Origin of the sequence: Roseburia sp. TF10-5, from assembly GCF_003462365.1 — a bacterium.
In the GTDB taxonomy this organism is placed as follows: Bacteria; Bacillota; Clostridia; order Lachnospirales; family Lachnospiraceae; genus Roseburia; species Roseburia faecis.
Window position 1 is genome coordinate 57,672 of the sequence record NZ_QTYW01000007.1, and the last position, 57,671, is coordinate 115,342.

The 57,671-nt window shown below is 45.2% G+C and carries 46 protein-coding genes, 1 other RNA gene, 1 CRISPR repeat array and 1 other annotated feature (2 of these 49 cut by a window edge); of the genes, 3 read left to right on the forward strand and 44 right to left on the reverse strand.

The genetic code is table 11. The annotated features are described in order from the left end of the window. The 5 genes from DXD06_RS08745 to secG all read right to left on the reverse strand — a co-directional run. Positions 1-86, reverse strand: the 5' end (the start) of a protein-coding gene (locus tag DXD06_RS08745) for a hypothetical protein (protein ID WP_117831375.1). It extends 463 nt beyond the left edge of the window; 86 of the gene's 549 nt are visible here — the first part of the coding sequence; the start codon lies at positions 84-86; the stop codon falls past the left edge of the window. A gap of 244 nt (positions 87-330) precedes the next feature. Next, positions 331-670: a transfer-messenger RNA gene (gene ssrA, locus DXD06_RS08755) on the reverse strand. Positions 671-732: 62 nt separating this feature from the next. Beyond that, entirely contained in the window at positions 733-1,200 is a 468-nt protein-coding gene (gene smpB, locus DXD06_RS08760) for an SsrA-binding protein SmpB (protein ID WP_022045970.1), read from the reverse strand. A 99-nt stretch (positions 1,201-1,299) separates the two neighbouring features. Further along, positions 1,300-3,432: a ribonuclease R gene (rnr, locus tag DXD06_RS08765; RefSeq protein ID WP_117831376.1), complete on the reverse strand. Its 2,133-nt coding sequence runs from the start codon at positions 3,430-3,432 to the stop codon at positions 1,300-1,302. Positions 3,433-3,493: 61 nt separating this feature from the next. Continuing rightward, positions 3,494-3,733 carry a preprotein translocase subunit SecG gene (gene secG / locus DXD06_RS08770; protein ID WP_022045968.1) on the reverse strand — a complete coding sequence of 80 codons (240 nt, stop codon included), beginning with the start codon at positions 3,731-3,733 and terminating at the stop codon, positions 3,494-3,496. 226 nt (positions 3,734-3,959) lie between these two features. On the opposite strand from secG, the gene DXD06_RS08775 reads away from it, so the two are divergent. Continuing rightward, entirely contained in the window at positions 3,960-4,712 is a 753-nt protein-coding gene (locus DXD06_RS08775) for a type II secretion system F family protein (protein ID WP_117831377.1), read from the forward strand. On the opposite strand, the gene eno is transcribed toward DXD06_RS08775, so the two are convergent. From eno to gap, 9 genes are all read right to left on the reverse strand, one after another. After that, the gene (gene eno, locus DXD06_RS08780) at positions 4,707-6,077 is read right to left on the reverse strand and encodes a phosphopyruvate hydratase (RefSeq protein ID WP_117831378.1); all 1,371 of its coding nucleotides are present in this window, start codon (positions 6,075-6,077) and stop codon (positions 4,707-4,709) included. The genes DXD06_RS08775 and eno overlap by 6 nt on opposite strands. Positions 6,078-6,209: 132 nt before the next feature. Beyond that, entirely contained in the window at positions 6,210-7,661 is a 1,452-nt protein-coding gene (gene purB / locus DXD06_RS08785; protein WP_022045964.1) for an adenylosuccinate lyase, read from the reverse strand. Between the two features lie 36 nt (positions 7,662-7,697). Next, a complete protein-coding gene (gene purF, locus DXD06_RS08790) occupies positions 7,698-9,170 on the reverse strand; it encodes an amidophosphoribosyltransferase (protein WP_117831379.1) in 1,473 nt (490 codons plus the stop codon). Positions 9,171-9,185: 15 nt separating this feature from the next. Continuing rightward, positions 9,186-10,076: a phosphoribosylaminoimidazolesuccinocarboxamide synthase gene (locus tag DXD06_RS08795; protein WP_261291840.1), complete on the reverse strand. Its 891-nt coding sequence runs from the start codon at positions 10,074-10,076 to the stop codon at positions 9,186-9,188. 4 nt (positions 10,077-10,080) lie between these two features. Beyond that, positions 10,081-11,622 (reverse strand): 2,3-bisphosphoglycerate-independent phosphoglycerate mutase, encoded by a 1,542-nt coding sequence (gpmI, locus tag DXD06_RS08800; protein WP_117831380.1) that lies wholly within the window; start codon positions 11,620-11,622, stop codon positions 10,081-10,083. A 103-nt stretch (positions 11,623-11,725) separates the two neighbouring features. After that, complete coding sequence (locus DXD06_RS08805) at positions 11,726-13,237, reverse strand: CapA family protein (RefSeq protein WP_117831381.1); 1,512 nt, start codon at positions 13,235-13,237, stop codon at positions 11,726-11,728. A 69-nt stretch (positions 13,238-13,306) separates the two neighbouring features. After that, complete coding sequence (gene tpiA, locus DXD06_RS08810; RefSeq protein WP_022045959.1) at positions 13,307-14,053, reverse strand: triose-phosphate isomerase; 747 nt, start codon at positions 14,051-14,053, stop codon at positions 13,307-13,309. Positions 14,054-14,094: 41 nt separating this feature from the next. Continuing rightward, positions 14,095-15,318, reverse strand: a complete 1,224-nt coding sequence (locus DXD06_RS08815) for a phosphoglycerate kinase (RefSeq protein ID WP_022045958.1) — start codon at positions 15,316-15,318, stop codon at positions 14,095-14,097. A gap of 187 nt (positions 15,319-15,505) precedes the next feature. Beyond that, the gene (gene gap, locus DXD06_RS08820; RefSeq protein WP_055068609.1) at positions 15,506-16,522 is read right to left on the reverse strand and encodes a type I glyceraldehyde-3-phosphate dehydrogenase; all 1,017 of its coding nucleotides are present in this window, start codon (positions 16,520-16,522) and stop codon (positions 15,506-15,508) included. Between the two features lie 210 nt (positions 16,523-16,732). Between gap and DXD06_RS08825 the strand changes: the two genes are divergently transcribed. After that, a complete protein-coding gene (locus DXD06_RS08825) occupies positions 16,733-17,539 on the forward strand; it encodes a histidinol-phosphatase HisJ family protein (RefSeq protein ID WP_117831382.1) in 807 nt (268 codons plus the stop codon). A 248-nt stretch (positions 17,540-17,787) separates the two neighbouring features. On the opposite strand, the gene DXD06_RS08830 is transcribed toward DXD06_RS08825, so the two are convergent. The 18 genes from DXD06_RS08830 to DXD06_RS08915 all read right to left on the reverse strand — a co-directional run bounded on the left by DXD06_RS08830 (position 17,788) and on the right by DXD06_RS08915 (position 37,043). Further along, positions 17,788-19,317, reverse strand: coding sequence for a Na+/H+ antiporter NhaC family protein (locus DXD06_RS08830; protein ID WP_117831383.1), 1,530 nt, complete (start codon positions 19,315-19,317; stop codon positions 17,788-17,790). A gap of 40 nt (positions 19,318-19,357) precedes the next feature. Next, complete coding sequence (locus DXD06_RS08835) at positions 19,358-21,076, reverse strand: HAMP domain-containing methyl-accepting chemotaxis protein (RefSeq protein ID WP_117831384.1); 1,719 nt, start codon at positions 21,074-21,076, stop codon at positions 19,358-19,360. 25 nt (positions 21,077-21,101) lie between these two features. Further along, positions 21,102-22,193: an iron-containing alcohol dehydrogenase family protein gene (locus DXD06_RS08840; protein ID WP_055263650.1), complete on the reverse strand. Its 1,092-nt coding sequence runs from the start codon at positions 22,191-22,193 to the stop codon at positions 21,102-21,104. Positions 22,194-22,205: 12 nt separating this feature from the next. After that, the gene (locus tag DXD06_RS08845) at positions 22,206-22,646 is read right to left on the reverse strand and encodes a GatB/YqeY domain-containing protein (RefSeq protein ID WP_022044983.1); all 441 of its coding nucleotides are present in this window, start codon (positions 22,644-22,646) and stop codon (positions 22,206-22,208) included. 86 nt (positions 22,647-22,732) lie between these two features. Continuing rightward, on the reverse strand, positions 22,733-24,127 hold the full coding sequence (locus DXD06_RS08850) for an alanine/glycine:cation symporter family protein (RefSeq protein WP_117831385.1): 1,395 nt from the start codon (positions 24,125-24,127) through the stop codon (positions 22,733-22,735). 122 nt (positions 24,128-24,249) lie between these two features. Beyond that, positions 24,250-24,402: a response regulator gene (locus DXD06_RS17500; RefSeq protein ID WP_227248790.1), complete on the reverse strand. Its 153-nt coding sequence runs from the start codon at positions 24,400-24,402 to the stop codon at positions 24,250-24,252. A gap of 96 nt (positions 24,403-24,498) precedes the next feature. Continuing rightward, positions 24,499-25,608: a nitrogenase component 1 gene (locus DXD06_RS08860; protein WP_117831386.1), complete on the reverse strand. Its 1,110-nt coding sequence runs from the start codon at positions 25,606-25,608 to the stop codon at positions 24,499-24,501. Continuing rightward, the gene (locus DXD06_RS08865; RefSeq protein WP_117831387.1) at positions 25,605-26,942 is read right to left on the reverse strand and encodes a nitrogenase component 1; all 1,338 of its coding nucleotides are present in this window, start codon (positions 26,940-26,942) and stop codon (positions 25,605-25,607) included. The genes DXD06_RS08860 and DXD06_RS08865 overlap by 4 nt, the downstream gene beginning before the upstream one ends. Continuing rightward, the gene (locus DXD06_RS08870) at positions 26,942-27,751 is read right to left on the reverse strand and encodes a nitrogenase iron protein NifH (RefSeq protein WP_117831388.1); all 810 of its coding nucleotides are present in this window, start codon (positions 27,749-27,751) and stop codon (positions 26,942-26,944) included. The genes DXD06_RS08865 and DXD06_RS08870 overlap by 1 nt, the downstream gene beginning before the upstream one ends. Further along, complete coding sequence (locus DXD06_RS08875) at positions 27,748-28,023, reverse strand: TM1266 family iron-only hydrogenase system putative regulator (RefSeq protein WP_022044989.1); 276 nt, start codon at positions 28,021-28,023, stop codon at positions 27,748-27,750. The genes DXD06_RS08870 and DXD06_RS08875 overlap by 4 nt, the downstream gene beginning before the upstream one ends. Before the next feature lie 16 nt (positions 28,024-28,039). Next, positions 28,040-29,047, reverse strand: coding sequence for a hydrogenase expression/formation protein HypE (gene hypE, locus DXD06_RS08880; protein WP_117831389.1), 1,008 nt, complete (start codon positions 29,045-29,047; stop codon positions 28,040-28,042). Positions 29,048-29,066: 19 nt separating this feature from the next. Beyond that, positions 29,067-30,095 (reverse strand): hydrogenase formation protein HypD, encoded by a 1,029-nt coding sequence (hypD, locus tag DXD06_RS08885; protein WP_022044991.1) that lies wholly within the window; start codon positions 30,093-30,095, stop codon positions 29,067-29,069. Continuing rightward, entirely contained in the window at positions 30,095-30,304 is a 210-nt protein-coding gene (locus DXD06_RS08890) for a HypC/HybG/HupF family hydrogenase formation chaperone (protein WP_055068619.1), read from the reverse strand. The genes hypD and DXD06_RS08890 overlap by 1 nt, the downstream gene beginning before the upstream one ends. A 12-nt stretch (positions 30,305-30,316) precedes the next feature. After that, positions 30,317-32,632: a carbamoyltransferase HypF gene (gene hypF / locus DXD06_RS08895; protein WP_117831438.1), complete on the reverse strand. Its 2,316-nt coding sequence runs from the start codon at positions 32,630-32,632 to the stop codon at positions 30,317-30,319. Between the two features lie 77 nt (positions 32,633-32,709). Beyond that, positions 32,710-33,756, reverse strand: coding sequence for a nitrogenase component 1 (locus DXD06_RS08900; protein WP_117831390.1), 1,047 nt, complete (start codon positions 33,754-33,756; stop codon positions 32,710-32,712). 4 nt (positions 33,757-33,760) lie between these two features. After that, positions 33,761-35,041, reverse strand: a complete 1,281-nt coding sequence (locus DXD06_RS08905) for a nitrogenase component 1 (RefSeq protein WP_117831391.1) — start codon at positions 35,039-35,041, stop codon at positions 33,761-33,763. Continuing rightward, positions 35,038-35,799 (reverse strand): nucleotide-binding protein, encoded by a 762-nt coding sequence (locus DXD06_RS08910; RefSeq protein WP_055068622.1) that lies wholly within the window; start codon positions 35,797-35,799, stop codon positions 35,038-35,040. The genes DXD06_RS08905 and DXD06_RS08910 overlap by 4 nt, the downstream gene beginning before the upstream one ends. 464 nt (positions 35,800-36,263) lie before the next feature. Next, the gene (locus DXD06_RS08915; protein WP_117831392.1) at positions 36,264-37,043 is read right to left on the reverse strand and encodes an RsiV family protein; all 780 of its coding nucleotides are present in this window, start codon (positions 37,041-37,043) and stop codon (positions 36,264-36,266) included. Between the two features lie 203 nt (positions 37,044-37,246). On the opposite strand from DXD06_RS08915, the gene DXD06_RS08920 reads away from it, so the two are divergent. Next, positions 37,247-38,638: an MATE family efflux transporter gene (locus tag DXD06_RS08920; RefSeq protein ID WP_117831393.1), complete on the forward strand. Its 1,392-nt coding sequence runs from the start codon at positions 37,247-37,249 to the stop codon at positions 38,636-38,638. A gap of 101 nt (positions 38,639-38,739) precedes the next feature. On the opposite strand, the gene thrS is transcribed toward DXD06_RS08920, so the two are convergent. From thrS to DXD06_RS08980, 12 genes are all read right to left on the reverse strand, one after another. After that, positions 38,740-40,518, reverse strand: coding sequence for a threonine--tRNA ligase (gene thrS, locus DXD06_RS08925; RefSeq protein ID WP_055068627.1), 1,779 nt, complete (start codon positions 40,516-40,518; stop codon positions 38,740-38,742). A 63-nt stretch (positions 40,519-40,581) separates the two neighbouring features. Beyond that, positions 40,582-40,773 (reverse strand) — a binding site (T-box leader). 54 nt (positions 40,774-40,827) lie between these two features. Then, complete coding sequence (locus DXD06_RS08930; RefSeq protein ID WP_117831394.1) at positions 40,828-41,712, reverse strand: hypothetical protein; 885 nt, start codon at positions 41,710-41,712, stop codon at positions 40,828-40,830. A gap of 75 nt (positions 41,713-41,787) precedes the next feature. Continuing rightward, entirely contained in the window at positions 41,788-44,130 is a 2,343-nt protein-coding gene (gene feoB, locus DXD06_RS08935) for a ferrous iron transport protein B (RefSeq protein WP_117831395.1), read from the reverse strand. A 119-nt stretch (positions 44,131-44,249) separates the two neighbouring features. Then, complete coding sequence (locus DXD06_RS08940; protein WP_243000977.1) at positions 44,250-47,321, reverse strand: 3'-5' exonuclease; 3,072 nt, start codon at positions 47,319-47,321, stop codon at positions 44,250-44,252. A gap of 227 nt (positions 47,322-47,548) precedes the next feature. Beyond that, a CRISPR array of direct repeats spans positions 47,549-51,684; the repeat unit is 32 nt; unit sequence ATTTCAATCCACGCTCCCGCGAAGGGAGCGAC. A 179-nt stretch (positions 51,685-51,863) separates the two neighbouring features. Beyond that, positions 51,864-52,154 carry a CRISPR-associated endonuclease Cas2 gene (gene cas2, locus DXD06_RS08945; RefSeq protein ID WP_117831397.1) on the reverse strand — a complete coding sequence of 97 codons (291 nt, stop codon included), beginning with the start codon at positions 52,152-52,154 and terminating at the stop codon, positions 51,864-51,866. A 9-nt stretch (positions 52,155-52,163) separates the two neighbouring features. Further along, entirely contained in the window at positions 52,164-53,195 is a 1,032-nt protein-coding gene (gene cas1c / locus DXD06_RS08950; RefSeq protein WP_117831398.1) for a type I-C CRISPR-associated endonuclease Cas1c, read from the reverse strand. After that, positions 53,192-53,854 carry a CRISPR-associated protein Cas4 gene (gene cas4 / locus DXD06_RS08955; protein WP_117831399.1) on the reverse strand — a complete coding sequence of 221 codons (663 nt, stop codon included), beginning with the start codon at positions 53,852-53,854 and terminating at the stop codon, positions 53,192-53,194. Before cas4 ends, cas1c begins: the two co-directional genes overlap by 4 nt. Continuing rightward, positions 53,854-54,765: a type I-C CRISPR-associated protein Cas7/Csd2 gene (gene cas7c, locus DXD06_RS08960; protein ID WP_117831400.1), complete on the reverse strand. Its 912-nt coding sequence runs from the start codon at positions 54,763-54,765 to the stop codon at positions 53,854-53,856. The genes cas4 and cas7c overlap by 1 nt, the downstream gene beginning before the upstream one ends. Next, positions 54,766-56,502, reverse strand: a complete 1,737-nt coding sequence (cas8c, locus tag DXD06_RS08965) for a type I-C CRISPR-associated protein Cas8c/Csd1 (protein WP_117831401.1) — start codon at positions 56,500-56,502, stop codon at positions 54,766-54,768. Beyond that, positions 56,499-57,161 carry a type I-C CRISPR-associated protein Cas5c gene (cas5c, locus tag DXD06_RS08970; RefSeq protein WP_117831402.1) on the reverse strand — a complete coding sequence of 221 codons (663 nt, stop codon included), beginning with the start codon at positions 57,159-57,161 and terminating at the stop codon, positions 56,499-56,501. The genes cas8c and cas5c overlap by 4 nt, the downstream gene beginning before the upstream one ends. After that, positions 57,162-57,602, reverse strand: a complete 441-nt coding sequence (locus DXD06_RS08975) for a hypothetical protein (protein ID WP_117831403.1) — start codon at positions 57,600-57,602, stop codon at positions 57,162-57,164. Then, positions 57,586-57,671, reverse strand: the 3' portion of a protein-coding gene (locus tag DXD06_RS08980) for a DUF3990 domain-containing protein (RefSeq protein WP_117831404.1). 382 nt of this gene lie beyond the right edge of the window; the window shows 86 of its 468 coding nt (coding positions 383-468); its start codon lies off the right edge, out of view; its stop codon occupies positions 57,586-57,588. The genes DXD06_RS08975 and DXD06_RS08980 overlap by 17 nt, the downstream gene beginning before the upstream one ends.

The following is a 57,671-nucleotide window of genomic DNA, read 5'->3' on the forward strand; positions in this document are numbered from 1 at the left end:
TTCATAAGCATACCCAGTCCCGGAATCTTCGGAAGCTTTACCTGATCAATATTTAATTCTGTAATATCTGCTACCAGTCGAAACATTTCTTCTCCTTCATCTTTGGTTATTTTCTATGCTATCATGCTATCACTTTTTTCGTAATTTTTCCACTAAAATAACACTCACAATATTATGCTATAATTTCATTTGGCACCGCCAAACCGGATTCACCAGAAAAGTCAGATCAATACCGTTTTGATGATGATATACAAGTATGTATTTATGATAATCTTGTAATCAATATCACGGAATTATTAAAATAAAAAGGTGCTTATTTAAGCACCTTTTTAGTGGACTAGACGGGAGTCGAACCCGTGTCCAAAAACCAATTCCCTGTCCTTCTACGAGTGTAGTTTATTCTTTGACATTCCCTCCACCACACGAAAACAAACATCCTTGTGGTTTTAGTAGCTTCATGATACGCCCACAGGTGCAAAGCTTAGCCTGCGTCGTTTCTCACAGAGTCGAAGCCTGGATCCTAAAGTGTGAGTGCCCTAGGTCAGACTGCTGCCATTAGGCAGCGTATGCTAAATTATCTTCAGCGTTTAATTTTAATTGTGGAATTTAACGTATCCCGTACGACTCGCTTCTCCAGCTGCATGATCCCTGTCGAAACCATTACTAGCCCCTGTTATGTTTTTGCGGAGCAAAAATATAACTCTTGCCTCCCGCCTGTTTTTTGCGAAACACCTATCCAAGATTCCGCACTTTGAAATCCCGTTCGGCTTCCCGCCGCTGGTCTTTTTTGGCAATGTCCTGACGCTTATCGTAAAGCTTCTTTCCTTTTGCCAGAGCAACCTGCACTTTTACAAGACTTCCTTTGAAGTATACTTCCACTGGAACAATCGTGTATCCTTTCTGCGCGATCTTACCGACCATCTTCTGAATCTCTTTCTTGTGCATCAGAAGCTTGCGCGGCCGGAGCGGATCTTTGTTGAAAATATTTCCCTTCTCATATGGGCTGATATGCATACCATAGAGGATCACCTCCCCATTTTCAATATGGATAAAGGATTCCTTGATGCTGCACTTGCCCATGCGCATGGACTTTACTTCGGTTCCAGCAAGAGCGATACCGGCTTCAAAAGTCTCTTCAAGAAAATAATCGTGATAGACTTTTTTATTGTTGGCTATTAACTTCTTCGGTTGTTTCGCCATCCCGGCTCCCTCCTTTTTGTTCTGTAAACTCAGTGTATATGATTTTCCTGCAAAATGCAATAAACTGCTGCTTTTATTTTGAAAATTTTAAGAATTCCATCAATTTTCGTCAGAATCTGCAAGTGTAAAATCAATCGTCCGCATGATCCGGTCACAGTTATCCACCGTCACACGCACCTGCTGCCCCAGTTTAAACCTACGGTTCGTTGCTTCTCCCACCAGTTCATAAGTTTCTTCATAATACTGATAAAAATCATCGGTGAGGGAAGTCACACGTACCAGACCCTCCACAGTATTTTCCAGCTCCACGAAAAATCCGTACTCTGCGACTCCGGAAATAACACCGGCAAAGGTTTCTCCGATATGGTTTTCCATATACTGCACTTTTTTCAGCTTAATTGTCTCCCGCTCGGCCTCATCTGCACGCCGTTCCATCTCACTGGCATGCTTTGCAACCTCCGGCAGTATCTGCGTATAGTGGCCAATGCGCTTTTCGCCCAGACGCCCCCGCAGACTGTCCTTGATAATCCGGTGGATCTGCAGATCCGGATACCGGCGGATCGGTGAAGTAAAATGGCAGTAACAATCCGCTGCCAGACCAAAATGCCCGGTATTTTCCACCGTATAGCGTGCCTGCTTCATCGAGCGAAGGGTCAGACGGCTGATCAGCGGTTCCTCCGAAGTTCCGTCGATTTTTTCCAGCAGCTTCTGCAGTTCTTTCGGATGCACCTCATCACTTCCTATGTGGAGAGAGTACCCGAAATTATTAATAAACGTGGATAGTTTCTGTATTTTTTCCGAATCTGGCTGCTCATGCGTACGATAGACAAACGGAAGTTCTCTCCAGTAATATTCGGCTGCCACCGTCTCGTTTGCAGCAAGCATAAAATCCTCGATCAGTTTCGTTGCCACATTGCGGTCATACGGACGGATATCTACCGGATTTCCATTCTTATCCAGTATTACCTTTGTTTCCGGAAAATCAAAGTCGATGGAACCACGCTTCATACGCTTTTTGCGAAGAATTGCTGCCAGTTCTGCCATCTTTTCAAACATCGGAACCAGTGGCTCATATTCCGCCATCACCTCCGGATCATGGTCTGCCAGAATTTTTTTCACATTGGTATACGTCATACGCCGGTCCACGCAGATAACGGACTCTGTGATTGTGTGATCGATAATTTCGCCCTTAGGATTGACCGTCATGATGCAGCTGAGTGCCAGCCTCTCTTCCCCCTGGTTGAGGGAACAGATTCCGTTTGACAGGGCATGCGGCAGCATCGGAATCACCCGGTCCACCAGATATACAGAAGTTCCTCTCTTCAACGCTTCCGTGTCAAGAGCACTGTGCTCCTGCACATAATTGGACACATCCGCAATATGCACACCCAGAATATAATTTTCATGATCCATGGTAAGTGACACCGCATCATCCAGATCCTTGGCATCTTCGCCATCGATGGTCACCATCTGCCAGTCGCGCAGATCCATGCGTCCTGCCATATCCGCTTCCGATACCGGCTTTGCCACATGCTCTACCTGCGTCATGACCTTCGGATCAAATTCCACCGGAAGCCCGTAAGCGCGCACAATAGAAAGGATATCCACCCCCGGATCATTGATATGCCCGAGAATCTCCACCACTTTTCCTTCCGGATTCTTTCCCTTTTTCCCGTACTGTGTGATTTCAACAACGACTTTATGACCGTTTACAGCTCCTTTCGAACGCTCCAGCGGAATAAAAATATCCGAACCAAACTTTGGATTATCCGGCACTGCAAAGCCAAAATTTTTATTCAGCTGATACGTGCACACCACCTGCTTCATGCCCCTCTCAAGCACATGCAGCACCTTTCCCTCCCTGCGGCGTCCGGTCACTGCCGGTGATACGGAGATCTCTACCGTATCCATATGCATTGCACCGTTAGTTTCGGATTCCGGAATAAAGATATCTTCCTTTTCCCCCTCCACACTGACAAATCCAAATCCTTTCGGATGTGCCTGAAACGTGCCTGTGATCTTTTTCTCTTCCGATTTGCTGAACTTTCCTCTCTTGGAGCAGACGATGCGCCCCTCCATCATCAAATCATTCAGAATCTGTTCCAACTGTGGGCGCTGATCTTTTTTCACACCGAGGACGATCGCCAGTTCCTTGATTTTCATCGGAACATACATATCATCGCACATAAAGTCATATATCATTTTTTTCCGCTGTTCATACTTTGCGTCCATACCCAGATCTTCTCCTTATATAATGAAAAAAGCTGCCGATGTAATCGACAGCTTCCGGTTTCTACCAGATTCCCAAATTCAGAACCATTGCAATGACAAGGAACAGAATCACAAAAATTCTTGTAAGCTTTACAAGCATTCCTTCCATGGAACGTCCCTTATTTTTGCCCCAGTAAGTATCTGCTGCTCCGGCGATCGCGCCAAGACCTGCAGATTTACCCTCCTGCATTAAGATAATCACTGTAATTACAATACTCAGTATAATAAATACAATAGTTAAAATCGTATTTAAAACGGTCACGATTTCCACCTCCTAATTCTAAACTCACGACTAACTAATTATATCATAAAAGAAAAGTCTTTTCAACATTTTTTTATATTTCACAATTTTCCTTTTCATTTCCACTTTATAATATAACACAGATAATATAGAACTTACTGTATCATTAGGAGTATACCATGAAATCCTGTCAAATGTACAGATTTATTCCGATTATATTACTGTGTGTCTGTCTGTTCACTGGTGGATGTTCCCAAAGTACGTGAACTTCACCGCCGATTCCCTCCCTGTGGCCAAGGCCGAAGAACTTGCAGACGGTGCTTCCAGCGATCTGGACATCATCAGCAGTGTATATAATTATATCATTACACATACCACACGGACGCTTCTGCACATCAGTACCATTCTCAATCATTATATGCTTGGATTTATCATTGCCTTTCTGGTATTGCTTATCATCTGTATGATTTTATATCACACCGATCTCGGGCGCGTATTGTTCCTCGGACAGAAACTTGCCATGACGGTTGCCTCCGGACGCGTTCCAAACTGCCTGTATCTGGTTCTCTCCAGCGGACTCGACAGTAATATCGGTCTTACCCCGGCACGCGAACTTGTCAATAATCCGCATATGCAGGCACTTATCGACAAATGTCACGAGAATATCCGCCACGGGGAATCATTCGACAAAGCACTGCTGCTGTCCGGCATCTTTTCCCAGATGTACGCCAGCTGGATTGTAATCGGTTCCCGGACCGGCGAAATGGAAAGCATTGTTTCCCAGCGGGAGATCAATACCGATACCGCAAGCTATCTGACGGCACTTCGTGCTGCATTGCGCCAGATCAACGGTATTATCTACACTTCTGCCGCAGAAAATATGATCGCCATGGACAGCAGCATCTTACAGCTTTATAAAGACGGACGGATCGACAAACACACCGCCATCTCGGAAGCGGTCAATCCGGAGATCATGTCCAAACGTCTGAATCTCTTATAATGTTTCACTGATCCGCAGAAGCTGGTTATACTTGGCAGTGCGCTCTCCTCTGCACGGAGCGCCTGTCTTGATCCAGCCGGCATTTACCGCCACCGCGAGATCTGCAATAAAAGAATCTTCCGTTTCTCCGGAACGATGTGAAATAATTGCCTTATAGCCGTTCTTCTGTGCCAGTTCAATCGCATCCATGGCTTCCGTAAGCGTTCCGATCTGATTGACCTTAATCAGCACAGCATTTGCCACCTTAAGATCCATTCCGCACCGGATTCGTTTCACATTCGTGACAAACAGATCATCTCCCACCAGCATCACCTGTTCCTTCATGCGCTTTGTCAATTCCTGCCAGCCTTCCCAATCGTCTTCATCCAGACCGTCCTCAATAGAAATCAGCGGATATTCCGTGGTAAGTTCTTCATACAGCGAAATCATTTCCTGTGCACTGCGCAGGACTTCTTTTTTTTCGGTGGTTTCCTGCGTTTTCACATGTGCGTCAGATGTATAGGCACCGCCCTGCGTGTCCGGACGCCGCAGATTGACATCCACCTCTGCAGGTGTCTGCGCTTCTCCCGGAAAATGATACATTCCGTCTTCCTCACTGTACAGCTCGGATGCTGCCGCATCCATGGCAAATGCAACATCGCTGCCCACCTTATATCCGGCTTCCTCCACGGCACGCTGCAGACATGCAAACACTTCTCCCGCACTGGAAAAATCCGGTGCAAATCCGCCTTCATCCCCCACTGCCGTCAGTTTGCCTTCTTTCTGCAAAATTTTTTTCAGAAAATGATAAATTTCCGCACCCATCCGGAGTGCATCCGGAAACGACTCGGCTCCGACCGGTACAATCATAAATTCCTGAAAATCCAGGTAATTCTTTGCGTGAGCTCCGCCATTTATGACATTCATCATCGGCATCGGCCATTTTTTTGCATTCGGTCCTCCCAGATAACGGTACAACGGCATATCCAGTGCTGCCGCTGCGCAGCGCGCACAGGCTAAAGAAACACCAAGTAAAGCATTGGCCCCCAGATTTCCTTTGTTGTCTGTCCCATCCAGTTCCACAAGTTTACGGTCAATCTGTACCTGTTCCAGCACATTCATTCCCAACAGCTCCCTGCGGATCTTTGTGTTGATGTGATCCACAACGCGCTGTACTCCAAGCCCAAAATAACGTTCCTGTCCATCCCGCAGCTCAATCGCCTCAAATCTTCCGGTACTGGCTCCGGATGGCACAGATTCCCTGCCCATAGTCTTCTTTCCCGTTGTCTCTGTCTGCGCGGTCACTTCCACCTCAACCGTAGGATTTCCTCTTGAATCCAGAATTTCCCTTCCATGAATTTCAATAATTTTGATCATCAGACCCATTCCTGTTGTCCTCCTTTTTTCATTATTGTGTGAAAAAGAAAGAAATTTATTCAAATCCAAAGAAAAAGAAAGACCTCCCATGTTATAGGAGGTCTTTCTTAGCATAACCGACCGGTCTGTTTATAGGTTCATTTATACGTTAATTTCTGCAGTAACGCCGAGTTCCTCTTTGTGTGCATCCAGCACTGGACGAACCACATCACGCAGGAATACTTCCACCTGACGCGGTGCACGACCCACATACAGCTCCGGTTTTAAGTTTGCCTCGATCTGTTCTTTTGTCAGACCAAAAGCCGGATCTGCTGCAATCAGATCTACCAGATTGTTATCCTTACCCTCTTCCTTGACGGTCTTTCCTGCCTGCATGGACAGCTGACGGATTTTCTCGTGCAGTTCCTGACGGTTTCCACCCTCTTTTACGGCATCCATCATAATATTTTCGGTTGCCATGAATGGAATCTCTGCCATAAAGTGCTTGTAAATTACCTTCGGATATACCACCAGGCCATCTACAACATTTAAGCACAGATCCAGGATACCATCGATTGCAAGGAATCCTTCCGGAACCGACAGACGCTTGTTGGCAGAATCATCAAGTGTACGTTCAAACCACTGTGTTGCAGAAGTAATGGCCGGATTTAATGCATCTACCATCACATAGCGGGAAAGAGATGCAATACGCTCACTCCGCATCGGATTACGCTTGTATGCCATCGCAGAAGATCCGATCTGGTTCTTTTCAAATGGCTCCTCTACTTCTTTTAAATGCTGCAGAAGACGGATATCGTTAGACATCTTATGCGCACTGGCAGCAATCCCTGCTAAAACATTTAAAACACGGGTATCCACTTTACGGGAATAGGTCTGTCCAGAAACCGGATAGCAGGACTTAAATCCCATTTTCTCTGCGATCATCGGATCAATCTTATCGATCGTCTCCTGATCCCCGTCAAAAAGCTCTAAGAAACTTGCCTGTGTACCGGTCGTTCCTTTCGATCCGAGCAGTTTTAACGTACTCTGTACATACTCCAGATCCTCCAGATCCATCAGAAACTCCTGTGTCCAGAGTGTTGCACGCTTTCCGACTGTTGTCGGCTGTGCCGGCTGAAAATGCGTAAATGCAAGGGTCGGCTGATCCTTATATTTTTCTGCAAAATTGGACAGCTCCGCAATCACGCTGACCAGTTTTTTATGTACGAGCTTTAATGCCTCATTCATAATGATGATGTCTGTATTATCTCCGACATAGCAGGAAGTAGCCCCCAGATGAATGATACCGGCTGCCTTCGGGCACTGCTGTCCATAAGCATACACATGACTCATGACATCATGACGCACCAGTTTTTCACGTGCGACTGCTACATCATAATTAATATCATTGACATGTTCTTTCATCTCATCAATCATATCCTGTGTGATGACCGGCTTTCCATTCTCGGAAAGTCCGAGTTCCATCTCTGTCTCAGCCAGTGCGATCCAGAGTTTTCTCCATGTGGAAAACTTCATATCCTGGGAAAAAATGTACTGCATTTCCTTGCTGGCATAACGCTCGGAAAGAGGGCTTGTATATCTGTCTGTGCTCATGTTCTTCTCCTTTTATTTGATTACATTGGTAACAACTTATCGGCTCATCTTGCGCTCAAGATCAATCTCTTTGTCATAATACTCTCCGCGAATGTCCTGTTTCGGCGGTTCCATCGGGTATTTGCCCGTAAAACAGCCGGTACAGATCGGAAGTCCTTCCGCCATTTCTTTCAGACGGTCGATTCCGAGATAACCAAGGGAATCTGCTCCGATAATCTGGCGGATCTCTTCAATCGTACGGTTGTAGGCAATCAACTGCTCACGCGCCGGAATATCGGTTCCGAAATAACAAGGCCATAAAAATGGTGGAGAACTGATGCGTACATGCACCTCGGTTGCTCCTGCATCCCTTAACATGCGCACAATACGATCCGATGTCGTACCTCTTACAATCGAATCATCGATCATAATGACACGTTTCCCTGCCACTGCCTCACGCAGCACATTCAGCTTCACCTGTACGCTGGATTCCCTGCTGCTCTGCTTTGGCTTGATAAACGTACGTCCCACATAGCCGTTCTTGACAAAGGCTGTACCATACGGAATCCCGGATGCCAGAGAATAGCCAAGTGCTGCAGCATTTCCGGACTCCGGCACACCTGTCACCAGATCTGCCTCTACCGGCGAATCCTGTGCCAGAAACTTTCCGGCCTTGATCCGGCTTGCATATACACTCACCCCGTCAATATGACTGTCCGGTCTTGCAAAATAGATGTACTCAAAAATACAGCGTGCTTCCTTTTCTTTCGGAAGTGCCATGGTCATATCGGACTCAATACCTTTTTCCGGAGAAATGGTCACAACTTCTCCCGGCAGCACATCACGCACAAATGTTGCACCAATGGTGTCAAGTGCACAGGTTTCCGATGTGATAATATAAGAATTGTCACGCTTTCCGATACAAAGCGGCTTAAAGCCGTATGGGTCACGTGCCCCGATCAATTTACGCGGACTTGCCACAACCAGTGCGTAAGCTCCCTTAAGACGCTGGCACGCACGGCGCACAGCTTCTTCTGCTGACTGGGAATTCAACCGCTCCCTTGCGATATAGTAGGCAATCACCTCAGAATCAATGGTGGTCTGGAAAATTGCTCCCGTATATTCCAGCTCCTTGCGAAGCTGTGGTGCATTGATCAGATTGCCGTTGTGGGCAAGTGCCAATGTACCTTTGACATAATTTAACACGAGTGGCTGGGCATTTTCGCGGGTAGAAGAACCGGCCGTTGAGTAACGTACATGTCCGACTCCGATGTCCCCCTTCATCTGCTCAAGATTTTCCGGTGCGAACACTTCATTTACAAGTCCCATTCCCTTGTAGGAAAGAACCTTGCCCTTAGGACCGCTGGTATCGCTGACTGCAATACCGCAGCTCTCCTGGCCACGGTGCTGCAGGGCAAACAGTCCATAATATATTGTCGATGCTACATCTGCACCGTCAAAATCATACATTCCGAAGACGCCACACTCCTCATGAAGTGTATCCGCATCATAACTGTTATTCTGAATCATTGTGATCTCCTATATCTATCTTGTAAAAGGCTTACCAGTCAGAAGCTCATATGCTTCTTTGTACTTATCAACGGTCTTTGTAACAACTTCTTCCGGAAGAAGGAAATCATTGTCCGGATTTGCCTTGAGCCAGTCTCTGACATACTGCTTGTCGAAAGAAGGCTGTCCCTGTCCCGGCTTGTACCCTTCCAGTGGCCAGAATCTGGAGCTGTCCGGTGTAAGCATCTCATCACCGAGAACGACTTTACCGTTCTCGTCCAGACCGAACTCAAATTTGGTATCTGCAATGATAATTCCTTTGGAAAGTGCATACTCTGCACATTTCTTGTAGAGAGCGATGGTGCAATCCTTGATCTGTGTTGCGTAATCAAGTCCTTTTCCAGGATAAATTTTCTCCAACACATCTACAGACTGCTCGAAGGAAATATTCTCATCATGATCGCCCAGATCTGCCTTGGTACTCGGTGTATAAATCGGCTCCGGAAGCTTATCAGACTCTACCAGTCCTTCTGGAAGCTTAATGCCGCACACCGTGCCGTTTTCTTTGTAGCTTGCCCAGCCGCTTCCTGTGATATAGCCACGAACGATACACTCGATTGGAAGCATCTCAAGCTTCTTGCACATCATGCTGTTTCCGTCAAAACGCTCCTGTTGGAAAAATTCCGGCATATCCCTGACATCAACAGAAATCATATGATTCGGAACAACATCCTTTGTAAAATCAAACCAGAACTTTGACATCTGGGTCAGAATTGCGCCCTTGTCCGTAATCCTGTTCTTTAAAATGTTGTCAAATGCGGAAATACGGTCAGTAGCTACAATGATCAGGCTGTCTCCGTTATCATAGACTTCTCTTACTTTTCCTTCTTTGAATGGTTTAAATTCCTTCATTTTCGCTCTCCTTATTCTTTTATTTTTCGATTAACAAACTCTTTCCGGTCATCTCTTTCGGCTGCTCTAATCCCATAATCTGAAGCAGGGTCGGGGCAATATCTGCCAGGCATCCGCCCTCACGCAGTGTATACTTCGGATCCGCATTTACGAGAATAAACGGTACCGGATTGGTTGTATGGGCAGTATGTGGCTCACCTGTTTCGTAGTCAATCATTTTCTCTGCATTTCCATGATCTGCACAGATAAACAGAACACCATCCATATCCTTCACCGCCTGGACTGCATCTCCTACCAGTCCGTCCACACGCTCGACTGCCTTGATGGCTGCCGGAATCACACCGGTGTGTCCGACCATATCCGGGTTCGCAAAGTTGATAACGATCACATCATACTTGTCTGACTTAATAGCCTCAACAAGATCCATACCAACCTCCGGAGCACTCATTTCCGGCTTCAGATCATATGTTGCAACATCCTTCGGGGAATTTACCAGCAGACGTGCCTCATCAACGTTTGGCTCTTCCACGCCGCCATTAAAGAAGAATGTAACATGTGCATACTTCTCTGTCTCGGCCAGACGAAGCTGTGTCTTTCCGCACTTTGCCAGGTACTCACCGAATGTATTTACAATATGCTCTTTTTCAAATGCGATCAGCTTGTTCGGGATCGTCTCATCATAGTCCTTAAAGCAGACAAATGTTGTCTTAATGAACGGACGGTCAAATCCGGTAAACTTGTCATCACAGAATGCACGTGTCATTTCACGGGCACGGTCCGGACGGAAGTTAAAGAAGATCACGGAATCATTCTCTTTTACAACAGAGACCGGTTTTCCATTCTCTGTAATTACGGTAGGAAGTACGAACTCGTCTGTTACATCCTTTGCATAGGAATCTTCCATTGCCTTAACCGCATCTTCTGCCTGTACGCCCTCACCCTTTGTCAGGGAATCATAGGCTTTCTGTACACGATCCCAGTTATTATCACGATCCATTGCATAATAACGTCCGGATAAAGAAGCGATCTTTCCAACACCGATCTCTTTCATCTTCTTTTCCAGTTCTTCGATAAATTCTTTTCCGGATGCAGGAGGTGTATCACGTCCGTCTAAGAATGCATGAACATATACCTTGCTCAGTCCCTTCTTCTTTGCCATCTCAAGCAGTCCGTAAAGATGTGTAATATGACTGTGCACACCACCATCGGAAAGAAGTCCCCACAGATGCAGGTCCGAATCATTTTTCTTACAATTATCCATGGCTGCAAGCAGTGCCTTATTCTCGAAAAAGTCACCGTCTTCGATTGCCTTGGTAATTCTGGTCAGATCCTGGTAAATAATGCGGCCGGCACCGATATTCATATGTCCAACCTCAGAGTTACCCATCTGTCCGTCCGGAAGTCCTACTGCCAGACCGGAAGCCTGTCCTTTTACAAAAGGACATTCCTTCATTAATTTATCCATTACCGGGGTATTTGCCAGCGCAATGGCATTTCCCTCTGTACGGTCATTCAGACCATAACCGTCAAGAACCATTAAAACAACAGGTTTTTTGCTCATAATTCATCCTCTCTTTCCATTGTAACAATCCTATACTATTGTACTTCATTATTGTTACACAAACACTTATTATATTACATAATTTGAACGGGATTGCAAGTGTTCACTGCAAATTTCCCACGATATCTATCGATTTTAAATCCAGATCCACATCATCAAAATACTGTCCATAACGCCTTCCGGACGTATAGGCATAAGGAGAAACTCCCGGTTTTTCGACATTTTTATACGGATAAAAGAATCCGTCCTCATCAATTCCCACATGATTGGAGATATCTGCCAGATAATGATAAAATGCTTTGATCTGTTTTTTTTCTGTCAGAATCGAAGTCGTAAGCGAATCCTGTATGCACGGAATCATCCGCAATTTCAGACTGCCGGAATCATCAATCTGAATCTGTGCAATCGTTGTGTAAAGTTTTCCGGTAGAAAACCAGAAATTTCCCACGCTGTATGCCACCGGCACATTTTTTATAAACTCAACGCCCTGCAGACGGTGCGGATGTCCACCAATCACGGCGTCTGCACCAGCTTTTACACAAAGGTCTGCAATCTCTGTCTGATCCTGCCCATAATGGATCTTTCCTTCTGTTCCCCAGTGAACATACGCGATCACATAATCACTGTTCTTCTTCGCACGCTTCAGTTCTTTCTTCCATACCTCTTCCTGCTGGGTCTTTAATACTCCCGGTTTCTCCTTCTGGGCTTTCTGTGTAAAATGATAAAACCTTTCGATTTCCGTTGCAGATACAATCGCAATCTTTCGTCCACCTGTGACCACATAACGCACAGCGCTTGCCTCTGTCAGATTTCTGCCACCACCACTGTACGGAATTCCCGCAGCATGCAATGCATCCAGCGTATCTAAAAATCCCTGCTCACCATAATCAAACACATGATTATTTGCCACAGAGACCATATCTATTCCCAGTGTGCGCAGGAATCCGGCATCTTTGGGATCTGCCCGAAAACAGTATGCTTTGCCAACCTGCCGCTGTCCCCGTGTTGTATAAGCAAACTCATTGTTTGCCATCGTAAAATCTGCCGAAATCAGTTCCTTTTTTACTTCATCGGAAAAATAATCCGCCATGTGATTCTTTGCCGTCTTCCCCGTACACCAATTCTCATCCAGACAGATATCCCCGACAAAATCCAGACGGATGCATGCCGGATCGGATGCTTCTTTCCAGATCACATCCTCATACGAATACGACATATACTGTTGCTGCCTGCAATACATAAGCCACAGAACATGCATACTGTTTCCGGTAAACCGATACCACAGATCCGGGTCCTGATTTCCGTTTTCCAGCTGTGTATACAGACTCTGCAGCACACCGCTCCCATACTTCGTTTCAATCCATCCCATAAAGGCTTCATCCACCGGATATTTCTGAAAAAACTTTCCGGAGGCAGTCCTTAAAATCTGGTTTTCCAGATCCTGTACTTCCGGCTCGGTTTCCTGTGATTTCTCCGTGACCTGGGAGGTTTTTTCCTCATATTCAGTTTGTACTTCCTTAGTCTCTTTCAGCGGCTGTGTATTTTGGATGATGCCATGTGTCAAAGCAAAAATAAACAACAAGAGAACGACACATTCCAGACATTTTTTCTTCATGTGTAAAATTTCAAAGGCTATTCACCTGAAATTCAGATGAATAGCCCTATAACCATACAATATCAGATTCTAGTAGTTTACAATCTTACCGAAATCAGCTTTCAGGGATGCTCCGCCAACCAGACCACCATCGATGTCCGGCTTTGCGAACAGCTCTGCTGCATTTCCTGCATTTACAGATCCGCCGTACTGGATACGAACAGAATCAGCAGTAGCCTGATCATAGATTTCAGCTACACATGCACGGATTGCGCCACAGACTTCCTGTGCCTGATCGGATGTAGCAGTCTTGCCTGTTCCGATTGCCCAGATTGGCTCATAAGCGATTACCATGTTTGCAACGTCTGCTGCTGCAACGCCTGCAAGATCAGATTTGATCTGAAGTCTGATCCAATCAAGTGTTACACCCATCTCTCTCTGCTCTAAAGTCTCTCCACAGCAAAGGATTGGAGTAAGTCCTGCCTCGATTGCCTTCTTAACCTTCTTATTTAAGAGAACATCATCCTCTTTGAAGTAGTCACGTCTCTCGGAATGTCCGATTACCACGTACTTAACACCAGCGTCTACCAGCATCTCTGCGGAGATCTCACCTGTGTATGCACCCTTCTCTTCGAAGTACATGTTCTCGGCTCCAACCTGTACGTTGGTTCCTTTCACAGCCTCTACAACCGGTACGATATCGATTGCAGGTACACAGTAAACAACATCTACGCTGTCAGATACTACTAATGGCTTTAACTCTTCTACTAACTTTACAGCCTGGCTTGGAGTCATGTTCATTTTCCAGTTGCCGGCTACGATTTTCTTTCTTGCCATGATTTTTATTTCTCCTAATCTGTAAATAATTCAACTGTCTTTTATTTATCGTCTGCTGCTACTACGCCTGGCAGTTCCTTACCCTCTAAGAATTCAAGGGAAGCTCCACCACCGGTAGAAATATGGCTCATCTTATCAGCATAACCCATCTGGTTAACAGCTGCAGCGGAATCTCCACCACCGATGATTGTTGTTGCATCGGTCTCTGCAAGAGCCTTAGCTACTGCAAGTGTACCAGCTGCAAGTGTCGGGTTCTCGAATACCCCCATCGGTCCGTTCCATACAACAGTCTTAGCTGTCTTAACAGCATCTGCAAACATCTCTGCGGACTTAGGTCCGATATCGCATCCCTCACGGTCTGCCGGCATAGCTGTGATATCACATACTTCTGTCTCTACAGGTCCGTCGATTGGATCTGGGAAATCCTTGATGGTAACAGCATCTACAGGAAGAAGGATCTTCTTGCCCATCTTCTCAGCCTTAGCCATCATTTCCTTACAGTAATCAAGCTTCTCATCATCGCAGAGAGAAAGTCCGATCTCATATCCCTGAGCCTTGATGAATGTGTAAGCCATACCACCACCGATGATAAGGGTATCACACTTCTCAAGCAGGTTGTTGATAACGTTGAGTTTGTCTGCTACCTTAGCACCACCGAGGATTGCTACGAATGGACGTACCGGATTCTCAACAGCATTTCCTAAGAAGGCGATCTCCTTCTCCATCAGGTAACCAACAACATTCTGTCCACCCTTTGCAGTGATGAACTTTGTAACACCGGCTACAGAAGCGTGTGCTCTGTGGGAGGAACCGAATGCATCACATACATAGATGTCTGCAAGATCGGCAAGTTCCTTAGAGAACTGCTCACCGTTCTTTGTCTCCTCAGCGCCACGAAAACGGGTATTCTGAAGTAATACAACTTCTCCCTCTTTCATTTCCTCAACAGCCTTTGTAGCTGCCTCGCCTGTTACGTTGTAATCAGATACGAAGTTTACTTTCTGTCCGAGAAGCTCCTCAAGTCTCTTGGCAACCGGTGCAAGGGACTCTCCTTCGTTTGGTCCGTTCTTTACTTTTCCAAGATGGGAGCAAAGGATTACCTTTCCACCATCGTTTAATAACTTCTTAATTGTAGGAAGAGCAGCTTTGATACGGGTATCATCTGTGATCTCGCCAGCTTTCAGTGGTACATTGAAGTCACATCTTACAAGGACTCTCTTGCCCTTTGCGTTGATATCATCAACTGTTTTCTTATTTAATGCCATGTTTTTATTCTCCGTTCTGCCTTTTTGGCAATTTTAAACCCGAAGAAAAGGAAATGACTTTCCAGCCGGTTGTTTCATACTCCGCAGCTGCATAAAACAGCGGAACCCTTTCCTTTTCTTCTTATTTGTCATAATGAAAAAAGGTCCGGCCCTACAGGCCGGACCCTTTCACATAAACTAAGATAGATTATGCTAACTCAGAGAAGTACTTGATTGTACGAACCATCTGAGATGTGTAGCTGTTCTCGTTATCATACCAAGAAACAACCTGAACCTCATACAGATCATCACCGATTGGGTTAACCATTGTCTGAGTAGCATCGAATAAAGAACCGAATCTCATACCAACGATATCAGAAGATACGATCTCGTCCTCATTGTATCCGAAGGACTCATTAGCTGCTGCCTTCATAGCTGCGTTGATGTCTTCCTTAGTAACGCCAGCCTTCTTAACAACTGCTGTAAGAATTGTAGTAGATCCTGTAGGGGTTGGTACACGCTGTGCAGATCCGATTAACTTTCCGTTCAGCTCTGGGATTACAAGACCGATAGCCTTTGCAGCACCTGTGCTGTTTGGAACGATATTAACTGCAGCTGCACGGGATCTTCTTAAATCACCCTTACGCTGTGGTCCATCAAGAGTCATCTGATCACCAGTGTAAGCATGGATTGTTACCATGATACCAGACTGGATTGGAGCAAACTTGTTAAGAGCATCTGCCATTGGAGCTAAGCAGTTTGTTGTACAAGAAGCTGCAGAAATGATTGTGTCAGTTGCCTTTAATGTCTCGTGGTTTGTATTGTAAACGATTGTAGGAAGGTCGTTTCCTGCTGGTGCAGAGATAACTACCTTACGAGCTCCGGCATTGATATGAGCCTGAGCCTTCTCCTTGCTTGTATAGAATCCAGAGCACTCTAATACAACGTCAACCTTTAACTCACCCCATGGGCAATTGTTTGCATCTGGGAAAGCGTAGATCTTGATTTCCTTACCACATACTGTGATAGAATCATCGCTTGCAGAAACTTCATCTGCATGCTCGTACTTACCCTGTGAGCTATCATACTTTAATAAGTGTGCTAACATCTTTGGGCTTGTTAAGTCGTTGATTGCTACTACTTCGTATCCTTCTGCTCCGAACATCTGTCTGAAAGCAAGACGACCGATACGGCCGAATCCGTTGATTGCTACTCTTACTGCCATTCTTAATTCCTCCTAGAATTGTAAATAAATAGTCTCATGGGACTTGCGTCCCAAGCTTCCTTTATTTTACCCAATTATTTCCGAAAGTTCAAGTCTTTTCTCCGTCTTTGTTAATTTTTTCACTAAAGGTATCTATTTCCCCTGAAATATAGTATAATCTTACGAAAAGACTTTTTCCAAAATCAACCACACAGAAAAAAGGAGGCTCTTATGCTTTGGGATACACATATGCACACGCATCACAGCGGAGACAGTGACGCATTGATGCCTGACATGATCCAGGCCGCTGTACGGCAGAACCTGGATGGCATCTGTTTTACCGATCATTTTGATTATGATTACCCGGATGATCCCAATCTGTTTCTTCTGGATTTTGATTCCTATATAAAAGAAGTCCGCAGTTTTCAGGACACCTGCCGTGACCGTCTTTCCATTCGTCTTGGAATCGAAGTCGGTCTGCAGCCCCACATCACGAAAATCAACCGCAAAGCAGTGACCGGACATCCGTTTGATTTTGTCATCGGTTCCTCCCACGTTGTTCACGGAATCGATCCCTATTACCCGAAATACTATGAAGGACGCTCCGAAAAAACTGCTTACCGCGAGTACTTCGAATCCATTCTGGAAAACCTGAACACCTATTCCGACTTCGATGTATACGGTCATCTCGATTATGTTGTCCGCTACGGTCCGGACCGCAACCGTTTCTATACATATGAGGCCTATGCCGATATCATTGATGAGATTCTGCGTAAACTCATTTCCATGGGAAAAGGGATCGAAGTCAACACGGCAGGATTCAAATACGGGCTGGGACATCCAAACCCGACCGAAGCTGTTCTTTTACGCTATCACGAACTCGGGGGAGAGATTCTGACACTCGGAGCCGATGCCCATGCGCCGGAGCACGTTGCATATGCGTTTGACCGTCTTCCTCAGATTCTGCGGCATGCAGGCTTCCGGTACTTTACGGTCTTTACCGGCAGGAAGCCGGACTTCCTTCCGCTTCCGGAATAGCGAAAATAAAGGATTAATTCCAAAAATTTCAAAATAGGTATTGCAAAATCCGAATAACACGGTATAATGTAAGTATTGAATGGTGTTATTTAAATATAGCATGCACGTACGCAAATGAGTATGTAGTTCAATTTTATTAAACAATTATCTAATTAACTACTCAGTTACTCAATTTCCTTTAAGTAACTAAGAAGGAGCAGGTTTCCTCGCCTGCTCCTTTCTTTGTTTTTGGGCTTCTGTCCTAATTCTTATATACCTGCTGTCTTTTCGCGGTTGCTCCCCGACCTCTTTTTTATAAAGGTAAGAACAGCAAGCAGAAGCACAAGGCTGATGCCCAATGCTACCCACCAGATCTGTACCAGTCCTGCAATGATATAGCCAATGATACATACCACAGCAACAACCGCTGCATACTGCATCTGCGTTGTCACATGGTTGATATGGTTACTCTGCGCGCCGGCCGAAGACATAACCGTTGTATCCGAAATCGGTGAAATATGATCCCCGCAGACGGCACCTGCCAGCACTGCGGAAACCGCAATGATCATCATTTCCAGATGATCTGCCCCCGGAAACATGGCGATTGCAATCGGAACAAGAATCGCAAATGTTCCCCAGCTTGTTCCGGTAGAAAACGCAAGGAACACTGCAACAACAAACAAAACAGCCGGAAGGAACAGACTTGCAGAAGCACTCGTTCCAACGATGGATTCCACAAATGTACCAATCTGCAGAGCATCTCCCATTCCCTTTAAGGTCCAGGCAAATATCAGTATTCCGATCGCTGGGATCATCAGCTTAAAGCCTTCCACAAAACTCTCCATGAATCCTTTAAACGTAACCACCTTTCGCGGAAGATACAAAAACAGCATGACAAAGACCGTGACCATGGTTGCAAAAATCAGGCTGGTCTCCGCATCACATCCTGCAAATGCACTGACCACATCGGTCGCACCGCCCAGAAATCCGGTATAGATCATGGCACCAATTGCAGAACCAATCAGAACAATCACCGGAAGAAGCAGATCAATCACTTTTCCGTTGGAAGAAATATCTTCTTTCTTAACCTTTTCAAACTCTTCCCCGCCGCTGGTAAACAGATCTCCTTTTGCAGCATTCTCCTCATGTTTTTTCATGAGTCCGAAATCAAAACCTGCAATAATCACAAAAAATACCATGACAAGCGTCAGAATCGCATAGAGATTGTACGGAATTGTTCGCAGAAACAGCTGAAATCCCGTAATCCCGGCATCTTTCGGAACATACGAATTGACGGCTGCCGCCCAGCTGGAAATCGGCGCAATGATGCAGACCGGCGCAGCGGTCGCATCAATGATATATGCCAGTTTTGCGCGGGATACTTTGTAGCGGTCAGTTACCGGACGCATCACAGATCCGACGGTCAGGCAATTGAAATAATCATCCACAAAAATCAGTATTCCAAGTCCTGTGGTTGCCAGCATTGCGCTCTTCTTGGACTTGATCTTGCTGCCGGCCCATCTTCCATAAGCAGCTGAACCTCCTGATTTAGACATCAGTACAATAATCATTCCAAGCAGCACATCAAAAATCAGAATATTCAGATTCATGCTGTCTTTCATAATCGAAAACAGGGCATTGAATGCATTCCACGGATGAAATCCGGTATATAACAGTGCTCCGACCGCCACTCCGATAAACAGGGAACTGTATACTTCCTTGGTAACAAGTGCCAGTATGATTGCCAGAAGAGGCGGCACCAGTGACCACCATGTTCCGATAAAAATCGATGTATCCATTTTCCAGATTATTCCTCTCTTATGCCTTTATTTTATATAACTATTTTAACTTGAACTGCTGCACCAGATCATTCAGAGAATCAGACTCTGCAGAAAGCTCCTGACTGGTTGCGGAAGATTCCTCTGCGATTGCCGCGTTGCTCTGTACAACCTCGGAAATCTGGTTTACACCGGACTCTGCCTGCTTGATCTGCTCTGCCTGTGTCTCGGAAAGCTGTGCCAGTTCCTGGGATTTCTTTGCCACTTCATTGATTCCCTCTACAAGAGAAATAATCGTCTGGGAAGTCACATCAACTGCCTGATTGCCGTTTTCGATTTCCTGAATAGAGTTCATAATCAGCTCACGGGTATTGACTGCAGACTGTGCACTCTCATCCGCAAGTTTTCCGATCTGGGATGCAACTACGGCAAAGCCCTTGCCGGCTTCTCCTGCACGTGCAGCCTCAATGGATGCGTTCAGTGCAAGCAGGTTCGTCTGCTCCGCGATCTCCTCGATCTGTCCGATGATTGTCTCAATCTGCTTGGACATATCGCTGATTCTCTTCATTGCTTCGGTAACTGCATTCATTTCCTTCTGTGTCTTATCTGCTTCCTGTGCATATTTTACAGATAATTCGTAAGAAGCCTGTGCACTCTCATGTGTGTGCTCAACCCCTTCTGTGATATTGGCAAAGGATGCCAGAAGTTCTTCCACTGCACCTGCCTGATCTGTAGATCCCTCTGCCAGTGTCTGTGATCCCTCTGCCAGATTGGTAGAACCTGCAGATACCTGGGAAGCAGCCTCCTCAATCCGGTGCATCGTCTCATTCATATCGGTGTTCATGACATGGATTGCATCATTCATTGCCGCAAACTCACCCATATATTTCTCCGGGATTTTGGATACACCGGTATAATCGTTGTGAGCCATCAGATCCATACGGTGGTTGACATCCTGAATAACGGCGGCCAGATTCTTTGCCATCTCGCGCGCAACAATTACCATCTCAGAAATTTCATCCTCTGATGTCATCTCCGGGAATTCACTGGAGAGATCCCCCTTTGCAAATGTATCAAAACGAGCACCCAACTGATCCAAAGGATCAACAATATTCTGTGCAAGCACTCTGCCGATCCGGCGGGCTGCAAAAATTGCAAGTGCAATAACCGCAATAATTGCAATAAGTGTGATCAATTCTACCATTGTAAGAATTTTCTCTAACTTATCTCCATGCTCGGTATTTGCATCCATCAGCTTCACCATATTCTGATAAATCTCCTCATAGATCGGTGCCACCTGGTCATATGCCATCTGCTGAGCCTCATGACGCGCATCAATGTCCTGTGTGTTCTTTCCTTTTTCCAGTACTGCATCACAGGTGTCAAAATAATCGTTCAGTTTTTCTGTGATACTATTATAAATTTTCTCCTCATCCGCAGATGAAACCGTATTTTTTACCTCTTTGGTATACTGCTGACAGGATTCCTTCTTCTTCTCATAATTTTCTGCGCAGCTGTTCACAAGGTTTTCATCCTGATATCCGATCGTAGCACGCAGATAACTTCTCGTATCGGAAAACGTAATCATCATCTTGCCGATATCCCCCTGTGAAAAACCGTAATTTTTCAATGCATAATTATAGCGGTTGCTGACAATAATTCCGGAAACGGCTCCCACAACACCGGAAATGCTAACAATCAAGGCCACCATCACAATTGCAGAAGAAATTCGTTCTTTTAATCTCTTCTTATTTAACTTTTCAATCAACTTTTGTATCATATAAGTTTTCTCCTCAAACTGGTTCTCATTTGTTTAGATATTTTTTCAGAATTTCTTCCGTCATCTCAAACGGATAGTTCTTTAACTTGGCAGGATTCTGCAACAGTTTCTGCACATCCTCCTCCCACAGTTCCTCCGGGATCTGTGGTTTGCCCAGCAGCTTGTCCAGATAGGCGATAAATTCAGCCCGGTTCTCAAACCCAAGCAGCTCAAGCACCTCTGCCACCCGCTTCTGATTATTGTAAAAACGTAAAAATCCCGGCAGGAAAAATCCGACTGCCTTTCCATGCGGAATGCCAAGCTCATATGTGACCGGATAACTTAATCCGTGCGGAATACTGGTACCGGTATGTGCAATCGCCATACCTGCCACAACCGATGCATGCATGAATGTTTCGTATCCTTCATCCGGAATCTTAATCTCGGAAGAAAGCAGGTATTCCTTTGCACTGCCCCAGATCCGAAGACCTTCCGCTGAATATATCCGGTTATATGCATTTGCATTTGTATTCAGATATGACTCAATCAGATGTGCCAGCGCATCCACACAGGTGCTGACCATATTCTCATAAGAAGAAGTCTTTAAATATCCGGCATCCACAAATGCCAGATCTGCAAACCATTTGTGTGCGATTGACTGCTTGGTATGTAAGTCGTGCCGTGTCAGAATCGCATAAGGCGTCACTTCCGATCCCGTACCGGATGTGGTCGGGACTGCTGCAACCGGATAGCCCTGCATCGGCTCCGGATGATAAAGACGTTCCTCTGCATGATCGATTGCCGATGGATTCGCTGCCAGAAGCGAAATCGCCTTGGACGCATCCATCGGAGAACCGCCTCCCACAGCCACAAAGAAATCCACCTGTTCTTTTACTGCAATGCCCGCTGCCACAGCCACGGTCTCCACAGAAGGATTCTCTTCGATCTCATCAAAAATCACATAGGTCTGCCCGTTTGCCTGCAATGCCTGTTCAACTGCTGCAAGCGAACCATTGATGCGGCTGGAATGTTTTCCCGTCACAATCATGGCTCTGCTTCCTAATGCTTTTAACTCTGCACCGTTTTCCGAAACACAACCGCTGCCAAAAAATACCTTCGTTGGCATATACAATCTCATGTTTCTTCTCCTTTATGCATTGCACATCTCTGTAACAACTTCATTGATCACCTTTCCGTCTGCCTTTCCTTTCAGCTCCGGCATAATCGTCTTCATGATCTGTCCCTTGTTCTTCGTTGCAATCACATCTGCAAACTTTTCCTTAACAATCGCAGTCACTTCCTCTTTCGAAAGCATCTTCGGTGCATATTCTTTCATAATGTCATAACGTTTTCTGTACTCCTCCAGCAAATCGGTACGGTCTGCCGGGCAGGAATCGATCTGTTCCTGAACGGTCTTTAATTCCTTCATGATTGTGGCATTGACCATATCCTCCGGAATGTCATCTCTGCATCCGGCATCAATGGCATTTTTCTTCACTGCCGAGACCAGAGACGAAATTGCATCCTTCCGTTCCTTGTCGCGCGCTTTCATCGCTGCCATCATATCTTTGCGTAGCTGTTCCATCTGCATAATTTCCTAACCTCCATGTCTATAAAATTCAGATAACTACATTATACTACGCTTCGGGCTGATAGCAAAGAATAACCTTACATTTTTTAATTATATTTATGAATTTCTTTCTGAAACTCCCGAATATCCTTTGCAATTTCACCACTGAGCAGGAGCATACAGATCAGATTCGGGATTGCCATCAGCGCATTGGCAATATCCGAAAAACTCCATACCAGATTCAGTGTCTGTGTACATCCGAAATACACAACAAAGGAAAAAACAAGGCGGTATACCATATTAAACCGGTGCGTTCCCAGCAGATATTCAAATGCTTTTTCCCCGTGATACTCCCAGCCGAGTATTGTAGAAAACGCAAACAATGTAATCCCGATTGTCACAAGCCAGCCCCCGGCTGATCCCAGAACCGTCTCAAATGCCGCAATTGTAACATCCGAACCGGTCAGCATATTCCCGGCAGCATCGGTCATGCCAAGGACACCGGAAGAGGCAATCGCAAGTCCCGTAATCGTACAGACAACAATCGTATCCCAGAAGGTTCCCGTCATATTGATATATCCCTGACGCACCGGGTTATCCGTCGTTGCAGCCGCTGCCGTAATTGCCGCAGATCCCATACCGGCTTCGTTGGAAAATACACCTCTGGCCACACCATAACGCATTGCATTCATCATGGAAGCGACAATCGTTCCGCACAGACCGCCGCCTACCGCTTTTACCGAAAATGCCATCTGAAAAATCATCAAAATGCCTGCCGGCAGATTCGAAATATTTCCGATAATGACAATAACTCCACAGATCACATAAAAAATCGCCATCAACGGAACGACCACCGAAGAAACCTTTGAAATGGATTTGATACCGCCGACAATGATCAGCAGGGCAAGCACCGTAATCACAATTCCGGTCAGATGGGTCGGCACATGAAATGTCGTATGTAATGCACCGGAAATCGAATTTCCCTGTGTCATATTGCCGATTCCAAACGAAGCAATCACAGCAAAGAGTGCAAATAACCACGCAAGAACCGCTCCAAATCTTTTATTCTTCAGTGCCTTTTTCATCGTGTACATCGGGCCGCCGCTCATCTCCCCTTTGGCATTGATCTCACGGTATTTGATCGCCAGCATACATTCACTGAACTTCGACGTCAGACCAAATGCAGCAGAGATCCACATCCAGACCAAAGCTCCCGGGCCACCGGAAACCATCGCCGTCGCAACCCCCACAATGTTGCCCGTTCCGATTGTGGCGGCAAGTGCTGTGGTCAGTGCCGAAAACGGAGACACATCGCCCTCGCCATGGCTTTTCGTCCGCGCCTCTTTGCTTAACGTACTTTTGAGTGCATAACCGAGATTTCTCCATGTCAGAAACCGCGTGCGGATCGTAAGGAAAATTCCGGTCCCCACAAGCAGAATCAGCATGACCGGTCCCCAGACAAAATCGTCAATTGCTGTAATCACATCATTTAACTTTTCCATAACCTCATCCCTCCTGTTTTCAAATAAAAAAGGGCAGTGTCTGAACAACATCGCCCTTTGTTTTTTATATCCTATGAAATTTGTCTTTATATTATACTTCCGAAAGGAATCTGTCAACTGGTTTATGCAGCAACATCCACTTCGTCATCCTTCTGACGCAGAATCCTTGCCGTTTCCATCCCATTCTTTCCCGGCATCTGGATATCCAAAAAGAGCATATCCGGCTTACAACCACTTGCAATCAGTTCATCACCCGATAAATATGTTTCTATCACTGCATCCGGTAATAATTTCTTTATTTTTCTTCTAATATCAAGCCTATAGATTTTTCATCATCGCAGATTGCAATTTGCATCCTGACAATAGTATTCTCAAAAATATATTCTCCCCGAAAATGCCACATGCGGTAATTCATAAAAAATACTGTCCCCCGGACAGATCGGACGATACAGAGGATCTGCCACAATGATCCCTGCACTTTTAAGTGCCTCTTCCATTGCTTCCTCTCCAAGCACCATTTTATCTTTTTCACCGAGCAAATCCGCACATTCCTTTAACGGACACAGTACGCGGGCGGCACGACCATATCTTTTTTCAATCCCTGCTGCTAATGATCCCATAGTGACAGGTTCTCCGACCAGCGTGATATCTGCCTCCTGCTGCATGCGGTTCTGCAAATATACAACCGCCGGCTCTGCCTGCCGTGTGGCTGCACGCTCCAGTGCATTTGAAATATCTTCTGCCAGCCACTCGTTTGGTGTTCCGATCACATATGGTATTTTGTACTTCTCCCAGAGTATCTTTGCCACACGGAGTCCTACTGCCGAGACAACCAGATTAACGTCTGCCTCCGCTGATCTTTGCAACGTTTTCAAATCATCGCCCATCGCCCACACAGACATAACCTGCCATCCGTATTTCTGCAGATTCTCTTTTAAGGTTTCTACATTTTTCTGTGGTCCGAAATCAAGTGGTGTCACACCTAACAGATTTACCGTGCGCGAAGAGGGATCTCTATTCTCCTGCCTGTCCGGTTCTCTGACAAACCGCTTTGCGATTTCTTCGAGTGCAATGCCCGCTCCATACACATAATCATTCATCCCGTTCGTCGGCACGGAAAATGCCGGAATTCCGGTTTCTGTCTCAATCACACGCGCAATTGCAGGAAAATCCGTACCATTCATAAATGGAATAGGCGAACCTGCCAGCGCGATAAATTTGGGATGCAGTTCACGGGCTGCATACTCGATATCATCAATAAATTTTCTGTCATTTCCCATGATCGCGTCAATTTCTGTAAGTCCCGAGATAAAAATAAGACTGTCCTGATCGTACCAGCGGATTTCATCATGCGTATTGTAAGTAGAGTTGCATCCGGAAGGATCATGCATAACTGTCATTCCGCCAAGTTCATACAGTGCAGAACAGACTCCTGACACATCGGCCGTATAAACCGGTATCATTCGATAAGATTGTCTCATAGACAGCACTCACACCCCCATCCTTTTTGTACAACAAGTTTTTCTGTATCCTTTTCATTGAGATATGCATCCATCATCAGCTCTGCGGTTCTTCGAATACCGTCAAATCCATACAGACCTTCTCCCTGTACCAGATTGACAAAGTGACGACTTCGGCCAAAATAGGCCGCTTTCTGTCCGATTGCCAGCACTTCCCCGCTTGCACCTCTTGGCAGTACACGCATCTTCACCTGAATCGTTGCGATCAGCTCAAGTTCCGGTGCATGCTCCTGCAGCCAGAAAAAATCTGCTTTTTCTTCCGGACTGATACTGTCCAGATAAACAGCTTTCACATAAAAGCCATGTGTCAGAAGCAGTTTTGCCAGTCCAAGTGGTCTTGGATGATACAGATAATCCAGAGTGACCGGCATATCCCCGATCAGATTTTTTGCTTTTGCCAGAGCCTCCTCACAGGACTCCTGCTCGCGGGCCAGCTCATCTTCTGTCAGTTCCGGCAGTCCGAGTGCATCGGTCAGCTGCTTTAACTGCTTTCTGATCTCATCATAGTCAAAACTGCCGGGCAGATACAGAGATTTTCGTCCCAGGCGGCCTGCCTGTGCCTCCATCCCGTATTTTCCAGCCGGATAGCAGTCGATAAACAGGCATCCCCTGCTCATATCCAACAGTTCCTGCCAGGTTTTACATCCGGGCAGTTCCAGCACCTTATAATCATATCGTTTTAACAGACGCTTAATATCACTGTTCTCATCCAGAACAAAATCACTGCCAAAGACAGATACTGTTTTAGCGTCCGGCTCACAGCCCAAAAGAGGATCATACATTGCTTTCCGCAGCTTCTGGTCCGGTGTCAGTCCATGTTTTTGCATAATCGGGTCCATATAACAGCGGATAAAGCAGATGTCAGGAAAACGATGCTCCAGTTCCCTGTAAATATAGTTCAGATTACTTCCCACAAAATGATGCAGACAAACGGTAAAAAGCAGAACCGCCTCAGGATGGTCCTTCCGTTTATTCAACACATCCGTCACACCCTCGATGGTAATATCCTCCAGATTGCCGTTCAGCAGATTCTGCTCCTCCACAAGAACAAAAGAAAAACGGTCTGCTGCATTCATTTCTGCCGCAGTCAGTACAACACCACGCATACAGTTATCCGCACAGACATAGATCTGGATAGATTCCGGAACCTGCATTCCCGTATGCACAATATTCCAGTTGCCATGCACCGGCGAATTATACTCCAGTGCCGAAACAAATGGTGTTGGAAATGAGGCATCTTTTATTTTTACCACAGCATCTTTCGAATCAACAGTTTCCCCCACACGACGTAACATTACGCTTCCTCCTGTATATATCCAGACCTTACCTTATCGCTTTTCGCTTCCAGAATGCCACCGCATATGCGATACATCTGCATGGCAAGCGCACGGTATTCGTCTGCCATTTCACCTGTTGGATAACACTCCATCAATGTTTTTTTCTGCTCCTCTGCCAGTGCCACCTGCCCGCTGTGTGATAGTGTACCAATAACAGCTGTGTGAAAATCGTCTGCCAGTTCTGCCACTTTTTCCTCTTCCCGCGGGACATCCCTGCGATTTAAAATGAGTCCGCCAAGCCCGGCATATCCACGGTTTTTAAAATTTTCCACTGCCATGGCAATATTTGCAGCTGCATGAATTGCCATGTTTTCCCCGGAGGTAATAATAAATATTTTGTCCGCATAACCGCCCCGCATCGGCATGGAAAATCCACCGCATACCACATCTCCGAGTACATCATATAAAACCACATCCGGTTTGTATACATCATATGCGCCAAGCTCTTTTAACTTTTCCAGTGCCGTGATGATACCACGGCCGGCACAGCCAAGTCCCGGTGTCGGTCCACCGGCCTCCACACAGATAACACCGTTATACCCAATGCGTATCATATCCTCCAGCTGCAACGCCTGCTTTTTCTCATTATATAAGTCGAGCACGGCCGGCACAGTCTCTCCATGACGGAGCAATATGGTAGAATCTGCTTTCGGATCGCATCCGATCTGCATCACCTTAAGCCCCATTTCTGCCAATGCAGCCGCTACATTTGAAACGGTAGTGGATTTTCCGATTCCGCCTTTTCCATATACTGCTATCCTGATCAATCCTGTGTTCCCCCTTCTGCCGGAGTAATGACATTCGAATATGCAGTCTTTGCGAATACGCCTTTTAAATGTCCGATTTTTCCGGAAAGTGCACTGATCGTGTCCTGTGGTGCATCAATGACAATGCTTATGATGCTGATTCCTTTTGCGCGGTATGGTATGCCCATTCTGCCTACAATGTACTGACGTGCTTCATGAAGAAGGATATTTAATTCTTCAATGGCATCCTCCTGTTCTACAATAATTGAAATAACTGCCACTCTGGTTTCCATGCCCTGACTCCTCCTGTTAACAGATTCTTGGTAAAAGCTCTCCCCCCGGCTGTGGAAGCAGTGCCTGTGTGCCGATTTCCGTCTCCATTATAACTCTTCCCGGTTCCTCTGCGATCACTTCACCAATAATAGCTGCATCTGCGGAATATGGACATTTTTTCAATGTTTCTACAATGCCCTCTGCCTCTTCCTTTGGTGCCATGATGACAAGTCTTCCTTCGCATGCCAGATATAAAGGCTCAAGTCCAAGCATCCCGCAGACTCCTTTTACTTCCGGCCGTACCGGAACAGCCTCTGCATTTAAACGGATGCCTACGCTGCTCTGACCTGCGATCTCATACAGGACTGTTCCGACGCCTCCTCTGGTCGCATCACGTATCACATGCAGGTTGTGTGTGGTATCCATGACTGCCTTTACGGTCTTCCACAAAGGTGCACAGTCACTGGTCACATCCGCATCGATGCCAAAATCTTCCCGCTCTAACAGGATCGTACATCCGTGCCGTCCGATATCACCGGTTACGATGATTGCATCTCCGGGCTTTGCCAGTTCTCCGCCGACGGTCACTCCTTCTTCAATCTCCCCCATTCCGGTCGTGGTGATAAAAATTCCATCCACCTGTCCTTTTCCGGCAACCTTTGTATCTCCCGATACAATATGTACTCCGGCCTCTTTTGCTGTTTTTTCCATGGCAGCTGCGATTTCTTCGAGTTTTTCCATTGGAAATCCCTCTTCAATTACAAAAGCGCAGGTAAGATAAAGCGGTTTTGCACCCATACAGGCAAGATCATTTACCGTTCCGCAGATAGACAGTTTGCCGATATTTCCCCCCGGAAAAAATGCCGGAGATACAATAAACCCATCTGTCGATACTGCCATTCTTCCTGCCGGCGGAACTAATACCGCTGCATCATCTGCCGTCAGATCATTGTTTACAAAATGTGCCTTAAACACCTGATCAATCAATTCGGATGTCTGCTTTCCACCGGCACCATGTGCCATCGTTACTGTTTTATTTTCCATGATGTTTTTTCCTTCTTTCTTATGAATACTGATAATATGCAGAGCAGGCTCCCTCACCGGACACCATGCAGGCGCCGATCGGATGCTGCGGTGTACAGCCTTTTCCGAATACTTTACAATCGGATGGTTTGCATTTCCCCTGAAGTACATCGCCACAGCGGCAGGCCGGATTTGGTTTTCCTTCAATTTTCGGCATCTGATATTTGAGACGTGCATCGAACTCCTGCCACTCCTGTCTTAATTTCATGCCGGATTTCGGAATAACACCCAGCCCTCTCCATTCGCAGTCACAGGCTTCCATCATCTCATCTACAAGCAGCTGTGCCTCCCTGCTTCCATCCTGTGTCACCACTCGCGGATAGCAGTTTACAAAAAATGGCTTTCCTTCCTGGAATTTTACCAGCGCAACCGCCAGTGCTGTCATCAGTTCTTTTGCCGTAAATCCTGCCACAACACCGCTGACCCCTTCTTCGGTCAGAGCTTCGCAAAGACGTGTTCCCGTAATGGCATTGACATGTCCCGGATATAAAAATACATCTGCACTGTCCTTTAATGCCTCATACGCCTGAGGCATGGTTTTGTTTGCCACCAATATAGAGTAATTATCCAGTCCATCTTCTCTTGCCGCCTTTACGGAAAGACATCCTGCCGGTGTCGTTGTCTCAAATCCGACCGACAGAAATGTCACCTGCTCATCCGGATGTTCTCCGGCATATTTTTCGGCATCTGCCGGAGAATACACAACATGGATTTTCGCTCCCTGTTCTCTGGCTCCCGCAAGGCTCATATTGGTTCCCGGCACTCGCACCAGATCACCAAATGTACAGATTGTAACTCCTTTTTCCAATGCCAGATAAATAGCTTCATCTATAAAACTAACCGGTGTTACACATACCGGACATCCCGGGCCGGAAATCAATTCTACCTGTTTTGGCAGCAGTTTACGGATTCCCAGCCGGAAAATCTCATGTGTGTGCGTACCGCACACTTCCATGATCCGCACATCCGGGCCATCATAATTTTCAATGATCTCTCTGGCTGTTTTCATTATAAAAATTCCTCCATGAGCTGCTCAGTTTCACTGTCGTCCTCATCGGTGATTTTTGCAATTGCTACACCTGCATGCACCATAACATAATCTCCCGGCTCCAGATCTTCCAGAAGCTGGGAAGAAACCTCCCTTTTGGCACCGCCTGCATCAATGACCGCCGTGCCATTACTGATTTTTACTACCTTAGCTGATAAACCTACACACATCTTTTTATCCTCCTATTTCTGTAATTGATACATCCCATATGCTGCCTGTCCGATTGCAATTCCTCCGTCATTCGGCGGAATCATACGGTGCCGCAGCACTTCGAATCCTTCCTGTAACAGTCGTTCTTCTGTCAGACGCAACAGTAACCGGTTTTGGAATACGCCACCGCTTAAGGCAACTTTATCCCTGCCACTGCTTTCTTTTGCTTTGATACAGGCAGCTGTAATCATTTCTGCCAGTACCTGATGAAACCGATATGCCAGCATCCCGGTGTCTTCGCCCCGCATTTTTGCTTCTGTAATCTGCTGCACCAACATCTGTGTATTTAAAACGAAACGCTCTTTTGTTTCATGCAGCAGTATATCCTTATTTTCCTTTTGCTCCTGTGAGATATTTGAGAGGTTCTGCTGCTCGTATGCCTCTGCTGCAAACTGCAATGCCGTCGATGCTTCCCCTTCAAATCCTGACCTGCGCCTGATCCCGAGTATCGCACTGACGGCATCAAAAAGCCGTCCTGCACTGGTTGAAGCCACCGCATTGATCTTCCGGTCTGCCATGGTGAACTGTACCCTGCTTTCCTGTTCGCTGCAAAGACCCAGTGTTTCCATGATCTCCCATGCCCTTTTGCGATCTTTCGTATATCCGTAAATCATAGAGACCGCAATACGCCAGCCCTCTTTTGCAGAAGCATCGCCCCCCATCTGTAAAAACGGGGTAATACTTCCGAATCTTGTAAAATTTCCATAATCCGCCAGCAGGATCTCTCCGCCCCAGATCGTGCCATCCGTTCCATATCCGGTTCCGTCAAAAGCGACTCCGATGACCGGATCATGACAGTCATTTTCTGTCATACACGATAATATGTGTGCATAATGATGCTGCACTCTTATCACCGGATATCCAAGTTCTTCCGCTACAACCGTAGAATTGTATTTTGGGTGCAGATCACAGACCACAGCCTGTGGCTTTACTTCCAGCAATGTCTGAAACCGGTGTATTGTCTCCTGCAATGCCTTTACCGTTCTTAAGTCCTCCAGATCTCCCACATATGGTGACGGATAAAACCTGTTGTCCACACCTATGCAAAAGGTATTTTTCAATTCCCCGCCAACCGCGAGCACCTGTCCTTTCCAGTCTGCTTTTGTCATAAACGGCAGCGGTGCATAGCCTCTGGAACGCCGGATCATGTACGGTTCATTTCTGTAAAAATCCATCACCGTATCATCTGCCCGTATCCTGATTTTGCGGTTATGTGACAGCATCGCATCACACAAGTGGGATAATTCGGCAACAGCTTCCTCATCCTCACGACAGATCGGTGCACCGGAAGTATTTCCACTGGTCATCACCAGAAGATCCGGCATCTCGATACCATCATCATACTGAAAAATCAATAACTGCACCGGTGCATATGGAAGCATCACACCAACTTTTGGATTGTTCGGTGCCACCGAAGATGCCAGCCCGCCATCGCTTCGTCTGTCCAGTAACAGAATCGGTTTCTGATGTCCGGTAAGAATCGCCTCCTGCTCCGGCGTCACCACACATTCCCGTTTTACAACCGATTCATCTTTTGCCATAACTGCAAAGGGCTTGGCCGGGCGGTTTTTTAATGTTCTAAGACGGCAGACCACTTCTTCATTTGTAGCATCACAGCACAGATGAAACCCTCCGATTCCCTTGATTGCTACAATTTTGCCTTCACGAATAAGCCGGCGTGTATATGTAATTGCGGCACGTCCCCGCTCGGGTCTGCCGATCAGATACACCTGTGGTCCACATTGGTTGCAGCACACCGGCTGCGCGTCATACCGCCTGGTTTTCTCATCCGTGTATTCTTTTGCACAGTCCGGGCACATCGGAAACTCTTTCATACTTGTGCGTTCCCTGTCATACGGCAGAGCATCCAGAATCGTAAGCCTTGGTCCACAGCAGGTGCAGTTGATAAACGGATGCAGATACCGTCTGTCTTTCGGGTCAAACATTTCTGCCTTGCACTCATCGCAGATTGCAATATCCGGGGAAATAAAGATTTCCCCTTTTGTTTTTTCACTTTCGATAATGTCAAAATGTTCAAAGTGTTCTGTTGTATCTGCAGTGATATTCTCTGTATTTATCTTCAAAACAGCCGCACGCTTCGGTGGATGTTCTTTCAGACTGTTTAAAAATCCATCGATCTGTTCTTTTGTCCCCTGTGCATAAATTTCCACATAGGGTCCTTTATTGCAAACAGTTCCGTAAATTCCATGGTTTGTCGCATGGCGGCTTACCGTTGGCCGGAAACCAACACCCTGAACGATACCGTATACCCGGATGCGCCAGGTCATCTCATTCTTATACACACTTTTCTCCAATCGTACACTCCCTTATTGCGGGTCACATCTTACAAGACAACCGGCAACTATTATCTCATCTCTGCAAGATGCCCCGACACCGCAAAATGTATCGTATCCACAAAAATTCCGGCAAATTCCGGTGTCATACGCTTCATACATGGATCCGCGTAAATCACATCATATTCCATGTTTTCCACCAGCCTTATATAATCTTCTTCATCCCGCAGATGCAGATCTGTGTCACTGCAAAGCTCTGGCTTTATCATAAACCAGCTTGCAACTGTCACCTGTGCATCCTTTGCTTTTTTTTGTATCTCTTCCCGGATTGCAGATCCGATCACCTGCTGCTGTACAATAAGTACCTTTTTCCCATGATAATCCATATCGTAAACCAGTTCATCCACCAGCGGATAGCCTGTCTCGTACGGTGTTCCATATGTTCGTTCCAGATATTTCGCTGCCTCTAAAGCGGCCGGCGATACCACGATATTTTTTTCCACATTGGAAACCGATTTTACATCATCAAGTCCATTTCCCATTCCAAAGCAGACAGCAGTTTTTCCTTCTGCCGCAAAACGCTCCCGGATACGGTCTGCTGCACGCAGATCACTGATATCCTGTGGTGTCATGCCAAGTATCCCGATTCTGCCCAAAATCACGTCTTCTTTTTCACCTGCAAATACCAAAAACAGTTCCTTCCAGGCTTTTTCTTCCCCCTTGTCATACAATTCCATTCCATCCGTATCCACAGTCAGAATCGACAGATCCACTTTTTTCTCCGCCATACGCTTTAAGGCATGGTAATCCGTTCCGATAACGGCCGGAACCGGCGTCCCGATAATCGCTGCAAACTTTGCATCCAGTTTTGTCACGGCATCTGCAAGCTTTGCCACCAGCCTGTCATCACGGCCGAGAATTGCATCCATATCGCGAAGCCCTGCACTAAACAGTGCGCTTTTGCTCTCAAACCACCGCGGCTCATCAAATCCACAGATATTTCCGGTACAACCACCGGCATCGCAAATGACGATAATACCGCCAAATTCATATAATACAGACACCGCACCTGACTGATCCGGTGCAAATGGTGTCAGATATTTTCTCAGTCCTCTCATTGTGTTATACCTCCGCCAATGCCTCAAACAGTCTGCGCACACCGGCATAACCGTATGGCTGCCGTTCTTCATTCCAGAGCACATTGGAACATTCTTTATGATAATAGCCGGCATCTTTTCCTATGGTCATATTGACGCCGGACTGACTTTTGTCATAATACAGCATGGTCGGTTCCAGATTGGAAAAAACTTTCGTATCCGGACTGATTTTTGCCAGTTGTTTTACATAGACAAAGTTTTCACCGGATAATGTTCCATAAATCTCCGACACACGAAATCCATAGTGTACCAATGCAAGTGCCAGTTCGAACGGATCTCCGTTCATCCATTCTCCGACGGCAAATACTGCATCCGGATGTATTTTCCTGAATTTTTCTACCGCCTCCTCTGCTGCCTTACGCGGTATTTCATCCTCAAATTCCACACCCAGTGCAGCGGCAAGAGCACGATACTGACTGGCAATTTTATCGATCTGATATAATCTGCGCAGCTCGATATATGGAATTTTCAGCCGGTCATGAAAATCCTCTGCCGCAAAGCGCGCTTCCGGATGCAGTACCAGATTAAAATTTGCTTCCGACATGGTCTGATACTGTGCATAATCCTTGCACCTGGAAATCTCATGGATTGTTTTTACTCCTGCCCCATGAAGCAGATCATACAGCTCACAGTCATCCGTAAGCGGTGAAAAATATCCCAGTAAATTCACCACATTTCCTTTTTTCTTTTTCGGTTCCAGCAACGAATAAACGGACTGCCGCACATGCACCATCGGTGGTTTTCTGCCCTCTCTGGTCAGTGCATACATATAACATGGCCTTACCGGAACCCCTGCATATTCCTCTGCCTTGTGACAGACACGCTCCATATCCGTGCCAAGCAGCGCATCCACACAGGTAATACATATCATCACAACAGACGGCTTTTTCTTAAGTCCTTCGCATATTTCCGCTACTGCCTTAGGGATCTTTTTCAGGTGCCTTCCGGTCACAATATCCGTCTCATCCATCAACAGATAATAAAAACGGTCCTGATAGGCCCGCATCGAACTAAGCACCGAGGTATTGCGGCCACAGCATCCCGGAGACACAATCAACATAACAGAATCCGGAACCGCCAGACCTGCACGTTTGACACCAAATCCTTCTGCTCCCGGAGAATTGAATGCCAGCGTTGCAGGGGAACTGTAGATCAGATGTGTATGGGAAATAAGCTGTCTGGGAATGTTATTTTTTCCAAGCTCATCCAGCTCTTTTACCGTACAAAAATATGCTTCCTGTCTCATGCGTTTTCCTCTTCTTTCCATAACAATGTGGCAAGATCAAAGAAACATCTGCTGATTTCAGAGGCCGGATCTCCTTCGATCACAGTCTTTCCCTGCTCTTCCCAGTGAATAATTTCATTACTTCGCGGCACTTCTCCCACAATCGGCACCCCGATCTTTTCTGAAAATGCCTGTACTTTTTCTTTCTCATTTTCCACATTTCTGTGATTTAACACGATGCCAAATACCCGGGCATAACTGCGATCCTCAAAATTTCTGACTGCACTGGAAATATTGTTGGCAGCATACAGTGCCATTTTTTCACCGGATGTAACGATCAGAACCTTATCCGCATATCCCTCACGAATCGGTGCTGCAAATCCACCGCACACAACATCACCTAATACATCATACAAAACCACATCGGGTTTATAATGTTCGAATAGTTCCATATCTTCAAGAAGCTGAAAAGTCGCAATAATTCCACGCCCCGCACAGCCAAGTCCCGGTGTCGGTCCGCCCGTCTCAATGCAGAGGATTCCTCCATAGCCTTCCTTTGAAATCTGCGCCAGCTCATCCGGCTCCTCGTCCTCTTCCCTCATATAATTCATTACCGGACGAAGTGGCTCACCACCAAGTAAATTAATGGTGGAATCCGCTTTCGGATCGCATCCGATCTGAATGACACGTTTTCCCATATTTGCAAAAGCTGCTGCAAGATTGGAAGTCACTGTGGATTTTCCAATACCGCCCTTTCCGTATACTGCTACCTTTAACATGCTATCCTCCTGTTATTTTCAACGCAAAAAACCATCTTTCGGGCAATCTGTCAGAAAGATGGTTCTGTAAATCCTTATTTCTTAACTATTCCTGCTCGGATCATCCTTGCCGTCAGAGTTTTTATTCATTTATATTAAAATTGTTCAACACAATTACCGTCGTATCTTTTTCACCAAATGCTCTGCAGATGAATGAATCAGATACCGTAATTTTCCCAATCATTTTATCAGCTGTTATACAAATTAGTCAACACGAACTGCATGCTTCAATCCCCTACACCTGCATATTCCAACATATTTAAGCCTATGGCCTGTCCTGTTTTTCATAGGTATACTCTCACGTCATTTTATTTTCTACAGACAGTATACCATAAAAATCAGAAATTGCATCCTCTTCATTTGCACCAAATAGAAAAAATGACTCTGTGGGATTTGCCCACGGAGCCATTTTTTCTATTTGCCTTTTATTTCAGATATCCGTTTGTAACCATATCTACAATCTCACCTGTCGGAATGGAAAATTCGACCATTCCCATATATCCCGGTGCTACTTCATACTTGTCAAATACAAGGGTAAGTTTTCCCTTCTCATTGACATAGAAATTTGTCTTATTGCTGATGGACTTGAAATTGAACTTATTGTTTTCATCGTCCACAAAATAGGTAACATCTGCATTCTCTTTCATCTGTGCCCGCATCTGTTCTTTGATATTGTCGGAAATCCGGTCAATATAGCCGCTTCCTTTTTTGAACAGATTTTTCAGAGTGATTTGTTTTCCGGATTTTTTATCCACACTGAAAATCTTTGCATAACTCTGGGAGCCGCCCATAGCAATTACCGTATCAATCCGCAGGCAAAACATCTTGTCGTTGTCGGTTACAACCTTATATCCGGAAGTAAGGCTCTCGTTTCCCTTCTCCCCCTTCTTTACGTCTGCCACATCTTTTTTATAATCTTTGATAAATTTATTCTGATAACTGGATATTGCAGCATTCAGTTTTTCACTTTCGCTTTTCATGACTTTTCCGTCTGTACCTGTAATTTTCACTTTCGGAATCTTTACGCTGGCTTCCATCCGTTTGTCTTTCTGGTGATCGGTATACTTCTTTGCCAGCGATACTTTATAAACCGGCAGACTTGTTTTTGCCTGTGTAACCACCGTTCCTGCTCCCATTGTCACCAGCATTGCCGCAGCAGCTACTGCAATACCTGTCTTTTTTAATACACTACTAAGTTTACTCATTTTATTTTCCTCCTTTTTTGTTTCTATCTATTAGACCATTCATCACACATAAAAGTTTCAGAAATACAAAAATTTCCATTTTATTTTTCATTTATTTTTCTGCTTCCCGGCTTCATTGAAAAAAAACAGGAAAAAAGCTATAATAATATAAGTTTGCCATATAAAAGCAAATACAGATATTAACATAAGAAAGGGCGAAACATATGACTTCAGAACAACAAAATCCACTTGCCGTGGACAAAATTTCTTCGCTGATTCTGCGCTTTTCCGTACCGAGCATTATCGCCATGCTTGTCAGTGCGGTATACAACATTGCAGACCAGCTTTTTATCGGAAATGCGGTCGGCACACTCGGCAATGCCGCTACCAACATTGCATTCCCACTTGCCATGATGTGCACAGGACTTGGACTTCTGTTTGGAATCGGCGGTGCGGCAAGCTTCAACCTTCACATGGGTGCCGGCAAAAAAGAAAGAGCTCCCTATTTTGTCGGAAACGCCATCACAATGCTTCTTACCGTTGGCATCCTTCTTTTTGCCATAACCGAATTATTTTTGAATCCTCTGCTGGTCGGATTTGGTTCCCCTGCAGATGTACTCCCGCTTGCGCGGCAATACGTCCGTGTAACGGCGATCGGTTTTCCTTTTTTAATTCTTACGATCGGAAGTGGACACTTAATCCGTGCAGACGGCAGCCCGAAGATGGCGATGTTTGTAAACATTTCCGGTGCCGTCATCAACATTGTATTGGATGCCGTGTTTGTTCTGGGATTCCACTGGGGCATGTACGGTGCTGCAGCGGCAACCGTGATCGGTCAGGTCATCTCTGCGATTATTGCGGTCTGCTATCTGTCACACTACCGCACAGTAACCCTGCACTCCGGGCATTTCCGGCCGAATGCTTCCCATCTGGCACAGATCTGCTCACTTGGCATGGCTTCTGCCATCAACCAGGTTGCCATGATGATCGTGCAGATTACGATGAACAACCTGCTAAAGCATTACGGTGCACAGTCCGTTTACGGAGAGTCAATTCCGATTGCCTGTTCCGGAATTGTCATGAAAGTCAACCAGCTTTACTTTTCCGTGATTATCGGCCTGTCACAGGGCAGCCAGCCGATCCAGAGTTTTAACTACGGTGCAAAACAGTACAACCGGGTAAAGGAATCGTATCGTCTGGCGATTACAGCCGGTGCCATTGTATCCATTGTATCCTTCCTGCTGTTTCAGATTTTTCCACGACAGATCCTCAGTCTGTTTGGCAGCGGAAGCAGAGAATATTTTGATTTCGGTGTAAACTATTTCCGGGTTTTCCTGCTGTTTACATGGCTTAATTTTATGCAGCCGATTTCCTCGACGTTTTTCAGTTCGATCGGAAAAGCATATAAGGGAACGTTTCTTTCTCTGACAAGACAGATCTTGTTCCTGCTTCCTCTGCTTTTGCTTTTCCCGCGTTTCTGGAAAATTCAGGGAATTCTATATGCAGGGCCGGTTGCGGATGTGTTATCTTTTGCAGTTGGACTGGCAATGGTTATACATGAATTCCAGTTGATCCGGAAGTTGGAAGTTTCTGAACAGAATACAACGTCTTTCTAACATGAAAGTAAAAATATATTTTCCTGCAAAAAAGCGCGCAGCAAAAGGGGGGCACCACTTTTTGCTGCGCGCATTTTTTACTGTTTCAAATCGGCTTTTATTTATTTTTCAGCCCCGATATGAGTTCTCAGCTTATTTTTGATCTCATTCTCAAGCTTCTCCACAAACTCATCCAGTGGAAGAACTGTGGTATCTTTTTCTCCATGCAGACGGAAGGATACGGTTCTGTCTTCTTTCTCATTGAAGCCGACAACCAGAAGATACGGCACCTTCTGCACCTGTCCTTCACGCATACGATAGCCAAGCTTCTCGGATCTGTCATCGAGTTCTACACGGACATCCTTTGCCTCTAAGGCATCGCAGATTTCCTTTGCATAAGCAGTCAGTTCCTCGTTGTCTGTCTTAACCGGCATCACGCGAACCTGAACCGGAGCCAGCCATGTCGGCAGATTTCCCTTGGTCTCCTCAAGGATATATGCCATGAAACGATCGAGGGAACCAAGAATTGCACGATGCAGAACAACCGGTGTCTTCTTCTCGCCATCGCGGTCTACATAAGACAGATTGAATTTTGCCGGGAGGCAGAAATCAAGCTGGCAGGTAGAAAGTGTGATCTCATTGCCGACTGCAGGCTGTACGTTTACATCCAGCTTTGGTCCATAGAAAGCAGCCTCTCCAATTTCCTCTGTATAATCAATTTTCAGATCATTCAATACCGTGCGGAGTGCATCCTCTGCCTTGTTCCACATAGCATCATCATCATGATACTTTTCTTTGTTTGCCGGATCACGCAGAGACAGTACACAACGGTAATTGGTAATTCCGAAATCCTTGTAGGTACTGAAAATCAAGTCTACAACCTTGGTAAACTCATCCTCAATCTGCTCTGGTGTTACAAACAGATGCGCATCGTTCTGACAGAAATGTCTGCCTCGCTCGATACCCTTTAACGTTCCGCTGGATTCGTAACGGAAATCATGTGCGATCTCACCGATACGGATCGGCAGATCCTTATAGGAATGTCTTCTGTTTGCATAGATCATCATATGATGCGGGCAGTTCATCGGACGAAGAACGAAAGACTCTCCCTCCATCTCCATTGGTGGGAACATGTTTTCTTTGTAGTGATCCCAGTGACCAGATGTCTTGTACAGATTTACGGTACCGACACAAGGAGTCATAACATGCAGATAGCCCAGCTTTCTTTCCTTGTTCTTGATATAGTTCTCCAGCTCCTGCCAGATCACATATCCCTTCGGAAGGAACATCGGAAGTCCACGGCCAACCAGATCATCAACCATAAACAGGTTCATGTCCTTTCCGATTTTTCTGTGATCTCTTTCCTTTGCTTCCTCTAAAAGCTTAAGGTGTGCCTCCAGCTCCTCTGCGGTCGGGAAACATACACCATAAATTCTCTGCAGCACTTTGTTTTTGCTGTCACCTTTCCAGTATGCACCAGAGTGACGGATCAGCTTGAAGTTTCTGCAAAGTTTTACATTGTCTACGTGCGGTCCACGGCACAGATCCGTAAAATCGCCCTGATCATATACGGTAATATTTCCATCTTCAAGATCGGAGATCAGATCCAGTTTATACTCATCATTCTGGAACATCTCCATAGCCTCTGCCTTAGAAACTTCACGTCGCATGATTTTCTTTCCGGATTTTGCAATCTTTTTCATCTCTTTTTCGATCTTTTCGATATCCTCATCACGGATTACATCTTCCCCAAGATCTACATCATAGTAAAATCCCTCTGCAACAACCGGTCCAACCCAGAATTTTGCCTGTGGGTACAGATGCTTGATTGCCTGTGCCATCAGATGTGCACAGGAATGATTCAGTGTTTTTAATTCTTCATTTTCCTTAAAGTTTACCATTTTACGTTAACTCTCCTTCTTTTGGTATGGAAATAAAAAAGCACCCCGGATATGCATGACATATCTAAGGGTGCTTTATACACGGTTCCACCTTAATTCTTTTACTCTTTGGCTTATAACGCAGCTACACGGTGACGCTTCTTTCGCGCACAGCTCAGGAGTGGTCTTCATGAAATCTTTCCATAAACGGCTCACACCATCTGCCGTTCTCTCTGTATGTTTCAATTTCACTACTTGTTCCGTCAATGCTTTTTTCTATTCTTATGCATTGTACCACGTTCTGATTTCTAATACAATAGGGTAATTTTGCTAATCTGCTTTTTCATCCATATAAGTAATTTTCAGATCGAACGACCACGGAATATCGGAAAGATACTGTTCCTTATAATAATTATTTTCTTTTGTAATTTTTTTCCGGAAACGGAAGGAATCCGGAGTAAAAATCACAAGCAGATATGTATTTCCTTTCTTTAAGCGATACGTATTTTTTTCAGATTCCATACTGTATCTGGAAATACTGTCTTTTTTCTTCTGCAGTTCCCTCTGGATAGCGCTTGTATACCCTGCCGAATTTTTTATTGCACGATTCGCACTTCTCGTAAGTTTTTTCGATGCGTTGACATCATACCATACTTTGCCATAACCACTTGCAAAAGTTCTGGAAAGAAACTGATAGTAGGTACTGTTCCATGGGTCATAAATCTCATACCCGCTTTTTAACTCTTTTGGCAGAAACATGAGATAATTGTTATCATTATAGATCACTTCATTCTTGGATTTTCCCTTAAAATCACTTTCCGTAAACTGGTATTTACCGCTCTTTCTACATTGAAATTTTACAAATGAAACATTTTCCCCAATGCCATCATCATCCACATAACTAGTATTTGCCTTTCCAGTCATACCAGACACATTAATGACGTTCCTGCCCTCATACAATGCCGGGACCTGCTGCATCGTGTAATTATACACACTTTTTGAAATCAGTTTTCTCTCATAGGCGCTTGTCTCCATCTGTCTGTAAGTCAGTTTATCGGCATTGGACTTATTTACCAGATTTCCTGTCATCAGTGCTGTAATGGAATGCACCATTGCCGCATCCGCATAATCCATTTCAACCGGTGTCACAGCAAGCGCTGCCAGAATCACAGCCAGAACAAAACAAACTCTCTTTTTCCACATTTGTCTGAGCATAAATAAATAATCCTTTTTTGTTATTATTTTATTCTATCTTTCCGATTCCTTCAAGTACTTTCTGCTCTATTTTCATTATCTCATAAATAAAACCATCAGCCACCTTACCGCAAATGCTGCCACCCAGGCGATCATACACTGCCAGATCACCATGCCTACTGCCCATTTTCGTCCAAGTTCCCGGCGAATGGAAGCAATTGCCGCGATACACGGCGTATACAACAGGCTGAACACCAGAAGTGAAGCTGCCGCTACCGGCGCCAATGCATCCTTTACTGCTCCTCCAAATAAAATTTCCAGAGTTGAGATCACGCTCTCCTTTGCCATAACGCCGCTGATCAATGAAGTACAGATCCTCCAGTCTCCCAGTCCAAGCGGTGCAAAAATTGGAACCAGGCAGTTTGAAATCATCGCAAGAATACTGTCTTTAGAATCTGCCACCAGATTAAAATGCAAATCAAATTTCTGTAAGAACCAGATACAGATCGTTGCTACAAAAATAACGGTAAATGCTTTCTGCAGGAAATCTTTTGCTTTCTCCCACAAAAGCTGCATAACATTTTTCAGCCCCGGCAGACGATAATTTGGCAGCTCCATGACAAACGGAACCGCATCTCCACGGAACAGTGTTTTCCGATACAACAACGCAACCAGGATTCCAATCACAATTCCGGTCAGATACAAAGCACACATCACGAGTGCTCCATACTCCGGGAAAAATGCGCTGGTAAAAAATGCATAAATCGGCAGTTTTGCCGAACAGCTCATAAACGGAGTCAGCAAAATCGTCATCTTCCGGTCTCTCTCACTCGGCAGCGTGCGGGTCGACATCACCGCCGGAACTGTACATCCAAATCCGATGAGCATCGGTACAATGCTTCGTCCGGAAAGTCCGATTTTTCGCAGAAGTTTATCCATAAAAAATGCAACTCGCGCAATGTAACCACTGTCTTCCATCAATGACAGAAAGAAAAATAATGTTACGATAATTGGCAGGAAACTCAGTACACTTCCGACTCCGGCAAAAATACCGTCAATGATCAGTCCGTGAAGCACTTCATTGACGCCCGCTGCCGTCAGCGCACGGTCTGTCACATTAGACAGTGCGTCAATCCCCATGGCAAGCAGGTTCTGTAAAAAAGCGCCGATCACATGGAACGTAAGGAAGAACACCAACAGCATAATACCGATAAAACATGGAATTGCTGTATATTTTCCGGTCAGAATCCGATCAATTTTCTCACTGCGGATGCGCTCCCGGCTTGCCTTCGGCTTTACTACCGTTTTCTCGCACACCTTTTCGATGAAATTAAAACGCATATCCGCAATCGCCGCACTGCGATCGAGCCCACGCTCTTTTTCCATCTGTACAATCAGATGTTCAATTGCTTCGTGCTCATTCTCGTCCAGTTCCAGTTTCTGCAGAATCAGATGATCCCCTTCAATGATCTTAGAAGCTGCAAAACGCAGAGGAATCCCTGCATGCTCTGCGTGATCCTCGATCAGATGGCTGACTGCATGAATACAGCGGTGCACGGCTCCACCAAACTCATTTTCACTACAGAAATCCTGTCGTCCTGGCCGCTCCTGATATTTTGCGATATGCAGTGCATGCCTTACCAGTTCATCCACTCCCTCATTTTTTGCAGCAGAAATCGGGACCACCGGCACACCCAGCATCGCTTCCATCCCGTTTACATCCACCGATCCTGAATTTCCAGTCATCTCATCCATCATATTGAGTGCCACAACCATCGGGATATCCATTTCCAGCAGCTGCATCGTCAGATACAGATTCCGCTCGATATTGGTTGCATCAATAATATTGATGATCGCCTTTGGTTTATCCTCCAGCACAAAATTTCTTGAAACAATCTCCTCACTGCTGTAAGGGGACATCGAATAGATTCCCGGCAGATCTGTCACCAAAGTGTCTGGGTGTCCTTTGATCGGTCCATCCTTGCGGTCAACCGTAACCCCCGGAAAGTTTCCGATATGCTGGTTTGAACCGGTCAGCTGGTTAAACAGCGTCGTCTTTCCACAATTCTGATTTCCCACCAGCGCATATGTAAGCCTCGTCTTTTCCGGCAAAGGGTTTCCATCCCCTTTTACATGATACTTTCCTTCTTCGCCCAGTCCCGGATGAACCGACTGATTAATGTTTCTGGCTCCTTCATGCTTTCTGGTACGGGAAGAAATCTGCTCAATTGTAATCTGATCTGCATCTGCCAGCCGAAGAGTCAGCTCATACCCATGGATCTGCAGTTCCATCGGGTCGCCCATTGGAGCAAACTTAATCACCGTCACTTCCGCTCCCGGAATCACTCCCATATCCAGGAAATGCTGCCGAAGCGCACCCTCGCCGCCAACCGCTTTGATAACGGCACTTTTTCCGATTTCCAAATCTTTTAACGTCATTCTCTTTTGTCCTTCGTTTTTTCTGTACTTATTGATATTTATTTTCAATTATACACTGTCCGATATAAAAGAGAAAGTTTTTCAAGAAAGAAATCGGCAAAAACCTGCCATTTTGTAAATTATGAATTTAATTTTTTATACAAAGCTATGGTTTTTTCGTTATTTCCACCATAAATAAAATAGTAATCAATCTGTCCGTCCCCCTGCGTGCTGATATAGGGACCATAGGTTTTGATATTACAAAGAAGAACGGATTGTGTCGCAGCGACACCGATTCCGTATCCTTTCCCCGATAAAACAAGTGGCATCCGCATCGGTTTTCCGCCAAAGGAAATATACTTCGCCTTGGAGCGCAACACCAGAAGATCTGTGGAAAGCACTCCTTTTGCATTGATTTTTTCGGAAAATTCCCAGTCGAAAAATTCCCAGGTCTGATTTTCCATAATCAGGCGCGGTTCTGTTGTGCGCTCCTTTAAAAGCAAGGTTCCGTCTGCTGTTTCAAAGCGCATGGCTCCCGTCTTTTTGTCGATGATAACCACTACTTTTTCTGTGGCAACTCTTAACGCGGACTTTGACTCTTTGGCACTCCAGAGAACCGTTTCCTCTGCTTTTGGCTTCCAGTAAGTATTTTTTATCTTTGTTGTTACTCCTTTGACATAGCTGACACGGATGATTTCCGGTGTGATCGGTGTCAGTCGAAGAAGTCCTGCCGCGCTTGCAATATCAATATGTTCCTTTGTCTTTTTGGCCGATTTCACGGCGCCACTGATTTTTGCGTGGCTGCGCACCGGAAGACTCCGGTTATCCGGCAGTTCTCCAAAGGCATAGGGAGACATATTCATTTGTTCGATTGCCGGCTTTTTTGATATTTTTGATATTTTAGAAGCGGGAGGAATGGCATGCGTGTGCACAGTCTTCTCCTCTGGCACACATGCTTCTATTTTTTTCGGCCCGATATATCCCCGGATGTTGTGCTCTTTATCTCCTTTTGCACGGCGCTCCTGCTCGATCTCTTTCTGTGTAAATAGTTTCCTGTCGTACTCTTTTGCTTTCGTCAGTGTCTCCGAAGAAAATTCCTGCATTTTTTTGTTTTCCGGAACCGGATCTGCCAGAATTTTACTCAGGGATTCCTGATAAACTACCGCCAGTTCATGCAATGCGCGCGTTGCTGCGACATACAAAAGCTTTACATGCCCATTGTCCAGCGGATAATTTTTCTCCGATGGATCATATAAAAGGACGGCATCAAACTCAAGGCCTTTGGTATAAGCAACCGGAAGCACCATAACGCCTTCTCCAAATTCGGTTGTCTCCAGATCGCAGTCTGTCACCGCAATATACTGTTTCAGCTGTGCAGCAATCTTGGCCGCTTCTATCGCGTCACGGCAGATTACGGCAATGGTTTCATATCCATCCTGCTGCCACTGACGGATCGTATGTACTACTTGTGCCAGTAACTCCTGCAGATCCTGCTTTTTTTCTACACGCACCTTCGCCCCATGGCGGATAATCGGCTCCACCGGATACACGGCAAAATCTCCGTGCCGTAAGATATCATTTGCATATTCCGAAATCTCGACGGTGTTCCGATAACTTTTCTGCAACAGACCAAATGCGTCATAGGTGCCGGTCAACACCAGTTTTTTCAATTCTTCCCAATCATTTAATCCGTATTGAAAGTGAATGTTCTGGGACGTATCTCCCATGATCGTATAAGTGCACCCCCGCAGACAATAATGCAGACAGCAATACGCCATCATTCCAAAATCCTGTGCCTCGTCGATGACGACATGGCTGGCCTCCCGCACCGGGTCCGTCTCTTTCATCCTCTTATAAATATATGCAAGTGCTGCCAGATCATACACATCAAAAGAGTTTTCCGGTATATCCACCTCTTTTCCCGCAACAGCCTGCACCTGTAAAAATTCCCGGTAAAAATCATAAATGGATGTCTTCCATTTTCCATCGCCAAAATAAGAAGTGTATTTCTTATCCAATGCCTTTTTCACCTTTGCCGGATAAGAGATCTGTTTTCCCAATACTTCATTTTCATATCTGGCGTACAGGATTTCATTGAGCATAAGGATTTTACTCTGCATCGACAGCTCCGGATGCTCCCGCAAGTAGGTATTGATCAGTACCGGCCCGGCCAGAAGTGTTTCTGTGTCTTCCAGATAGATTTTCTCATGTGAAATCTCCCTCTGCTCATAGGCTGCACAGTATAATTCCAGATCATGAAACCATTCTCTGTTTCCTTTCTGGGCATTTTGGGCATCGTCTTTTTCCAGAGGATGCACGCTGTAATTTTGTTCATCCCAATCCTCGTACAACAGACGGATAAACAACTGTTCCATGGTCATCTGCCGAATACCATACACATCCAGTTCCGGAAGCACGCCTGTGATATAATTCAGCAAAATCCGGTTGCTTCCTATAATATAGAAGTCTTCCGGTCGGAAATCGTCTCTGTAATTGTATAGAATATAGGAAATCCGGTGCATGGCAACTGTTGTCTTTCCGGAACCGGCTACTCCCTGCACAATGATATTGGTCTTGGGAGAACGCCGGATGATCTGGTTTTGCTCTTTCTGGATCGTCGCAACGATCTCCCCAAGCACTGCTTTTTTGTTTTTCGCCAGATACTTTGTCAAAAGTTCATCGTTTGCCACAACATCCGAATCAAAAAAATCTTTCAGATGATCGTTTTCAATTTCGTATGTGCGCTTCCGTTTCAAATCGATCGTAAATGTTCCTTCTGAACTGACGACATACTGGCAGGGGCCCAGACTGCTCTCGTAGTAAACGGAGGCTATCGGCGCTCTCCAGTCCAGCACTACCGGCTCGGAAACGTCCCTGGCAATGCCAACTCTCCCTATATAATAAGACTCTGCTTCTTTTGCATTTGGATCTTTAAAATCAATACGACCAAAATAGGGTTTCTTTCGTGCTTTCTCATAACGCACCAGATTATGCTCGTTTTCGTGCAGCCGCACTGTTGCATTGTTCCAGAGTGCAAGTCCTTCCTTATCCTGCGCATCGTACACATCCAGCAGGTCTTCCAGATCCGCATTGAGTTTTCGTATGTCCGCTTTTGCATGATCCAGGTTATTCTGTGCAATCTGTATGATTTCCTGCAGATTTTGTTCTTCTGCTTCACGTGTCAGGCCTGGAAGGTTGCGTCTTTTTTCCAAGTTGTTCACCTCCTATTGAAAATGAGAACCTCTGTTATACTATTTATCCACCTTTTTTCACATAAAATATTCAAATTTTTTGGCATTATTTTTCTTTCATTTTTTCACAACAAATATAATACCAAAAATATAAAAAATGGGAAAGAGCTTTCCTATGAAATCAAAAAACAATTTTGATAAAATCTCCTAACCAAAGTTTGAATACCATACATCGTTATGTCATTCTCTTTTTAATCCGCGCTCCCGCGAAGGGAGCGACTAACGGTTAGTGGATAATAAACGTCCAAAGTCAAGATTTCAATCCACGCTCCCGCGAAGGGAGCGACTTCCGGCTACACCAAAATTAGAGCACTTCCGATATTTCAATCCACGCTCCCGCGAAGGGAGCGACAGGGTTGCAATTTCCTCATTCGTGTATCTGCTATATTTCAATCCACGCTCCCGCGAAGGGAGCGACTATGTAGGAGGTTTTATGATTACTCTTTATTCTGATTTCAATCCACGCTCCCGCGAAGGGAGCGACTTTATAAGACGGCAACTGGGACTTTAGACAAAGATTTCAATCCACGCTCCCGCGAAGGGAGCGACCATGTTTTATCCTTTCCTGTATCTCAAAAATTCCTATTTCAATCCACGCTCCCGCGAAGGGAGCGACACCATTGTCGGCATTTCCGTCAATCCGACTTCCAATTTCAATCCACGCTCCCGCGAAGGGAGCGACACCATGATAAAGCTATTGATGATCAGATGGATACAAATTTCAATCCACGCTCCCGCGAAGGGAGCGACACCTGGCAAGCCGGAGCGTGACATACGGAGGTATTATTTCAATCCACGCTCCCGCGAAGGGAGCGACCAAAGCGCCACGATTAGCTGTTCGCCATCCTCGGTATTTCAATCCACGCTCCCGCGAAGGGAGCGACAAATAAGGGGCAAAAAGCCCCTTAATCCCTTTCCGCATTTCAATCCACGCTCCCGCGAAGGGAGCGACAAAAGGTCAGATTGACAATCCTATTGAGGATGATATTTCAATCCACGCTCCCGCGAAGGGAGCGACAAGATGCCAAGAGTGAATTTTATCGTAATTAGTAATTTCAATCCACGCTCCCGCGAAGGGAGCGACGGTATCTGGAGCAATTCCCCAGATACAATGATTATTTCAATCCACGCTCCCGCGAAGGGAGCGACTTAATTAAGGATTGGGAAATTGATGAAAATACCGATTTCAATCCACGCTCCCGCGAAGGGAGCGACAAAGGGCAGACTGTAATGTTTGCCCTTATTTTGTATTTCAATCCACGCTCCCGCGAAGGGAGCGACTGCATCGGGGTCGTCCGTATTCTGCTTTTCGATAATTTCAATCCACGCTCCCGCGAAGGGAGCGACGCTGCGTTGTGGTTGTACGTCTCGCCGCCAAGAAATTTCAATCCACGCTCCCGCGAAGGGAGCGACTTCTTTTCCCTCTTGCAAATGTTCAAGTCTTGTAAATTTCAATCCACGCTCCCGCGAAGGGAGCGACACCGCATCGGCATAACTTTTAACCATAGTTGAAGTGATTTCAATCCACGCTCCCGCGAAGGGAGCGACCTCCGTCCTGCATGATTGCTTCTTCGATCGTATCCGGATTTCAATCCACGCTCCCGCGAAGGGAGCGACGCAATATCGAGATTGATCCGTCAAAGTCATATCAATTTCAATCCACGCTCCCGCGAAGGGAGCGACGTTAGAGCATTTCTGATCAAGTATTATGGTTCGGATTTCAATCCACGCTCCCGCGAAGGGAGCGACACTAGTCAAGAAGCTGATAATAAACCTTGTTCAATTTCAATCCACGCTCCCGCGAAGGGAGCGACAACAATGGTGCAGAAGTTATCTATGCTTTTGCAGATTTCAATCCACGCTCCCGCGAAGGGAGCGACAATAAAGGTGGTGATATAATTATGCATGAAATAATTTCAATCCACGCTCCCGCGAAGGGAGCGACATTTGATCAATCCCCCTTTTGATTGATTATATCAGAATTTCAATCCACGCTCCCGCGAAGGGAGCGACAATAAAGGTGGTGATATAATTATGCATGAAATAATTTCAATCCACGCTCCCGCGAAGGGAGCGACGTGTTTATGCGACTTTTAAAACAGTCCGTACGGATTTCAATCCACGCTCCCGCGAAGGGAGCGACTATGCCATCATAGGTGGGTAGTTCTTAGTTATGTAATTTCAATCCACGCTCCCGCGAAGGGAGCGACAGAACTATTCGTTAAACTGGTATCAATGTTTATTATTTCAATCCACGCTCCCGCGAAGGGAGCGACCAATTGTTCTGATTATTTTTATTCGTGGTATAGGTATTTCAATCCACGCTCCCGCGAAGGGAGCGACAAGGTTGCCACTTACATAGTCAAATACATGACGAAAATTTCAATCCACGCTCCCGCGAAGGGAGCGACAGTTGTTTGTCGCGGTAAAGGTCTGGTACCCTATATTTCAATCCACGCTCCCGCGAAGGGAGCGACGAATTTCATCAATTGTTTTTTCGGTTACATTGTAATTTCAATCCACGCTCCCGCGAAGGGAGCGACCAGGGGGCTTGTGGAATATGAGTGGATACACCGATTTCAATCCACGCTCCCGCGAAGGGAGCGACGGGAGGAGCGATCGTATATAAGAATCAGGCGATTATTTCAATCCACGCTCCCGCGAAGGGAGCGACCAATGTCTGGCAGAGTTTGTTTATTGCGGTTTTATTTCAATCCACGCTCCCGCGAAGGGAGCGACAATTTACTACGTTTGTTTATCGTATGGGTGGTTGATATTTCAATCCACGCTCCCGCGAAGGGAGCGACCAGTGGAAATGAGTTCTAGTTCATTATAGATCAAATTTCAATCCACGCTCCCGCGAAGGGAGCGACGACACAAGGACAGTTGTCCTTGTGTTTCTGGACATTTCAATCCACGCTCCCGCGAAGGGAGCGACCCGAAGGCAAGGCGCTGGTCATGCTGGTAGTTCATTTCAATCCACGCTCCCGCGAAGGGAGCGACGGGCGTCAGCATGTCTCCTGCCTGCTTTGCATTATTTCAATCCACGCTCCCGCGAAGGGAGCGACGGACTGCACCGCGAGCCATTTCTCGGCAGGCATATTTCAATCCACGCTCCCGCGAAGGGAGCGACTCAGGAGCGGCGGCTCTGTGGTGTTTACGATGGAATTTCAATCCACGCTCCCGCGAAGGGAGCGACCGAACGGAACCATCATGACAGCAATGCCATACGATTTCAATCCACGCTCCCGCGAAGGGAGCGACGACGATCGCCAGAGCTGCATACGCATCCATCCGATTTCAATCCACGCTCCCGCGAAGGGAGCGACGTGTCGTGCACGTCCGACGCGATTACGTCTTTGATTTCAATCCACGCTCCCGCGAAGGGAGCGACGTCAGCTTCATCGATGACGACATCAACCTAGATGATTTCAATCCACGCTCCCGCGAAGGGAGCGACGGAATCCCAAGCCAGGAGATGATCACAGGGCTGACATTTCAATCCACGCTCCCGCGAAGGGAGCGACGGAATCCCAAGCCAGGAGATGATCACAGGGCTGACATTTCAATCCACGCTCCCGCGAAGGGAGCGACGGAATCCCAAGCCAGGAGATGATCACAGGGCTGACATTTCAATCCACGCTCCCGCGAAGGGAGCGACCCAGGTCTTCAAGAGCAGCCACGACATCAGTAATATTTCAATCCACGCTCCCGCGAAGGGAGCGACACCACCGGGTCCATGCCTATCCATGAGAGAACATAGATTTCAATCCACGCTCCCGCGAAGGGAGCGACTATCTGCAACACCGCTTCTTCTTTCAACTCCGATATTTCAATCCACGCTCCCGCGAAGGGAGCGACAAATTGCTATTTATCATATACACCACCTACAAACATTTCAATCCACGCTCCCGCGAAGGGAGCGACGAAAGCGGAACAATTTTTAGAACTCAAGACCACGATTTCAATCCACGCTCCCGCGAAGGGAGCGACTGTACCATCTTCTGTGCCACTATCGTCCGTATTAGATTTCAATCCACGCTCCCGCGAAGGGAGCGACGAATTTTTCATTTTTCAATCTCCTTTACAATTTCTATTTCAATCCACGCTCCCGCGAAGGGAGCGACGCTGGTAATCGTTATCTTCGATACTATCTTGGCATTTCAATCCACGCTCCCGCGAAGGGAGCGACGACAGATGTCGTATATTTATTCCGACCGGTAAATATTTCAATCCACGCTCCCGCGAAGGGAGCGACCATAAGGGCACCCGCGGAAACCGGCCGTCACAAAATTTCAATCCACGCTCCCGCGAAGGGAGCGACAGCAATATTATACAACAAATTTCATTTTCTTTGTATAATACTGTATATTTTGTCAGCAATAACATAAAATAACCATCTCTATCTATTCATAGAAATGTCATTTCAATGCCTTTTATTTAATATTTCAAGTGCGAATCCCTCCAGTATTTTATGTGTACTTTCCGTTCGCACCATAGTCCTTACAATATAAGCGTCTGATCCGCAGCAATTCCCCGATCAACACCTATGTGTTCAATTTTTGTGTGATAATTATTTCCCAGATAGTAAAATCGCAAACTATCCACACTTTCATCAATAATATCCGTTAATATCGACTTTAACAGCACACATTGTGCATTATCCAGAATACATTCAAACACCGAATTCTGAACGCGTCTTCCATAATTTACACACTGTTTTGCCACTTTTCGCAAGCGGCCTTTTCCTGCAGCCGTCTCCGTATTTACATCATAAGTAATTAAAACAAGCATTTGGATTCCTCATTTCCATAAAAATACCGGATATCCATCTAGATCACCTCTTAGGAACCGCGCAAGTAACATAGCCTGAACATAGGGAACCATTCCCCATTCCATTTTTTCTTTGAGGTAAGGATGGGTAATCATTTCTTTTTTCTTGTTCTGCCATTCCGACAACAACTTTTTCCGTGACTCTGTATCCATCAAAACCGCACCATTTTCTTTTCTTGTAAAGTCTTTTCCATTCACAATTTTCTTATTGATCAAAGATAAGACAAACCGGTCTGCCATAACTGCACGCAATTCTTCTATCAAATCCAAAGAAAGAGAAGCCCTTCCCGGTCGATCCGTGTGCATATATCCAACATACGGATCAAGGCCAACCGTCTCCAATGCTGATGTAATCTGATTGGTCAGTAATGTATAGACAAAGGATAACATTGCGTTGACATTATCTAACGGTGGTCTTTTATTTCTTCCCTGAAATATAAAATCTTTTTTCTGTTGCAAAATTAACTCATCAAATACTCCAAAATAAATGCTTGCAGCTTCTCCTTCATATCCCCGGAGCTGATCGATCGATTTTGCATTCTGGATATAATCCAGAAAAGATTTTAATTGCAAGGATGCCGTTTTTACAGCTTCTGCATCAATCTGCATGGAATGATCCCGAACTGCACGTTCCAACACCCATCTTGCATTATATACTTTTCCTAAAATACAATTTTTTGCGATTCTCAAACGGATGGTTTCATCCTTACAACTTAAAAACTGTTGTTCCCTTAATATGACATTTCCTTTTATTTTTCCGGTAATCCTTGCCAGAAACTTTCCCTGAGGTGTCAAATAACAAAGGGAAATATTTTTGTCTGCACAAGCTCCCATAAGTGCCGGACTTGTTCCACGATATCCAAACGAAACAATTCCTTCCAGATTGTGAAGCGGGACACGTCCGATTTCTTTTTTGTCATCGTAAACAACAACGTTTTCTCCATCCAATCCCAGATAGCTATTCTCGGAAGTTACATATAATGTGTTTAATAATTTTCTCATTCTGCATCCTCCAGAACCTTTTGAACATACGCTTTAACAGAACCTGCCTTTTCCAGCTTTGGCATACAGATTTCTTTTAGCGAACAAGACGAACATGCTTTTGTCGGCTTTACTTTCGGCGTATAATTTTTCTTATAATATTCATGCATTTCCTCGAATATTTTTCTTACTTCACAGCGAAGTTCTTCCGTAAATTCCACCGGCTCTCGCCTTCTCGTTTCCCCATAAAAGATTGCTCCCTCCGTAATCTCTGTCGAAAACATTTCTTCCAGGCACATTGCCTGTGCAGCAAGCTGCAGCTTGTCTTCATCTGATTCCTTTGGTTTTCCTTTTTTATATTCAATTGGATATACTGAATACAATCCCCTATGACCAAATAATGTTATTCCATCTTCGCATTTATGAAATTCAACGATATCGCATTCTCCGCTTACTCCCATACTTTTTGAAGATACCGGAAGTGCCCGAACAATAAGGATGTCCTTTCTTTTTTCTGTAAGATATGGATCATGTGCTTTTTTATGCATCAGTTCTCCAACAACCGTATGGACATTTTCTGCCCACTGCTGCTCAATATGGATCAATGCCCACTGTCTTCTGCAAAATTTAAAATGCTGGATTCCGGAGATCATCAAATAATCATCCTGCGCGTATTCCATTAAATCATCCTTTTCACTTCTACCGAATCTGGTATTTCTTCTTCATGAATGGTAACTTTATAATCCTGATACTTTCTCGGATATTCCACAGTTTCATTTTTCTTAACTTCCACTGCGTCAAATAATTTATATGCCGGACAATCTCCCAATTCCTTACTGTGCTTAAACACAATCAATTCCCGGACTGCCATTTTTCCCCTTGCCGCAGAATGATCATTTTCAAACATATTGATAATTGCATCCCATAATAAATCCAGATCCTCCTCTGAAAATCCGGTTACCTTTCTTGCCAAATTTGCCGAAACGTATCCTTCCACGCGGTACAGTCCATATGGAACAATACTCTTTCTTCCCATTTCTGTGCTTTTATTTTCTGCATCTTTTTCGGTTGTAATTGCAACTCTTGTAATGGTTACTTCCTGACTAATAATTGGATCAATACTTCTGGCAAACCCAAGCTGCACCGGTCCCCGCACCTGTCCACAATTTAGGGAAGCTTTCACAAAAGTTGTCATAACTGCACCAAATGTCCGAATATCATAAAAATTTTTGCACATATAATCCCGCAGTTTCAGATCTGCATCCGGATCTGATTTCTTTAACTTTTTCAGGGCATCCGTTACCTTTTTATCTTCCGTTTCCGTCACTCCTAAGCTCTCACAGGCCTCCCGGTCACTTCTGTTTAATGGCACATTTTCCTTAATATAAATCTTGTATCCAGCTTCGTCTTCTTTCACCATCTCGATATAATTACGAATCTTACGTTTTAAACATACATCTGTTACCAGACCTAATCCGCTCTCCGGATCAATGCGTGGCATATTTCCCGCATCCGGATCTCCATTTGGATTTCCGTTTTCCACATCAAATAATACAACAAATTCATATCTGTTTTTAATTGCTTCTCCCATTTACTTCTCCTCCCTTTTTTCATACTTTTTCTGTGTCTGATGATAATATCCCAACATAAATTTTCCCTGTTCTTCCAAACTCAATCGTTGTGGAAAAGCGTTAATTTTTTCCATGAGTTCTGTCAACAGTTTTTCGTAATAAATTTTTGATCCACCCCCAATTTCACGTTCCAATTTTTTAATGTGGCTGTTTTTTAATTTGATTAAAACTGGAAATACTGACGCAGGTGTTGCACATGCGGAATTAAAATAGCGATCTCTTATCGTTGTATTAACTCCCGGATTTGCATCCTTTTGAATAGACTCCAATACTGAAAATAATCTTCCCAATATATATGGAGTCTCATTACTTGATTCATTTAATCCCATACATTCTTCTCCTTCTTTCCATTGATAATTTTTTATCAAAAAAGCTTTGATAATTGCTGCCCTTCCATAAGTAACATTTCCCTGTTCCGAACGAATGCGAATCAGGGTATCTGTATATAAACTTGCTGGATACCGATTCCCCGACAAAACCGCCTGTAATACAGAAGCCGCCATATTCGCAACCGGTTTTTTCTCTTTGGATTTCATATTCACGGTTTCCTGCAGCATACGATAGATTCCAAGAAATTTTCTATCGTTTGCCCAGGAAGGCCTTACAACATCCATGCGTTTATAATGTGCTTCTATATTTTTTAAAATGGTTCCAAATGAATTCTGATAGAAAAACCGAACCGATAGTCTCGCTGCATTTGGCGCCAGACATAATATATAAAACTGCTGTGTCAGATCAATCGTTATATCGTCCAGATCGATCGGACGCATTGCTTTTAAATTATCAAAAACTTTCTGTAACTGTTCCTGATTATCTTCTTGCGGGTTGATCGAAATACAAAAAAGATCCTCACACTTTTTTTCTCCGGTTTCTGCCCAGAATACAATCATGGAATCTCCCAATGAAAATGTGTTTTCCCTTTTGCTTAAAAGATAATTCAATGCTGTCGTATACGCAAACTCTGCATATTTTCCCACCGGTGCATTGTAGCTTTGCTCCTTTCCATAGGATTCAAACGCCGGGGCATTAAACGAAACAAGCGCCGCCCCGCTGGACTGCGCCCCAGGAACCCCTTTGATTCCCCGGTGGATTCTTGCAATCTCCGTTCTTTCCCCTGTTACAAGGCATATTCCCGTTTGTTCTTCCCCGTTTGCTTCAATCGAATTTTCCCAAGCTGCTTTTATATCTGAATCATCCTGTGCATAATCCATTCCCATGCAAAAGATAAGATTTCCACCCTCATTTAGTTCCTCCCATTTGTCCTGAACGCAGCCATTGTCTTTTGCATTTTCCGGATTCCACGTTTCAAAAAAAGAACAGATTGCTTTTGCCATAGGATTATCTACATCTTTTAATAGTGCGATATGTTTTTCCTTTGCCGCCTGAAAACAGTCTTTCACACGATCATTTGTTCCATCTGTATCAATTCCAAGCATATATTTGGCATTATCACACAGAAAATTTGCTGCAACCCCGGAAGATCGTGTAACCATTTCCGGCACATATAACAGCGCTGGAACCATAACTATTTTTTTCCCTCGCTGGTCTTCTGTCTGCAAAGAATAAATGACTTTTATACTTCCATCTGCATTCAGATCAATGGCATAAGAAACTTTTGCCTGACTCCATCCCGGCTTGGAAACCAGACCCTTTTGTGCAAGATTTTCATATTCCTTTACCAATGCCTGCAAAATCATCGTATCACCTCACAATCCCGCAAATCGATGACACCACGTTTCATAACCGCCCGAAAAAACATCGGCTGAATATCTTCCTTGTTACTATAATCCATATCATACAACATAAACCCCAGGTCTTTTTCCGGAATCTCATCATAAATGGTATGGATCACTTCCTCCTCACAGAGACAAAAATGTGCTGGAAATTCCCGGCAGCCAAAATATGGCATATGATAACATTCCCCACGTTTTAGTCTCCGCATCATGATATCTTTAAACTTTCCCGGATTATCTGTCTCATTTGCCTGATCCGTCATTTCAAAATGTGCTTCTATCACATATGATACATCCCTTAAAATCAATGAAGCCCGCTGGACAATGTCCTCTTTTGTGCTGATATAAAGAGGCTTGTCTGCTCCATTATATGCCTGTAACACATTGCTGGCGGAAACTTTGCTTTTTACTTCATTTCTCCGGACGCTTGTAAAGCGGATTGGATTTTTTACATATATTTTGTCAATCACCCAACGCAGCCCCGGATGCCAATAGATTGCTTCCAAAATCCCCCTTGCCGCTGATGGTGTCATGACATCATAGGAACACCGTTCCACTTTCATCTCCGGTCTGGAAAATAATGCATATTCCCCCCATACCTGTACCTTTACTCCTACTCCCATTTAAAGTACCACTCCTTCCTCATAGCACGCTGCAATATAGTCTCTCGGCTGATAGTAAAAATCAGAATTATAATTGGAGATCTGTGCATCTATCCACGAATGATATACTTCCCAGATTCCATCTACAATTTTATGATCATCATAACAGTCTTCTATCAACCGTTCATAAACTTCCCCGATATCCCAATAATCCGGTATTTTATACCGGCATGCCTGCACATTATCAAAAGTTCCAGAGTTCATGTGACATTCCTGTATAAACTCATCCGCCACTTTTTCGATCGGCTCACAGTGAAAAACATCCGCGAATTCGTAAATCCGCTGAATGCGTTCTTTTGTAAGACAATCCACGACTTCTTTTCTTGTTCGTTTCATCTGTCTTCCAATATATTCAATCAGACTACATGTATAAAATAAATCATTATTATTTTTTGTTCCCATACACAGCCTCACTTCCGATATATTCTAACGTATCCAGCGCCGAAATCGTATGAAAGCTGATCTGATGGG

Excerpts from the sequence above, each read along its gene's own strand:
- DXD06_RS08915 (WP_117831392.1), bottom strand. The coding sequence starts at position 37,043 with ATGAGTAAACTTAGTAGTGTATTAAAAAAGACAGGTATTGCAGTAGCT.
- DXD06_RS08815 (WP_022045958.1), bottom strand. The coding sequence starts at position 15,318 with ATGGCATTAAATAAGAAAACAGTTGATGATATCAACGCAAAGGGCAAG.
- hypD (WP_022044991.1), bottom strand. The coding sequence starts at position 30,095 with ATGAAAACAGCCAGAGAGATCATTGAAAATTATGATGGCCCGGATGTG.
- DXD06_RS08835 (WP_117831384.1), bottom strand. The coding sequence starts at position 21,076 with ATGATACAAAAGTTGATTGAAAAGTTAAATAAGAAGAGATTAAAAGAA.
- cas1c (WP_117831398.1), bottom strand. The coding sequence starts at position 53,195 with ATGAGAAAATTATTAAACACATTATATGTAACTTCCGAGAATAGCTAT.
- feoB (WP_117831395.1), bottom strand. The coding sequence starts at position 44,130 with ATGACGTTAAAAGATTTGGAAATCGGAAAAAGTGCCGTTATCAAAGCG.
- DXD06_RS08875 (WP_022044989.1), bottom strand. The coding sequence starts at position 28,023 with ATGGAAACCAGAGTGGCAGTTATTTCAATTATTGTAGAACAGGAGGAT.
- purF (WP_117831379.1), bottom strand. The coding sequence starts at position 9,170 with ATGATTCAGAATAACAGTTATGATGCGGATACACTTCATGAGGAGTGT.
- DXD06_RS08805 (WP_117831381.1), bottom strand. The coding sequence starts at position 13,237 with ATGAAGAAAAAATGTCTGGAATGTGTCGTTCTCTTGTTGTTTATTTTT.
- cas7c (WP_117831400.1), bottom strand. The coding sequence starts at position 54,765 with ATGGGAGAAGCAATTAAAAACAGATATGAATTTGTTGTATTATTTGAT.
- tpiA (WP_022045959.1), bottom strand. The coding sequence starts at position 14,053 with ATGGCAAGAAAGAAAATCGTAGCCGGCAACTGGAAAATGAACATGACT.
- rnr (WP_117831376.1), bottom strand. The coding sequence starts at position 3,432 with ATGGACGCAAAGTATGAACAGCGGAAAAAAATGATATATGACTTTATG.
- DXD06_RS08910 (WP_055068622.1), bottom strand. The coding sequence starts at position 35,799 with ATGTTAAAGGTAGCAGTATACGGAAAGGGCGGTATTGGAAAATCCACA.
- eno (WP_117831378.1), bottom strand. The coding sequence starts at position 6,077 with ATGGGTCTGATGATCAAAATTATTGAAATTCATGGAAGGGAAATTCTG.
- DXD06_RS08840 (WP_055263650.1), bottom strand. The coding sequence starts at position 22,193 with ATGAGATTGTATATGCCAACGAAGGTATTTTTTGGCAGCGGTTGTGTT.
- DXD06_RS08890 (WP_055068619.1), bottom strand. The coding sequence starts at position 30,304 with ATGTGTGTAGGTTTATCAGCTAAGGTAGTAAAAATCAGTAATGGCACG.
- gpmI (WP_117831380.1), bottom strand. The coding sequence starts at position 11,622 with ATGAGCAAAAAACCTGTTGTTTTAATGGTTCTTGACGGTTATGGTCTG.
- DXD06_RS08845 (WP_022044983.1), bottom strand. The coding sequence starts at position 22,646 with ATGCAGATGGAACAGCTACGCAAAGATATGATGGCAGCGATGAAAGCG.
- DXD06_RS08930 (WP_117831394.1), bottom strand. The coding sequence starts at position 41,712 with ATGCTCAGACAAATGTGGAAAAAGAGAGTTTGTTTTGTTCTGGCTGTG.
- DXD06_RS08825 (WP_117831382.1), top strand. The coding sequence starts at position 16,733 with ATGCTTTGGGATACACATATGCACACGCATCACAGCGGAGACAGTGAC.
- DXD06_RS08860 (WP_117831386.1), bottom strand. The coding sequence starts at position 25,608 with ATGAGACAATCTTATCGAATGATACCGGTTTATACGGCCGATGTGTCA.
- purB (WP_022045964.1), bottom strand. The coding sequence starts at position 7,661 with ATGAGCACAGACAGATATACAAGCCCTCTTTCCGAGCGTTATGCCAGC.
- cas2 (WP_117831397.1), bottom strand. The coding sequence starts at position 52,154 with ATGCTTGTTTTAATTACTTATGATGTAAATACGGAGACGGCTGCAGGA.
- DXD06_RS08905 (WP_117831391.1), bottom strand. The coding sequence starts at position 35,041 with ATGAGACAGGAAGCATATTTTTGTACGGTAAAAGAGCTGGATGAGCTT.
- smpB (WP_022045970.1), bottom strand. The coding sequence starts at position 1,200 with ATGGCGAAACAACCGAAGAAGTTAATAGCCAACAATAAAAAAGTCTAT.
- DXD06_RS08775 (WP_117831377.1), top strand. The coding sequence starts at position 3,960 with ATGTTCCCAAAGTACGTGAACTTCACCGCCGATTCCCTCCCTGTGGCC.
- cas8c (WP_117831401.1), bottom strand. The coding sequence starts at position 56,502 with ATGATTTTGCAGGCATTGGTAAAGGAATATGAAAATCTTGCACAAAAG.
- cas4 (WP_117831399.1), bottom strand. The coding sequence starts at position 53,854 with ATGGAATACGCGCAGGATGATTATTTGATGATCTCCGGAATCCAGCAT.
- hypE (WP_117831389.1), bottom strand. The coding sequence starts at position 29,047 with ATGGAAAATAAAACAGTAACGATGGCACATGGTGCCGGTGGAAAGCAG.
- thrS (WP_055068627.1), bottom strand. The coding sequence starts at position 40,518 with ATGGTAAACTTTAAGGAAAATGAAGAATTAAAAACACTGAATCATTCC.
- gap (WP_055068609.1), bottom strand. The coding sequence starts at position 16,522 with ATGGCAGTAAGAGTAGCAATCAACGGATTCGGCCGTATCGGTCGTCTT.
- DXD06_RS08830 (WP_117831383.1), bottom strand. The coding sequence starts at position 19,317 with ATGGATACATCGATTTTTATCGGAACATGGTGGTCACTGGTGCCGCCT.
- DXD06_RS08975 (WP_117831403.1), bottom strand. The coding sequence starts at position 57,602 with ATGGGAACAAAAAATAATAATGATTTATTTTATACATGTAGTCTGATT.
- DXD06_RS08920 (WP_117831393.1), top strand. The coding sequence starts at position 37,247 with ATGACTTCAGAACAACAAAATCCACTTGCCGTGGACAAAATTTCTTCG.
- DXD06_RS08850 (WP_117831385.1), bottom strand. The coding sequence starts at position 24,127 with ATGGAAAAGTTAAATGATGTGATTACAGCAATTGACGATTTTGTCTGG.
- hypF (WP_117831438.1), bottom strand. The coding sequence starts at position 32,632 with ATGACCTGGCGCATCCGGGTATACGGTATCGTTCAGGGTGTTGGTTTC.
- DXD06_RS08865 (WP_117831387.1), bottom strand. The coding sequence starts at position 26,942 with ATGTTACGTCGTGTGGGGGAAACTGTTGATTCGAAAGATGCTGTGGTA.
- DXD06_RS08900 (WP_117831390.1), bottom strand. The coding sequence starts at position 33,756 with ATGAGAGGACTGAGAAAATATCTGACACCATTTGCACCGGATCAGTCA.
- cas5c (WP_117831402.1), bottom strand. The coding sequence starts at position 57,161 with ATGGGAGTAGGAGTAAAGGTACAGGTATGGGGGGAATATGCATTATTT.